The 44,839-nt window shown below is 35.6% G+C and carries 49 protein-coding genes; all 49 read left to right on the top strand.

All coding sequences use genetic code 11. The features are described 5' to 3' along the window. The coding region (locus tag NT145_05815) for a nucleoside-diphosphate sugar epimerase (GenBank protein MCX5782203.1) at positions 1–254 on the top strand (254 nt) is incomplete at its 5' end. A gap of 1 nt (position 255) precedes the next feature. After that, entirely contained in the window at positions 256–984 is a 729-nt protein-coding gene (locus NT145_05810; GenBank protein MCX5782202.1) for a nucleotidyltransferase family protein, read from the top strand. Positions 985–989: 5 nt separating this feature from the next. Then, positions 990–2,336, top strand: a complete 1,347-nt coding sequence (locus tag NT145_05805) for a radical SAM protein (protein MCX5782201.1) — start codon at positions 990–992, stop codon at positions 2,334–2,336. Beyond that, positions 2,336–3,451, top strand: a complete 1,116-nt coding sequence (locus tag NT145_05800; protein ID MCX5782200.1) for a radical SAM protein — start codon at positions 2,336–2,338, stop codon at positions 3,449–3,451. Before NT145_05805 ends, NT145_05800 begins: the two co-directional genes overlap by 1 nt. A gap of 16 nt (positions 3,452–3,467) precedes the next feature. Beyond that, a complete protein-coding gene (locus NT145_05795; GenBank protein MCX5782199.1) occupies positions 3,468–4,910 on the top strand; it encodes a radical SAM protein in 1,443 nt (480 codons plus the stop codon). Then, positions 4,907–7,207 carry a glycosyltransferase family 39 protein gene (locus NT145_05790; GenBank protein ID MCX5782198.1) on the top strand — a complete coding sequence of 767 codons (2,301 nt, stop codon included), beginning with the start codon at positions 4,907–4,909 and terminating at the stop codon, positions 7,205–7,207. The genes NT145_05795 and NT145_05790 overlap by 4 nt, the downstream gene beginning before the upstream one ends. Positions 7,208–7,211: 4 nt before the next feature. Beyond that, on the top strand, positions 7,212–8,186 hold the full coding sequence (locus tag NT145_05785) for a lysylphosphatidylglycerol synthase transmembrane domain-containing protein (GenBank protein ID MCX5782197.1): 975 nt from the start codon (positions 7,212–7,214) through the stop codon (positions 8,184–8,186). Positions 8,187–8,248: 62 nt separating this feature from the next. Then, positions 8,249–9,385: a glycosyltransferase gene (locus tag NT145_05780; protein ID MCX5782196.1), complete on the top strand. Its 1,137-nt coding sequence runs from the start codon at positions 8,249–8,251 to the stop codon at positions 9,383–9,385. Position 9,386: 1 nt separating this feature from the next. Next, positions 9,387–10,748, top strand: coding sequence for a hypothetical protein (locus NT145_05775; GenBank protein ID MCX5782195.1), 1,362 nt, complete (start codon positions 9,387–9,389; stop codon positions 10,746–10,748). A 101-nt stretch (positions 10,749–10,849) separates the two neighbouring features. Next, the gene (locus tag NT145_05770) at positions 10,850–11,611 is read left to right on the top strand and encodes a YebC/PmpR family DNA-binding transcriptional regulator (GenBank protein ID MCX5782194.1); all 762 of its coding nucleotides are present in this window, start codon (positions 10,850–10,852) and stop codon (positions 11,609–11,611) included. A 147-nt stretch (positions 11,612–11,758) separates the two neighbouring features. Next, positions 11,759–12,235 (top strand): crossover junction endodeoxyribonuclease RuvC, encoded by a 477-nt coding sequence (ruvC, locus tag NT145_05765; GenBank protein MCX5782193.1) that lies wholly within the window; start codon positions 11,759–11,761, stop codon positions 12,233–12,235. A 3-nt stretch (positions 12,236–12,238) separates the two neighbouring features. After that, on the top strand, positions 12,239–12,850 hold the full coding sequence (locus NT145_05760) for a Holliday junction ATP-dependent DNA helicase RuvA (GenBank protein ID MCX5782192.1): 612 nt from the start codon (positions 12,239–12,241) through the stop codon (positions 12,848–12,850). Between the two features lie 30 nt (positions 12,851–12,880). After that, positions 12,881–13,915, top strand: coding sequence for a Holliday junction branch migration DNA helicase RuvB (gene ruvB, locus NT145_05755; GenBank protein MCX5782191.1), 1,035 nt, complete (start codon positions 12,881–12,883; stop codon positions 13,913–13,915). A 140-nt stretch (positions 13,916–14,055) separates the two neighbouring features. After that, entirely contained in the window at positions 14,056–14,592 is a 537-nt protein-coding gene (locus NT145_05750; GenBank protein MCX5782190.1) for an epoxyqueuosine reductase QueH, read from the top strand. An 8-nt stretch (positions 14,593–14,600) separates the two neighbouring features. Next, positions 14,601–14,816, top strand: a complete 216-nt coding sequence (locus tag NT145_05745) for a DUF2905 domain-containing protein (protein ID MCX5782189.1) — start codon at positions 14,601–14,603, stop codon at positions 14,814–14,816. 128 nt (positions 14,817–14,944) lie between these two features. Then, positions 14,945–15,988, top strand: coding sequence for a SpoIID/LytB domain-containing protein (locus NT145_05740; GenBank protein ID MCX5782188.1), 1,044 nt, complete (start codon positions 14,945–14,947; stop codon positions 15,986–15,988). 4 nt (positions 15,989–15,992) lie between these two features. Further along, a complete protein-coding gene (queA, locus tag NT145_05735; protein ID MCX5782187.1) occupies positions 15,993–17,063 on the top strand; it encodes a tRNA preQ1(34) S-adenosylmethionine ribosyltransferase-isomerase QueA in 1,071 nt (356 codons plus the stop codon). Positions 17,064–17,195: 132 nt separating this feature from the next. Next, a complete protein-coding gene (locus NT145_05730; GenBank protein ID MCX5782186.1) occupies positions 17,196–17,864 on the top strand; it encodes an HD domain-containing protein in 669 nt (222 codons plus the stop codon). Next, on the top strand, positions 17,861–18,997 hold the full coding sequence (tgt, locus tag NT145_05725) for a tRNA guanosine(34) transglycosylase Tgt (GenBank protein ID MCX5782185.1): 1,137 nt from the start codon (positions 17,861–17,863) through the stop codon (positions 18,995–18,997). The genes NT145_05730 and tgt overlap by 4 nt, the downstream gene beginning before the upstream one ends. 20 nt (positions 18,998–19,017) lie before the next feature. Beyond that, a complete protein-coding gene (gene yajC, locus NT145_05720; protein MCX5782184.1) occupies positions 19,018–19,398 on the top strand; it encodes a preprotein translocase subunit YajC in 381 nt (126 codons plus the stop codon). A gap of 11 nt (positions 19,399–19,409) precedes the next feature. After that, a complete protein-coding gene (locus NT145_05715) occupies positions 19,410–20,093 on the top strand; it encodes an HD domain-containing protein (protein ID MCX5782183.1) in 684 nt (227 codons plus the stop codon). A 3-nt stretch (positions 20,094–20,096) separates the two neighbouring features. Further along, positions 20,097–21,548 (top strand): glycosyltransferase family 39 protein, encoded by a 1,452-nt coding sequence (locus NT145_05710; protein MCX5782182.1) that lies wholly within the window; start codon positions 20,097–20,099, stop codon positions 21,546–21,548. A gap of 13 nt (positions 21,549–21,561) precedes the next feature. Next, on the top strand, positions 21,562–22,977 hold the full coding sequence (gene secD / locus NT145_05705; protein ID MCX5782181.1) for a protein translocase subunit SecD: 1,416 nt from the start codon (positions 21,562–21,564) through the stop codon (positions 22,975–22,977). Positions 22,978–22,988: 11 nt separating this feature from the next. Next, a complete protein-coding gene (secF, locus tag NT145_05700; GenBank protein MCX5782180.1) occupies positions 22,989–23,942 on the top strand; it encodes a protein translocase subunit SecF in 954 nt (317 codons plus the stop codon). 6 nt (positions 23,943–23,948) lie between these two features. Further along, the gene (locus NT145_05695) at positions 23,949–24,524 is read left to right on the top strand and encodes a hypothetical protein (protein MCX5782179.1); all 576 of its coding nucleotides are present in this window, start codon (positions 23,949–23,951) and stop codon (positions 24,522–24,524) included. Between the two features lie 87 nt (positions 24,525–24,611). Next, on the top strand, positions 24,612–25,859 hold the full coding sequence (locus NT145_05690; protein MCX5782178.1) for a hypothetical protein: 1,248 nt from the start codon (positions 24,612–24,614) through the stop codon (positions 25,857–25,859). A 3-nt stretch (positions 25,860–25,862) separates the two neighbouring features. After that, a complete protein-coding gene (gene waaF, locus NT145_05685; protein ID MCX5782177.1) occupies positions 25,863–27,560 on the top strand; it encodes a lipopolysaccharide heptosyltransferase II in 1,698 nt (565 codons plus the stop codon). A gap of 29 nt (positions 27,561–27,589) precedes the next feature. Beyond that, the gene (gene waaF / locus NT145_05680; GenBank protein MCX5782176.1) at positions 27,590–28,582 is read left to right on the top strand and encodes a lipopolysaccharide heptosyltransferase II; all 993 of its coding nucleotides are present in this window, start codon (positions 27,590–27,592) and stop codon (positions 28,580–28,582) included. Further along, complete coding sequence (locus NT145_05675; GenBank protein ID MCX5782175.1) at positions 28,570–29,517, top strand: glycosyltransferase family 9 protein; 948 nt, start codon at positions 28,570–28,572, stop codon at positions 29,515–29,517. The genes waaF (NT145_05680) and NT145_05675 overlap by 13 nt, the downstream gene beginning before the upstream one ends. Continuing rightward, positions 29,480–30,730, top strand: coding sequence for an O-antigen ligase family protein (locus NT145_05670; protein MCX5782174.1), 1,251 nt, complete (start codon positions 29,480–29,482; stop codon positions 30,728–30,730). Before NT145_05675 ends, NT145_05670 begins: the two co-directional genes overlap by 38 nt. Beyond that, complete coding sequence (locus NT145_05665) at positions 30,706–31,590, top strand: glycosyltransferase (protein MCX5782173.1); 885 nt, start codon at positions 30,706–30,708, stop codon at positions 31,588–31,590. Before NT145_05670 ends, NT145_05665 begins: the two co-directional genes overlap by 25 nt. A gap of 7 nt (positions 31,591–31,597) precedes the next feature. Then, positions 31,598–32,314, top strand: a complete 717-nt coding sequence (locus NT145_05660; GenBank protein MCX5782172.1) for a PIG-L family deacetylase — start codon at positions 31,598–31,600, stop codon at positions 32,312–32,314. 84 nt (positions 32,315–32,398) lie between these two features. Then, entirely contained in the window at positions 32,399–33,697 is a 1,299-nt protein-coding gene (eno, locus tag NT145_05655) for a phosphopyruvate hydratase (protein ID MCX5782171.1), read from the top strand. Positions 33,698–33,742: 45 nt separating this feature from the next. Next, positions 33,743–34,018, top strand: a complete 276-nt coding sequence (locus NT145_05650) for a septum formation initiator family protein (GenBank protein ID MCX5782170.1) — start codon at positions 33,743–33,745, stop codon at positions 34,016–34,018. A gap of 204 nt (positions 34,019–34,222) precedes the next feature. Then, positions 34,223–34,372 (top strand): DUF5679 domain-containing protein, encoded by a 150-nt coding sequence (locus tag NT145_05645; GenBank protein MCX5782169.1) that lies wholly within the window; start codon positions 34,223–34,225, stop codon positions 34,370–34,372. Positions 34,373–34,627: 255 nt separating this feature from the next. After that, positions 34,628–34,774 carry a DUF5679 domain-containing protein gene (locus NT145_05640; protein MCX5782168.1) on the top strand — a complete coding sequence of 49 codons (147 nt, stop codon included), beginning with the start codon at positions 34,628–34,630 and terminating at the stop codon, positions 34,772–34,774. A gap of 249 nt (positions 34,775–35,023) precedes the next feature. Further along, positions 35,024–35,476, top strand: a complete 453-nt coding sequence (locus NT145_05635; protein MCX5782167.1) for a CBS domain-containing protein — start codon at positions 35,024–35,026, stop codon at positions 35,474–35,476. A 17-nt stretch (positions 35,477–35,493) separates the two neighbouring features. Further along, positions 35,494–35,991, top strand: a complete 498-nt coding sequence (locus NT145_05630; protein ID MCX5782166.1) for a YajQ family cyclic di-GMP-binding protein — start codon at positions 35,494–35,496, stop codon at positions 35,989–35,991. 72 nt (positions 35,992–36,063) lie between these two features. Next, a complete protein-coding gene (locus NT145_05625; protein ID MCX5782165.1) occupies positions 36,064–37,212 on the top strand; it encodes a BamA/TamA family outer membrane protein in 1,149 nt (382 codons plus the stop codon). A 7-nt stretch (positions 37,213–37,219) separates the two neighbouring features. After that, entirely contained in the window at positions 37,220–38,101 is an 882-nt protein-coding gene (locus NT145_05620) for a phosphatidylglycerol lysyltransferase domain-containing protein (GenBank protein ID MCX5782164.1), read from the top strand. Between the two features lie 7 nt (positions 38,102–38,108). Further along, positions 38,109–38,888, top strand: a complete 780-nt coding sequence (locus NT145_05615) for an EFR1 family ferrodoxin (GenBank protein ID MCX5782163.1) — start codon at positions 38,109–38,111, stop codon at positions 38,886–38,888. Between the two features lie 3 nt (positions 38,889–38,891). Next, a complete protein-coding gene (pta, locus tag NT145_05610; GenBank protein ID MCX5782162.1) occupies positions 38,892–39,902 on the top strand; it encodes a phosphate acetyltransferase in 1,011 nt (336 codons plus the stop codon). Positions 39,903–39,990: 88 nt separating this feature from the next. Continuing rightward, a complete protein-coding gene (gene hisD, locus NT145_05605; GenBank protein ID MCX5782161.1) occupies positions 39,991–41,172 on the top strand; it encodes a histidinol dehydrogenase in 1,182 nt (393 codons plus the stop codon). After that, complete coding sequence (locus NT145_05600; GenBank protein MCX5782160.1) at positions 41,172–41,378, top strand: hypothetical protein; 207 nt, start codon at positions 41,172–41,174, stop codon at positions 41,376–41,378. Before hisD ends, NT145_05600 begins: the two co-directional genes overlap by 1 nt. Positions 41,379–41,391: 13 nt before the next feature. Beyond that, entirely contained in the window at positions 41,392–41,979 is a 588-nt protein-coding gene (gene hisB / locus NT145_05595; GenBank protein ID MCX5782159.1) for an imidazoleglycerol-phosphate dehydratase HisB, read from the top strand. A 4-nt stretch (positions 41,980–41,983) separates the two neighbouring features. Then, positions 41,984–42,634, top strand: coding sequence for an imidazole glycerol phosphate synthase subunit HisH (hisH, locus tag NT145_05590; protein MCX5782158.1), 651 nt, complete (start codon positions 41,984–41,986; stop codon positions 42,632–42,634). Next, entirely contained in the window at positions 42,628–43,350 is a 723-nt protein-coding gene (hisA, locus tag NT145_05585) for a 1-(5-phosphoribosyl)-5-[(5-phosphoribosylamino)methylideneamino]imidazole-4-carboxamide isomerase (protein MCX5782157.1), read from the top strand. The genes hisH and hisA overlap by 7 nt, the downstream gene beginning before the upstream one ends. A gap of 126 nt (positions 43,351–43,476) precedes the next feature. Beyond that, positions 43,477–44,238 carry an imidazole glycerol phosphate synthase subunit HisF gene (gene hisF, locus NT145_05580; protein ID MCX5782156.1) on the top strand — a complete coding sequence of 254 codons (762 nt, stop codon included), beginning with the start codon at positions 43,477–43,479 and terminating at the stop codon, positions 44,236–44,238. A gap of 134 nt (positions 44,239–44,372) precedes the next feature. After that, on the top strand, positions 44,373–44,759 hold the full coding sequence (hisI, locus tag NT145_05575) for a phosphoribosyl-AMP cyclohydrolase (protein ID MCX5782155.1): 387 nt from the start codon (positions 44,373–44,375) through the stop codon (positions 44,757–44,759). The last annotated feature ends 80 nt before the right edge of the window (positions 44,760–44,839 follow it).

Raw genomic sequence — 44,839 nt, 5'->3', positions numbered from 1 at the left:
GAATATATAATATTGGCGGAGGAGAAGAAAATATTATATCTTTGTTAGAATGCATAAAGTTGATAGAGGATATTTTGGGAAAGAAGGTGGATTATGCTTTTGAGCCGGAACGTTTCGGAGATCTAAAATATTTTGTTTGTGATAGTAGAAAAGCCGAGAAATATCTAAACTGGAAATCAAAAATAAAACCCAGAGAAGGTGTTGAGAAACTAATTGCCTGGATTAAAAATAATCACGGGCTTTTTAGGAGCTAAAATGAAAGCGCTAATCCTTGCAGGTGGAAGAGGCAAAAGGCTTGGAAAAGTTTCGGAAGGGATCAATAAATGCTTGTTGGATGTTTTTGGTAAACCTCTTATTGAATATAGTTTTGATTGTGTTTCGGCACTTGATGAAATAAACGAATTAATAGTTATGGTTGGTTATCGTGCCGAAGATATTATCAATAAATACGGCAATAATTATAAAGGGAAAACAGTCAAATACGTTATTCAATGGGATCGATATGGCTTAGTTGATGCGATTGAATGGGGAAAAGAGCTTCTCGGAAAGGATGACTTCCTATTGCTTTTAGGTGACGAGTTTATGCTTTTCCCGAAACATAAGGATATGATCGAGAAGTTTAAAACTGAAAAACTTTTCGGTGTTTGCGGCGTTATTAATGTTTCCGATAAAGAGATGATAAAAAAAACATATTCCATTATTCAAGATAAAAGCGGAAGAATAGTGCAACTGATTGAAAAGCCAAAAAATCCTCCCAATAACATTATGGGCACGGGAAATTGCGTATTTAAAAATGAGATATTGAATTATATCCCAAAAACGATTATTAACAGTAAAAGGGGAGAAAAGGAGTTGCCGGATTTGATACAATGCGCAATTGATGACGGTAAATTGATTAAACCATTTAATATATGCGACAAATATGTAAATGTGAACACTTTTAAGGAGCTGGATTCGTTTGGTTCCGGTTTTTCGCATTTTTGAAGATTATGAAAAAAGTTGCACTAATAAATCCCGGCAGAAATAAGGAGTTTGCAGATAATGAACCGCTTAACCTCGGCTATTTGGCTTCATTTCTCTTGGCTAATAAGATAGACGTTAAAATTATTGATCAGTTCGCCGGGGATGATGTTGATAAGTTGCTGAAAGAATATAATCCGGACTTTGTTGGGATAACCGCTACTACGCCTTTAGCTGATGAGGCTTACAAAATTCTTGATGGTGCTAAGAAAAAAGGCTTTGTTACAGTTATCGGAGGTGTCCACGCTAGCATAATGAGCGAAGAAGCCTTGCGACATGCTGATTATGTTGTTGTAGGTGAAGGTGAACGCGCTCTATTGGATATAGTTTTTTCAAAATCAAAAACTAGAATAGTTAAAGGGCCTCTTATAGAAAACATTGATGATATACCTCCTCCGAGTCGCAGTCTTCTTAAAATGAAATTCTATTCTGCAAAGTCTGGCAATACTCCTACCGCACATCTATATTTCCTTCCTCCTGGGAAAAAACTTGCCTCCATGATCACCAGTCGCGGCTGTCCATACAGCTGTATTTTTTGCCATAATAGCTGGAGAGGTCTAAAGGTTAGGTACAACACCCCAAAGCGAGTAGTCAACGAAATATTAGAACTTGTAAAAGGTTATCAGATAAATTCCATATTTTTTATGGACGATGACCTTTTCTTTAATTCTAACAGGATAAAACAAATATGTTCATTAATATTAGAAAATAAAATAGATATTATTTGGGCCGCAAATGCCAGAGTAACTAGCGTAAATCCTGAAATATTGGAACTCGCCAAAAAAGCTGGGCTAAGGCAGGTAAATTTCGGGATAGAAAGCGGTTCACAGAGAGTGCTTGATATTATAGACAAAAAAGTAACTGTTGAACAATCTGAAAAAGCGTTAAAAATGGTTAAAGAAGCAGGCCTTTTGGTTTATGCGACTTTCATGATAGGAAATCCTACTGAAACTTTGGAAGACATGAATAAGACCAGAGAGTTTATTAAAAAAAATAGTCTCGATAGTGTAGGTATTGGCATCACTACACCTTATCCCGGCACAAAATTGTGGGAATGGTGCAAAGAAAAAAAACTTATTCCAGAAACTTATGCCTGGAAAGACTTTGATATGGAAAGCTGCCCTGTGGCAGGAAATGAGAATTATTCAAGAAAGGATATTGAAAAAATTAGAAGCAAGATGGTGGTTGATATTATGCTGGGGAAAAAATTTGGTTTTATGTTATACTATCTTAAACTTATGTTCATAAGTCCACCCCAATTTTTCGGGAAATTATTTAGAATTGTTATGCCCTTATTGGGTTTAAGGAGAAAATAATGGCATTTAGGCGTTTAAAACTATTAGGACTTATTAAGTCTAGGCTCAAGGCATTAATTTATCTATTAAAAACAAGGGGTTTAAAATCTGCATATAATTTCATTTGGGTTCATATATTTACCAGAGACAGCGGATTGGCTTTAATGGATCCCATTATCAGAAAATTTCCGATTTTAGCTCCATACCCAGAACAAATAGAAGTTGAAATTACAACTAAGTGCCACCTTAAATGTACTATGTGCGAGCATACTTATTGGAATGAGCAGCCAAAGGATATGTCTTTGGATGAATTCAAGAAAATAATTGATCAATTTCCAAAGCTAAAGTGGCTTGGAATAACCGGAATAGGGTCTAATTTTCTTAACAAAGACTTTATCCAGATATTGAGCTATGTAAAAAGAAAATCCGTCTATGTCGAATTTTTTGATACATTTGATTTAATAAATGAAATAAATGCCGAAGAGCTAATTAAAGTAGGTGTAGATAAAATTTGGATGTCTATCGATGCTGCTAATAAAGAAACATATAATGCAATCCGAATAGGAACAGATTTTGATAAAGTTGTAAGGAATGTAAAAACTCTTATGAAGATAAAAAAGAAATACAAGTCGCCTTTTCCAGAGATCTTTTTTCACTTCATAATAAACAACTCCAATTTTAATGAACTTCCTGACTTTATAAGGCTGGTGCATTCTATAGTTAATAGTGGATATAACTTAGCAACGTTGATTTATTTTAGTAGCATTCTGCAGTTTAAAGAAATAGAATACATGAAAACTACTTTGCCTGAAAAAATTAAAACAGAAACTGAAAAATGCGCAAAAGATTTAAACATTTTTGTTGGATGGAACCAAAATATTAAACAAACCCGATGCGTTAAAGACTGCACTCGTTGGACGGAACCTTTTATACTTGCTACGGGACATGTTCAGCCATGTTGCGCTATAAATGAAGCAAATACCAGACAGTACCAGAAAGATAATAGCTTGGGAAATTTACTATATACCGATTTCAGGAAAATATGGAAGAATGAATTTAATGATCTAATAAATAGTATTCATAACAACAAATTTCCAGATATCTGCAGACATTGCAGAAATTTTGTTCAGAAATAAAAACATAACTTGAAAAATGAAAATATTATTCATATTTCCTCCCAAAAAAACGCATGCAATAGAATCGGCCGGATTTTACAAGAAACTGGATAAAGAATCAGGTCTATATCCCCCTTTGGGGATTCTATATGTAGCAAGTTATCTTAAGAAATATTCAGAACATTGCGTTGAGATAATTGATGCTCCAGCGGAGAATTACGATTTCCAAGATATTGAGAAAGAAATAATAAAAAGAAAACCTGATGTAGTGGGAATATATTTTTGCACAGATTATCTTTTGGATTCATTCAAGACAGCAGCTATTGTCAAGAGAGTAAATTCCAAAATAGCAGTAATTGCGGGAGGTCCGCACATTTACATATATCCTCAAGAAACGATTTCAAATCCGAATGTGGATTATTGCATTTATGGAGAAGGGGAAATAGTCTTAACAAATTTAATCGAGGCTCTCTTTTCATGTAAAAGTCCTGAGAAAATCGAGGGGGTTATTTCAAAAAATAATACAGCTAAGAAACAGGAACTTCAAAAAACTGAGAATTTAGACAAATTACCTTTCCCGGATAGAAAGCTTCTTCCGTATACAAAGTACAAAAGTTTTATAACTTATTCAAATCCTATTACTACTATGATGACTTCGCGAGGCTGCGCTTATAATTGTCATTTTTGTACAAATATTGAACGCGGCCAAAGAGTTCGCATGCGCTCCCCCAGAAATGTAGTCGATGAAATTGAAGAAATACTAAGGATTGGGATAAGAGATATTTTGTTTTTTGATGAGAATTTTACGTATAATATGGAAAGAGTGCGGTTAATTTGCGAAGAAATAATAAATCGCAAAATAAAAATAAGATGGCATTGTAGAAGCAGGGCCGATATGAAGTTTGAAAAGGAAGTATTGAAGAAAATGAAAGATGCTGGATGCCGCATGGTACAGCTTGGTATTGAAACCGGCACGCAGAACCTTCAGGAAAGAATAAATAAAAAGCTTAATCTTGAAAAAGTAAAACAGCTTGTTAAGGATTTAAAAAATTCAGGAATACTATCTTATGGGAATTTCATTATTGGATTTCCTGGCGAATCAAAAAAAGAAATGCTGCAAACAATTACATTTGCCATGGAAGCTGGGTTCGACTACGCACCTTTTAGTATTTTTAACCCTCTACCTATAAGTTATTTTTATACATCGGCGCTTCAAAAAGGAATTATAAAGGATGATTACTGGATGAAATATGCTAAAAATCCTGAGAAGCAGGTAATTCATAGTTGGTGGCCTGAACAAGATTTTCAAATGCTTCAAGAAATTAGTGCCCAAGCTTTTCGAATGTTTTATTTCAGAATAGGGCAGATTTTGAAATTATTTTTCTTAAAACAGTCAATAAGACAGAAATGGTGGCAATTAAAATCTGCAGTTAAACTGTTTGTTATCCCTAAAGTGATTAAGGCCTCAAAAAAAATATGAAGCAAAATAAAACGAATATAACTAAAATAGAACCAAATGAACTGAATCCCATTATTCCTGTTTGGATGATAGGAGTAATATTTAGTATATGGGCTTGGATTGTCTTATCAAAATACTATAGCGCGGGTTTTGTAGGCATTTTTTGGCCTTTCAACTCAAGTGAAGAATTATTTTATTTTAAGTCTTTTCTGATTCGCTTCAAAGAACACTTCATTAATATTTTTTGGGCCGTATTAATTTTTATTTCGGCTTGTGGTGCCGGGACAATTGTCCTGGAAGCTATTTTGAGAATTAAATTCTTTGAAAAAGAAAATGGAAACAATAATCTAAAATATAATATTTCTGGCAATGAAAAACTGATGTTTTCAACGGTGTTAGGTTTAGGGATATTTTCATTATTGGGTTTTTTTCTTGGGATCTTTGGGTTTTATTTCAAAACTGTATTTTTGACTATAACTGCAATATTTTCTTTTTTTGGTTTTTCTGCGATTTACAAGAATTTTGAGATGACCAGAAAAAGATTTTTACTAAGAGAAAAATTAGCTTTATTTTTAGTATGTGTTATTGCGTTTTTTAACCTGTTGGGTGCTTTGACACCTGAGCTCTTTTACGATTCACAATTTTATCAACTCGGTGTTCTAGTGCACTGGCTTAAAGAACACAAAATGCTTACGACAAATTTTATTCCTGCCTCTTATTTTCCTTTTAATATAAATATGCTTTATCTTATGGGGCTTTCGATAAATAATGAAATAACCGCAAAACTTATTCATTATTCCTGCGGATTATTGATTGTTTATGCGGTCTATATTTTCTCGGAAAAATATTTTAATCGTACGACTGCGGTTTTTTCTGCATTGATCTTTTATTCCATCCCTCAGGTTGCGACTGTTTCATGGAAGACGGCTATCGAGCTTGGGATTGGTATTTTCGAGTTCGGTGCGGTTTTTGCTCTCGTGAATTATATTGTTTCAAAAAAGAAGCAGTGGTTTATAATAAGCGCTATTTTCTGCGGATTTTCTATGGGAAGTAAATATACCGGTATTGTTTTTTGTTATTTTGCGCTTATCGGAACATTGATTATTCAGGGAGTTATGGCAAAGGAAAATAGTTTTAAAATATTTAAGTCGGTTTTCTTTTTCTCTTTAATTGCTATGATAACGTGCCTGCCATGGTATCTTAGGAATTTTATTTATTCGGGAAATCCTGTCTTTCCTTTTTTTTGGGAAAAAATAGGATATGAAAAAATTCATTTAACAAAGTCTCTTTTCTTAGATCCACCTCGGCCAGAATTTAATTTTTTAAATTATTTTCTTTTTCTTTGGCCTTTAACAATGGGAAAATTGCAGCAAGAAACAGTTCTAGGCCCCGTTTTCTTAGTGTTTGCGGTGTTTTTGTTTATGTATCGTAAAATAGATTTAGAAATTAAGATCTTATTTGGTTATTTGTTTATATCGTTTATTTTTTGGGTATTGCTGGGCAGGTTTTATCTCAGATATTTCATTCCAACTCTGCCGGTCGTCAGCGTTATTTTCGCATATTATATAGCTAATCACAAAAATGCAAAATTTGCAAAAAATGGAATTTATGTTTTGTTAATTATTATTACGCTCGGGAATATCTCATTCTCGAATTATTTATTATGGGCAACACAGGATCCGCTCCGATATTTGATTGGTCAGCAGTCAAAAAAGGAATATCTTTCAACACAAAGGACCAGTTATCCATGCCCTTATTATCAAACGCTTGAATATGCAAATAGAAAGTTAAATCCAAAAGCAAAACTTCTGTTTCTCGGAGAAACAAGAGGACTTTATTGCGAAAGACAATTCATAACAAGCGGGGCGGGTGATTTTAATCCAATGGTTGAATGGGTAAGCCAATGTAAAAATGGCAAAGATCTTTACGATAAAATAATATCCAATGGAATAACTCATATTCTTCTGAATGTTCCCGAAACTATGAGGTTGAAAAACTATGAAACTTTTTATTGGGACGCGAAGTCTTTTACAGTGTTTTGCGAATTTTGGTCAAAGTATGTTAAAGAAATTTATAAAGATATTGCGGATATTTCCGTTCCCTATAAAGAAATATACTCAATTAAAAAACAACAGCCTCAATGGTGGGCTCAGTATAGCTCAAATCCCAATAACTATGTTTATCTCTACGAAATTATGAGTGAAAAAGAAGCTTCTAAGCCCCATAGTATTCCTCAAAATTTCTTTTTAGAAAAAGAGCTCTATTCAAGTAATCGCTGGGAAATATTAGAAAATTTTATTTTAAAAGAGAGAAAATGAAATTATGAAAAAATTAATTCGCATCTTTTTTGGCCTTCTGATAAGCGCATTTTTCCTGTGGCTTGCGTTTAGAAATTCCAACTTTTCTGAAATATTCCGGATAATAAAAACTGTGAAGATAGAAATGTTAGCAATAGTTTTCATTATCTCATTAATCGCTCTAATGCTTCGCAGTTACCGATGGAAAAAATTAGGTAAAGAATATCGCAGTGTTGCTTGGAAAAACTTTTTTGAGGCGACATCAATGGGGCTTATGCTGAATACTTTTGTGCCTTTGAGGGGAGGAGATATTTTCCAGGCATATTTTCTTTCTAAGAAAAGCGGCTTGCCGAAAAGTTATACATTGGCGACTGTTTTTTTGGAAAGATTACTTGATCTTTTGCCTCCGGTTTTTATGATTTTAATAGGGTCATATTTTATTGTTATTCCGGCGCAATTTAAAATAGGGAGGCTTATAATATTATTTGCTGTAATAATTTCTGCCATACTTTTATTTTTAAAATTAAGAAAAATATTTGTAAGCTTTATTGGAAGATTTGTTAACAAAAAACATAGTGAAAAAATCGGCAAACTGCTTGAAAATATTACTTCAGCAATAAAGTTTTTAAAAGATAGGCAGGTTTTGACAGTCGCAATACCTTTAACAATTTTTAACTGGTTTGTAGTTAGCGCGATTTCTACTTATTTGCTTTTAATTGCATTTAATATAAAGGTAAGCTTAATCGGGCTTTATCTTATAATAGGTATTTCAGTCCTGAGCGTTGCGATACCCTCATCACCGGGTTTTGTGGGAACTTGGGAATTTTTTACTATGATGGCCTTAAGTATTTTCGGTGTAGAAAAAAACATTGCATTATCTTATGCTATTTTGTCGCATTTCATGGCGCTTTTGCCTTTGAATTTGGTTGGGCTCTATTATTTTTATATAGAAATATTTTTGAAAAAAGAAAAAATTAATTTAGAAACAAATGACAAATGATTTTAAACTAGTCTTTTTTAATTTAGTATAATCTCAAAATTAATATGATATTTTATTTTTGTTTGAGCATAATTATATTTTCTTTCTTAATTTGGATGAATTATACGGTTTTGACCGTGTTTTTTAGAAAACCAAGGCGATTGGATTTTGGAAATGCTAAATTATTCCCCAAGGTCAGCATATTAAAGCCTATTAAACACAGCGATGACGAATTAGGGAACAATCTAGAAACATTTTTTCTTTTGGACTATCCAAATTTTGAAATAATATTCGGGATCGATTCTATTGAAGATGAAACCGATAGAATAATAGAAAACTTGAGGAAAAAATATCCAAAGGTGTCCATCAAAATTGTTCCCGTGGGAAAAGGGAAAATACTTAATCCTAAAGTGGAAACGCTTATTTCCATGGAAAAGGAATCTTCGGGATCGGTTTTTTGGATATCTGACTCTAATACAAGGGTAGAAAAAGACACTTTAAAAAATCTTATTCATGAATACGTTACTAAAAATTCAAAAATAGTGTTTTCTCCGGTTCGAGGCATGGGTTCAAAAACGGCTGGCAGCGTGATAGAAAACGCGTACTTAAGCTTCTTTATTTCGGGAAATATTATTGGCGCCTGGGAATACCTAAGAATACCTATAATAATAGGGAAATCAATGCTTGTTGAAAAAGCCGCACTGTCTAATTTGGGAGGATTTGAATATTTTAAACAATTTCTTGCGGAAGATTACGTAATGGGAAATACTTTCTACAAAAATAATATTTATATTTCAACAAATCATGTTTGGATTACGAATTTTAACAGCCACTCTTCTATTAAAAGTTTTTGCTCCAGAATATCGCGTTGGGCAAAAATGAGATACCATCTTGAAAAGTTAATGTATATGGGGGAAATATTTGTTAATCCAATCGGCCTTTCAATTATTTCAATTATCTTTTTGGGAAGCAAAGGAGTGACTCTTTTATTGGGAGCCGTACTTTTTAAAATTGTTCTTGAATATTTGAATTTTTTTGCAGTTAATATATACGACAGGAAAAATATTTGGGTTATATTAATTTTACCTTTTTGTGTTGTTTTAAAAGACATACTTTTATTATTTATTTATTTCATTCCTTTTTTTAGCTCAAGAGTTGTGTGGAGAGGCAAGCATATTAAGATAGGCAGGGAAAGTAAAATATTCATAGAAGGAGAATAGTTTGGAGCCGAAAGCCGAGATCAAAACAAACGAAAAAAAAGCTTGGGTAGTTTCTGCAATGATGGGCTTGGGGCACATGCGCGCGGCTTATCCTTTAAAGGATTTGGCAAAAGAAGAAATATTAATTGAAGGTTCACAAACTTTCTGCGAGCCGAAAGAATACAAAGTTTGGAGAAAACTCCGGCATTTATATTATTTCTTTTCTAAAGCAGAAGAACTTATATTGATTGGAAAATTTTTCCAACTATTTTACCAATTACTTCAGCAGATACCGCCTTATTATCCGGCCAGAGACCTTTCAAAACCTAATTTCAGCTCAAAATATCTGGGAAAACTTATAGCTAAAAGCGGGCTTTCACGAACACTTTTAAACAAGATTAAAAATGATACCGTTCCTTTATTGAGCACATTTTACAGCTCTTCAATTGCCGTTGATATGCTTGAAACTAAACACCGGGATAATTATCTGGTAATTTGCGATTCGGACTGCAATAGGGTTTGGGTTGCAAAAGATCCAAAGAAAAGTAAAATCAAATATATAGCACCTTGTACGCGTATCAGAAAAAGGCTTCTTCAATACGGTGTTCCCGAAGAAAGAATATTTCTGACCGGTTTTCCCCTGCCTAAAGAAAATGTCGGAAGCCATGAAAACCTTGAAATATTAAAAGAAGATCTATATAGCCGTTTAGTCCGTCTGGACCCTTTATTGCGTTTTTTTAGCGTGCACAAAAATACTGTTAAGGCATACCTGGGGAAAGAAATACCGAAAGAGCGGACCGATAAATATTTTAGCGTAACTTTTGCAGTGGGAGGATCAGGGGTTCAGACTAACATGGCTTTGGAAATTTTAAAAAGTGTTAAAGAAAAGATTAAAGAAGGAAAACTCAAAGTAAATTTGTCGGCAGGCATTAGTGCGGAAGTGTATGTTAAATTTAAGAGTTTTATTAATTACCTTGAACTTTCAAAATATATTGATAACGGAATCAATATAATTTATGACAATGATATATACAGGTATTTTGACAAATTTAACAAGATTTTAAGAACTACGGATGTTTTATGGAGCAAGCCGAGCGAGCTTACCTTCTATTGTGCCCTGGGAATCCCGATTTTAATGGCTCCGAGCGTCGGGCCCCATGAAGATATAAACAGTAAATGGCTGCAGGATATTCATGCAGGCGTTAAACCTGCCGGCAAACTCAAATACGCTGATGAATGGCTGTTTGATCTCAGGGAGGGGGGTATTTTTGCCGAGGCTGCATGGGACGGTTTTATAAAGGGAAGAAAACTCGGCACATATAAAATTGAAGAATTGATTAAGACGGGAAAATTCCTTCCAGGCGAAGCACCTCTGGGCAGATAGTGCCATTTCAATCCGTTGCTTATCTTAAAAATTTTTTGTACAATCCTCAGTATAAATTCACTGCAAAAAATAAAATAAAATATTACGATAGGAGAGTTTAAATGTCCGGCCATTCGAAATGGGCAGGTATTAAGCACAAAAAAGCTATTATTGATGCTAAAAGAGGAAAAGTTTTTACGAGGCTTATAAGAGAAATTGTTGTTGCCGCTAAGGAGGGGGGAGGAAACATTGAAAACAACGCTCGGTTGAGAAAAGCGATAGAATCCGCGCGTGAAGCGAATATGCCGCAGGATAACATAAAAAAAGCGGTTCAGCGCGGTACAGGCGAGCTTCCCGGCGCGATATACGAAGAACTAAATTATGAGGGTTACGGGCCGGCGGGAGTTGCCCTTATAGTTGAAATTACAACTGACAATAAAAACCGGACTGCATCAGAAATCAGGAAGATTTTTTCGCAACATGGCGGAAACATGGGCGAAGCGGGATGCGTTTCCTGGATGTTTTCAAAGAAAGGCTATATTTCCGTTGATAAGAAAAAAATTAATGAAGACCAGCTGATGACGATAGTTCTTGATTTAGGGGTAGAAGATTTACGTACCGAAGATGAGGATATATACGAAATATTCGCTAAGCCCGAAGATTTTGAAGCTGTAAAAAAAGGGCTTGAACAAAAAAACGTGGTAATTGATACTGCTGAAGTTTCTCCCCAGCCTCAAACATATATAAAACTTCAAGGAAAAGACGCGGAACAAATGATTGCTTTAATGGATGAGCTGGAAGGACATGACGATGTAAAAAATGTCTATTCAAATTTTGAAATTTCAAATGCGGAAATTGAAAGAATAGAAAAAATGCAGAAATAAGGCAGGATTAAGTATTCAGGATTAAGAATTAAGTAAATTCAGTATTAAGGATTAAGACGCTTTGCTCTAAGGATAAAGTTTGAAGACTTTTTAATTATTCAGCTTAATCCTTACCGCTTACTACTTAATCCTGTTACTCGGGGTTTTATGATCATTTTAGGAGTTGATCCCGGTTTAGCGCTTACAGGCTGGGGTTTAGTAAAAGCCATAGATAAAAATAGAGTATTTTTGGTTGATTACGGGTGCATAAAAACAAAACCGGCACAGACTTTAAGCGAACGCCTAAAATTTATTTATCAGGATTTAACCAATATTATTCAAGCATATAAGCCGAACGCTTTTGCGCTTGAAGAACTGTTTTTTTCAAAAGAAGCAAGGACCGTGGCTGCTGTCAGCCAGGCCCGCGGTGTAGTGTTGCTTTCTGCGGCGCTTTCAAAAATTCCGCTATATGAATATAATCCGCGTCACGTGAAAATAGCGCTTACCGGATACGGTTCTGCGGACAAAGCTCAAATTCAGCAAATGGTAAAAACGCTTTTAGGGATGAAAGAAATCCCAAAACCCGACGATGCCGCAGACGCATTAGCTATAGCGATATGCCATTTGAATACGGCTAAATGGTGAAATATGATTAATCACCTCAGGGGAATATTAGACGGCAAATCAATGGATTCGGCAATTATCGATGCAGGGGGGGTCGGTTACAAGGTATTTATCCCTCTTTCAACTTCAGAAAAACTTCCCTCGCTTGGTAAAGAAATAAAACTTTTCATAGTTGAGTCCGTAGCTATGTACGGAGGAAGCACTAGCTACTACGGATTTTTGGCCGAAGAAGAACGCGATATTTTTAATTTGTTAAAAGACGAGGTTCCGGGCGCCGGCGCAAAAAAAGCCTTGGAATATCTTGATAAAATTACCAAGTCGCTGCCGGATTTCAGGCATTCCATAATTCACAAAGATGTCTCAATTCTTACGGGATTGTTCGGATTTACTAAAAAGACTGCTGAGAAAATTATGATCGCACTAAAAGATAAAATTGGGGAAGTGAAAATTTCGGGAACAGAGAAATGGGTTGAAAGAAAAAAAGCATCCACTCCGCAGTCTGAAGCTATCGCGGGACTGGTGGCGCTTGGGTATAAAGAGATGTATGCATACTCGGCGGTTGAAAAAATTTCAGATAATGGCGGGGCGGAACTTTCAGTTGAGGAAATAATACGGCAAGCGTTGAAATATATATAAATTAATAGTTTGATGTTATAGGTGCAAAAAATGGAAGAACAAAATTTTGAAAGGATTGTGTCCGCAGTAAAGACTTCCGAAGAAAACAGGGCGGAAAATACCCTGCGCCCAAAAACTCTGGATGAATTTATAGGCCAGGAAAAGCTCAAGAAAAATCTAAAAATATTTATAGAAGCTTCCAAAAAAAGAAAAGAAAGTCTTGATCATTGCCTTTTCTATGCGCCTCCCGGGCTTGGGAAAACAACTCTTGCGCATATAATAGCAAGGGAAATGGGCGGAAACCTCCGCATGACTTCAGGGCCTGTCTTAGAGCGCGTGGGAGACCTTGCCGCTATACTGACTAATTTGTCTGAAGGAGATATATTTTTCATTGATGAAATACACAGGATGAACCACCTGGTTGAAGAAGCTCTTTATCCGGTTATGGAAGATTTTGAGCTTGACATAATTATCGGCCAGGGGCCTTCCGCAAAAACAATAAAACTCCCGGTTCCAAAATTTACTCTTGTCGGAGCGACAACTCGCGCGGGGCTGCTTTCAAGCCCTTTGAGGGACAGGTTTGGTATAGTCAACCATTTAAACTTTTATGAACACGAGGAACTAAAAAAAATTGTTTTAAGATCTGCAAAAATCATGAAAATTGAAATTGATGAAGGCGGGACAGAGGAAATCGCTTTGCGATCAAGAGGTACCCCGAGAATAGTTAACCGGCTTTTGAAAAGAGTAAGGGATTTTGCTGAAGTTGAAGGACAGGGAAAGATAACGAAGGCAATTGCGCAGAGTGCTCTTGAAGCACTGGAAGTTGATAAGGCAGGCCTTGAAAAGATGGACAGGCTAATCCTAAAAACCATTATTGAAAAATTTTCCGGCGGCCCGGTTGGTGTTGACACTATTGCGGTTGCCGTTTCAGAAGAAGTTGATACTATTACCGATGTGTATGAGCCATTTCTAATCCAGTCCGGTTTTATCGCGCGTACTCCCAGGGGCCGTATGGTTACGACAAATGGTTATACCCACCTTGGTTTAAAACAAACCAATATATCTGCTCAAGAACTCATTAAGTAAACCCCGTTAGAGACTTGCCTCACTGGCAGGCGATCAACGGGTTTCTACCAAATACTGATGACGACATTAGGGGGAAATATAAGAACATCGGTTCATGCTAGATATAGGAATTGACAGAATTCTCTAACGGGGTAAATCTTATGGAAAGATTGCTGCTTCATCACTGCTGCGCTCCCTGTTCGCCGTCTGTTTTGGATATGCTTTCAAAAGATTTTGAGATAAAGAGTTTTTGGTTTAATCCCAACATACAGCCAAAGGATGAGCACGATAAAAGAAAAGAAGCCCTTATTGTTTTTTTAACAGAACAGGGGAAAGAACTGATAAACGGCCCTGATTTTTCAAAAGACAGCTGGATCTGGCAAAATACCAGAAAAAATACTGAACGCTGCAAACTTTGTTATTACCTTAGGTTAAGCCAGACAGCGCTGGAAGCAAAAAGGCTTAACATAAGAAACTTTTCATCAACGCTTTTATCAAGCCCGCATCAAAAGCACGAAGACATAAAATTTATCGCTGAACAAATCGCAAAAGCTGAAAATTTAAATTTTATTTACAGGGATTTCAGGCCTTTTTATTATGACGGCAAAAATAAAATAGCAGAAAAAAAGCTTTACGTTCAGAAATACTGCGGGTGTTCGTTTTCTCTTGAAGAGCAAAAAGAAAAAAAGCAAAAATAATAAGATAAATGACTGCGTTTGCAAAAATATTAATTTTTTTCGGAATAATACTGGTAATTCTTGGAATTATTCTTTTAATCATTCCTAAAGTTCCTTTTTTAGGCAAGCTGCCGGGCGATATTTACATTAAAAAAGAAAAATTTGCTTTTTATTTTCCGCTAGCCACTTGCTTGATCTTAAGTGTTGTAATTTCTTTAATTTTTTGGATTTTTAGGTCAAAATGAAATTTACCATGAAATTTCTGCTAAAAAATAACTTAAATAAAGCCTTTTGGGTTTTTTTATTTTTGGGCTTTTTATTGCCATGTGAACTTTCATCCCAAATTACGGTTCAGCTGTTAAAAGTGAGGATTTTGAAAAATGAACAGGTTGTGAATATTTTCTGTAAAGGAGTATGTTATCTCCATGTTTCAGGAAATACTTATGTCCTTAAAGATAACAGGAGATATATAGTAAAAGCTGAAGATGATAGAATAGTTTTTAGCGGGAGAAGTTTTTCTTCAGATATTGAAATTATACCGAAGGGAGAATCAAGCAGGATTTTAGTAAATAGTAAGGAATATCGAGGTAATATATTTTTAAATTTAGTAAACGGTAAGATTTCAGTAATAAATGAGCTTGATGTTGAAGAATATCTTTACGGGGTTCTTCCAAAAGAGGTCGTAGCATCTTGGCCGGAAGAGTCTTTAAGGGCTCAGGCTGTTATCAGCCGGACATTTGCTCTTAGGAGTCTATCTCTTCATATGAAAGAAGGTTTTAATCTGTGCGATACAACGCTTTGCCAGGTATACGTAGGAGTAGATTCAGAAAATGAAAATACTAATAGAGCAGTCAATGAAACAAGGGGCGAGGTATTGTTTTATAACGGTAAACTTGCGAGCACTTTTTTTCACAGTTCTTGCGGAGGCCATACCGAAAATATTGAAGAAGTATGGGGAGGGACAGCCCCTAAGTATCTGAAAGGACGATCTGTAAAGTATTCTAACGGCTATAAAGTGGATTATTGGAAAAATAAAGTAAGCAAAGATTTTATTACGCAAAGACTTTCTGATAATGGCTATGAAGTTGGATACATTGAAAAAATAAAGATGATAGGAAAAACGGATTCTGGAAGGACAAAGATTCTTAAAATTTACGGGGATAAACAAACTATTGAATTAAACGCGGCGAAATTCCGTGTTTTGGTTGATCCTTGGCATATTAAAAGTACTCTATTTGAAGAAATATCAGAAAAGGGGGATTCTTTTGAATTTTCAGGGCTTGGATGGGGCCATGGCGTAGGCCTTTGCCAGGAAAGCGCAAGAAATATGGCCGATAAGGGTTTTGATTATGAAAAAATACTAAAATATTTTTATCCAGGAACATATCTTGCTAAGTGGGATGAAGAGGAACAATAAATAAATGATTGCAGAAGAAGTTATCTCAAACAAATTAACGGAATATTCATTTGAAGTGCCGAGAGAACTTATTGCTCAAAAACCTGTTGAACAGCGCGATAATTCAAGGCTGTTAGCGCTTGATAAAAAAACAGGGGAAATCCGCCATCTTTTTTTTAAAGATATACTGGATTATTTGAATCCGGGCGATTGTCTAATTCTCAACAAAACAAAAGTAATCCCTTCAAGAATTTACGGAAAAAAAGAAACCGGCGGAAAAGTTGAAATTTTATTTATTGAACCAAAATCTCAAATGATAGCCGGAAAATATCTTGCATTGGTAAAGCCGTTTATTGCGCCTGGGAAAAAGATTCTGTTAGGTGATAAATATTCAGTAAAAATAATTAGCTATATGCCGAGCGGCGAAGCTCTAATTGAGATTGACAAAAATTGTGTTGAAGAACTTATTGAAAAGTTTGGGGCTATGCCTCTTCCTCCTTACATAAAGCGGGCCGAATCAGATAACTTAAAGGAATTTGACAAAGAAAGGTATCAGACCGTGTACGCTAAAGAAACAGGCTCAATTGCTGCTCCGACAGCCGGGCTTCATTTTACAAATGAGCTTATTGAAAAAATTAAACAAAAAGGCGTCAAAATCGCTGAAATAATTTTGCATGTCGGTCGTGGAACTTTTAAATTAATTGATTCCGAAGATATTTCAAAGCATATGATGCTTCCTGAATATTATGAAATTGACGAAAATGCTTCCGGAATAATAAACAATGCCATTGATGGAGGGAAAAAAGTGTTCGCCTGCGGTACGACAGCTGTTCGGGCAATAGAATCAAGCGCAAAAAAAGTAAACGGCAGTTTTAAGGTTATGCCGTCAAACAATTTTACAAATATTTTTATTCATCCCGGATATGAATTTAAGGTAATTGACGCGATTTTAACAAATTTACATTTGCCAAAATCAACACCGCTTATGATGGTTTGCGCGTTTGCCGGAAAAGAAGCCATATTTAGATCTTATAAAGAAGCCATAGAAAAGAAATATAGATTTTTTTCTTACGGCGATGCGATGCTTATTATTTAGCGTATAGCGTGTAGCGCCGCCCGCCCGTGGCGGGGCAGGGATAGCGTATAGTTAAAGACAGGAGAATTTTATCAATGCCGTTTTCTATACCCTAAACGCTATTCACTATACGCTAATAGAAGAGGTATAACGGTGAATGAACATGAACTTGTAAAAAAAGTAATGGAAAGCCCGGATGTGAAAGCATACCTTAAAGCCGCAGATGACAATTTTGTGGCAATGGGATATAAAGAGCACGGATTTCGCCATGCTGAGCTGACCTCAAATATTGCCGGAAATGTCCTAAAATTTCTGGATTACCCTCAAAAAGATATTGAAATAGCAATGATCGCCGGATATCTTCACGATATAGGAAATTCTATATCATGCGAAGACCACGCGCAAAACGGCGCTATTTTAAGCCTTGAAATTTTAGAAAAGATAGGATTTTCTTATCAGGATATATTTCCGATAATAAGCGCGATAGGAAGCCACGAAGATAAGGATGCCGATGTTACGGGGCATGTCCTGGCGGCTGTTATATTAGGAGATAAAACTGATGTTCACCATACAAGGGTGCGTTCTAACGATCTAGCGTCGTTAGATACCCATGGAAGAGTAAATTATGCCTGCCAAAGAGCTTTTTTAAGGGTAATGAAAGAAACAAGAGTGATCGCACTTGAGCTTACTATTGACACTAAAATATGTCCGGTTATGGAATATTTTGAGATATTTTTATCCCGCACTAATTTCTGCAGAAAGGCTAGCCAAGCATTAGACTGCGAATTCCATCTTTTTATCAACAAAGACAAATTTTTATGACTCAAGAATATTTTAAATTAATAAAAAAATCAAAAGAATGTTTGGGCCGTGTCGGCGAACTCAAAACTGCGCATGGGACAGTTCATACGCCGGTATTTATGCCGGTCGGAACACAAGGTTCAGTTAAAACTATTTCAAACGAAGATTTAAAAATTGCCAATGCAGAAATAATCCTCGGGAACTCATACCATCTTTATTTAAGGCCCGGCGTTGAAATAATAGATCAAGCGGGCGGGTTGGGCAAGTTTATTGGATGGGACAAGGCAACTTTAACGGATTCAGGGGGATACCAGATTTTTAGTTTAACAACATTAAGGCGAATGAATTCGGAAGGAGTGGAATTTCAGTCCCATATTGACGGCACAAAACATTTTTTTACTCCGGAAAAATCTATGGAAGTTCAAAAAAAGATCGGAGCTGATATAATCATGTGTTTTGATGAGTGCCCGCCATATCCCTGCACTCATGATTATGCAAAGCGGTCAATGGAGTTAAGCGTTATTTGGGCGCAAAGGTGCAAGAAAAGATTCATGGAATTAGAAAAGCAACAGCCGAAAAAACAGCTTCTTTTTGGTATCATTCAGGGATCAGTTTATGAGGATTTAAGGCGCGAAAGTGCTTTAAAAACTATAGATATTTCTTTTCCCGGTTATGCTCTTGGAGGCCTTTCAGTAGGTGAACCAAAAGAAGAGATGATAGAGGTTTTAAACAACACAACGGGCCTTCTTCCTGAAGAAAAGCCTCGTTACCTTATGGGTGTGGGAACACCGGGAGATATATGGGAAGCGGTTGAGCGAGGCATAGATATGTTTGATTGCGTTCTGCCTACCCGAAACGGAAGAAACGGACAAGCTTTTACTGCCGGAGGGAAAGTAAATATAAAAAATGCCGAATATGTAAAAGATTTTGGCCCATTGGATGCTTCTTGTGATTGTCCAACATGCAAAGGATACTCAAGGGCATATTTGAACCATTTGTTTAAGGCTCAAGAGATTTTAGTTCTAAGGCTTTTGTCTTTACATAACATTTATTTTATGATAAAATTACTCTCTAAAATTCGAGAATCTTTGATGAAAGACACTTTTAAAAAGGCAAAAAAAGAGTTTTTGTCAGGTTATTTAAGCCAAAAATAAAACGAAAAGGGGAGAAAAAAATGAGCAAAATTAGTTTAAAATCCTCATTGTTTTTAGTTTTTTCGCTTGCATCAAATCTTCATGCTGCTGATCCGCAACAGGCAAATGCTATAAGCAGTTTTATGCCGCTTGTCGTCATCTTTGTCATTTTCTACTTTTTTCTTATCAGACCGCAGCAGAAAAAAGCAAAAGATCACCAGAAAATGATCAATGAACTGCAAAAAGACGATAAAGTTATTACTGCCGGCGGGATGTTCGGCGTGGTTTCATCGGTAAAAGGTGAAATAGTTGAAGTTAAAATCGCCGAAAATGTAAAAGTTCAGATCTCTAAGGGGTCTATCAGCGTGGTTTTGCCTCCTGAAGGACAAAATCAAGTTGTAACACCCGAAATAGTCAAGTAAAATAGCAATCAATGAAAGATATTCATAATTATTCTGGTATAACCCTTGAAAAAGTAAAGAAAAATCAGCTGGCAAATAATTTTATCACGGCAGCTAATGAGTATCTTGGCGCCGTGGGCTATACTGAACACGGCTTTAGGCATGTCAGCCTTGTTGCTTCGGTTGCGCATAATACCCTTACTCATTTGAACTTTCCTGAACCTTTACCGGAACTTGCCGGAATTGCGGGATATTTGCACGATATCGGAAACGTTGTTAATAGGCAGGACCATGGCCAGTCGGCAGCATTAATAGCGATGAAAATCCTAAGCCAGATGGGCGCGACTGCCGATGAAATCGCGATGATAATTTCTGCTATAGGAAACCATGAGGAAGAAATCGGCGAGCCGGTAAATCCTATAGCTGCAGCACTGATTTTAGCCGATAAATCAGATGTGCACAAAACTCGTGTAAGAAACCCCAGCATGATAGGGGCAGACATACACGACAGGGTAAATTATGCTGCGGAACGATCTTTTTTAAAAGTTGACGGAAGAAAAAAAGTTATAACTTTGGATTTGACCATAGACACAAAGATTTCACAAGTAATGGAATATTTTGAGATATTTATGTCGCGCATGATTATGTGCCGGCGCGCGGCAAAATTTTTGGGCTGCAATTTTGAATTAATAGTTAACGAAAGGAAGCTGCTATAATATATGACTATTCCTGACATTCAGAAACTTTTAACAGAAAAAAAGTTTCTTTTTGTTTTTGCAATAATAGTTTCTTTTATTGTTATTTTCCACCGTCTCGGTGAAATGCCCTTGGCCGGAGATGACTGCTATTATTCAGGCGTTGCCAGGGAAATGGCAAGGACCGGAGATTATCTAACGCCAAGAAATGCATTTGGGCCGGATTTCCATACGTCTAAACCTCCTGTGCTTTACTGGCTGAACGCTTTTTCAGGAAAGATCTTTGGATTTAATGCGTTTGCAATGAAGCTTCCGTCTGCGATTTTGTGTTTTCTCTGTGTTTTAGCTGTTCTTTTTTTTGCTGACAGATATTTTAATTATTATACGGCTTTTTTTTCGGCATTGATTTTAACTTTTACTCAGCAATATCTTTATCATGCTAGAAGCGCAGTGACTGATGGGCCGTTTGCCGTATTTTTTTCTTTGACGCTAATTTTTTTCTGGATGGCCCGGTCAGAAAAGAAAAATATATATTTTTATCTTATGGGATTTTGTGCAGGGTTAGCAGTTATGACCCGCCAGATTCCGGGTTTATTTGTTTTTGCGGTAATAATTTTAGCTATTTTACTGTTAAAAGAATTTAAGATACTTTTAAATCCTCATTTTTACTTTGGTTTAATGTTGGCGGTTGCAGTAATAGCTCCTTGGCATATCATAATGTATTTAAAGTACAAAAAAGCTTTCTTGGACCAGTATTTAAGCGTTGCTTTAATGACCGGCATAAAAGGATATCCTGCGACTTATTCGGGCAATCCTTCGTTAAATCCTTGGTATGCTTATTTTGAGATTTTAGTTTCAAACTACTGGCCTTGGCTTCCGTTTTTAATTATTGGAATATATAAATGGATTAAAAGTTTTTCAAGTATAGACATAGAATCAAGGAAAAAAATAATCTTTGTTCTTTTGTGGGCGTTTGTTCCTTTTTTGATGTTTCAAGCGGCTAAAGTTAAACAGTATCACTATATTGTGCCGCTTTATGTCCCTTTTGCTTTAATAAGCGCAGCAGCTTTTGAGGGTTTTAAGTTTAATATTAAAATAAAATCAGCTTTTTGGCTGATAATAATTACAACTCTTTTGAGTGTTTCTTATTTATTTTATCCTATTATTCCCAAGACGCTTGATTCCAGAGAATATTTGAAGAACATGCAGTTCTTGGAAGAAGCTAAAAGAATTGACGGAGATATTATAGCGCTAAACAAATGGTTTTCGTATTACAATAACTTTTTGTGGTTTTATGCTGATAAAAGACTGGTCAAAAACACCCCTGAAGAAATAGTTGATAAAATTAAGTCCCAAAACAAATATAATTTTGTTATGTCAAAAGAAATGTTTAAAAAAATGCATCCGCTATTTTTGAACAAACCTCTAAATATCATAAAAGAAACAGAAGAAACAGTTTTATTTTCTGTTAATTGAAAGGAGAATGATTATGTCTAAGACGAAACTTAAAGCGCTTGTTGCCGTACTTGTGCTTGTGCTTGCGGGATATTTTATTTATCCGACTTTTGAATGGTATCGAATGAGCCCGTCCGAGCGAAGCCAGCTTGAGAAAGAGAAAGATAAGATGGTCGGGAAAGTTCTAAACTTAGGTCTTGATCTTCGCGGCGGAACTCATCTTTTGCTTGAGCTTGACGCTTCCAAACTTGACGAAGGAGCAAATATTAAGGATGCGGTTGATCGCGCAATAGAAATTATCCGTAACAGAATTGACCAGTTCGGCGTATCCGAGCCTTTAATAGCAAGACAAGGTGAACGCTGGATAGTGGTTCAACTGCCGGGCATCAAAGATCCCGCCAGAGCCAAAGAGCTTATAGGCAAAACCGCCATGCTTGAGTTTCGTCTTGTGGATGAGGGAAGAACAATCGGCGACATACAAGAAAAACTTCGCGCAAAAAATGCGACTATGGATGAAATCCAGAAATACCCCGAAATTATTAAAATGATTCCTAAAGGTTTTTCAATTTTTCAAGGAAAAGAACAGCAATATTATCTTTTAAAATCAACTCCGGAAATAACGGGCGCTTATCTTGTAAACGCTAAAGTTCAGTTGGGAGGGGAGTTTGGATATCCTCACGTTTCGCTTGAATTTAATAAGGAAGGCGGAAGAATATTTTCTGATGTAACCGAAAGAAACATTGAAAGAAACCTGGCGATAGTATTGGACGGCATAGTTCAGTCTGCTCCGGTTATTAGGTCGCGTATCCCTGATGGGAAAGCAGTTATTGAAGGAAACTTTACTGCCGAAGAAGCAAGGCTTCTTGCAACAGTGCTTAGAGCAGGTGCGCTTCCTGCCCCTGTACATGTAATTGAAGAAAGAACCGTTGGCCCGACTCTTGGAGACGATTCTATTAGAACGGGTGTAACATCGGCGGTAATAGGAACCCTTTTGGTGCTATTTTTTATGATTATATATTACCGGTTTGAAGGATTGGTTGCCGATCTGGCTCTCATAGTAAACCTTTTTGTGCTTATTGGGGTTATGGCTTATTTTCATTTTACGCTTACCTTACCGGGTATAGCAGGTATAGTTTTGACATTGGCGATGGCTGTAGATGCTAATGTTTTAATTTTAGAGCGTATTCGCGAAGAACTTGCGGTAGGAAAAACCGCGCATCTTGCAGTTGATGCCGGCTACCAAAGGGCGTTTTCAACAATATTGGATTCAAATTTGACTACGCTTATCGCTGCCGTGTTTCTTTTTCAGTTCGGAACAGGGCCAATAAAAGGATTTGCTGTAACTCTTACGATCGGTTTAGTTATAAGCATGTTCACCGCTATTACACTTACAAAAATGACATATGATTTTCTTTTTGAACAAGGATTTATACATAAAATTAAGTTTTAAGGGAGGAATTTGTGCAATTTAAGTTTCTACATAACACAAATATTGATTTTATCGGTAAGAGGCATCTGTTTTTTATTATTTCCGCGATTTTAGTTCTTATAGGGGCAGCGTCTCTAATAATTAAAGGGCCGAATTACGGTATTGATTTTTCCGGCGGTATCCTTATGCAGGTGGGATTTGAACAGCAGTTAAATATGGCTGATGTCAGGTCAGCGCTTGATTCTGCAGGAATAAAAAGCGTTGAATTGCAGAGTTCACGTGATAAAACAGGAAAAACTTCAGTTATTATCCGTGTAAAAAAATCTGATGTTAATGAAGATGAATTTGCAAAGAAGGTAACCGAATCTTTTTCTGCGAAGTTTGCCAAAAATCCGTTTGATGTTGAACGGACGGAATATGTAGGACCTGCGGTTGGAAAACATTTAAGCAAACAAGCTTTCTATGCGTTGATATTTGCTTTTCTTGGTATTATTGTTTATGTCGGTATTCGTTTTCATGCCGGTATATGGGGAATGGCAGGAGTTATCGGTATTATGCATGATGTTTTCGTGATTTTCGGATTATTTTCTCTTTTTGGCAAGGAAATAACTCTTACAGTTATTGCCGCACTTTTAACCATAGCAGGTTATTCTATAAACGATACCATTGTAGTTTTTGACCGTATTCGGGAAAACCTGAAATATCTTGCAAAAGAAAACCTTAAGTCAATAATGAACAAAAGCATCAATCAAACACTTTCGAGAACCATAATAACTTCGTTAACCGTTTTTATTGTAGTGGTAGTCCTTTTTTTCGTAGGGGGCGAGGTTTTGCACGATTTTGCTTTTGCGATGATTTTGGGAGTAGTAATAGGGACCTATTCGTCTATTTATGTGTGTTCGGCTCTTGTTTATGAATGGGAAGAAGGAAAAAAGAAAAGACTGCAGTATGCCATGAGTTCCATGAAAGGGTATAAAAAGGCCTGAAACTCAATGAAAAAGATCAAAAAATTCAAGATAAATTTAAGAAGCAGGGAGATAATAAGACTGCTCAAAAAAACAACTAAAATCCAGGAAATAAATTCTGAAATAGAAGAAAAAGTTGAAACAGAATCTAAGCGATACCAGAAATTTATTACTCCTGCTGCGATATATGAGACTATTCCAAAAGAAAAATTTCCTAAAGAAGTGCTAGTTTCTCAGCCTGAAAATTGGGTGGCTGCAACTGCTTATTTCGTAACTGTTGGAGAAAAAATAGAAAACGAGCTTAAGGATATACGTGACCGAAAAGATATGGCCGGAGAATCAATTGCTCATTCAATTGCCCTTGAAGGTGTTGAGCAGTCTTTAAACTTTATTGAAAGGTTAATCAGAGAAGAAGCGCTGAGCGAAGACTGCGAAATATCAAAAAGTAATAATGTGGATTCCAAAAAACTCTTTCCCAAAATGTTTGAAATTGTATCCGGCGAGAAAGTCGGTATAAATATTTCGGAAAAAGGTGTTTTAAATCCCATTTATTCTTCCTGCGGAATTATTTACAGGACACCAATAAAAAAGGGGAAAAGATAATTAAGCCTGCCTATGCCTTTTAGTTGAAAGGCATCAAAAATATTTTCAAATCAATTCAAACTAAACTTTATTGAAAAAGGCATTTTAATGATATTTATATATGATTTACTTTTTATTATTTTTTTTGTACCAGTATCTGCGTATTTTATTATTAAAAATATTAAAAACTTGAAAAAGGAAGTTTTTTATAAATTGGAAGAAAGACTGGGTATTTGGAATTTTAGAAAAATCATATTTGAAAAGGATGTTGTATGGTTCCACTGTGCTTCAATAGGAGAGGTTAGGGCAGTTGAGCCTTTGATAAGTAAGCTAAAAGAAAATATTACTATATTAACAACAATGACTGTTTCTGGAAGAGAATATGCTGAAAATAGAAAGATTGCCGATTTTGTTTTCTTTGTGCCGGTTGATTTTTCTTTTTTTATCAAAAAGGTTCTAAGAAAGATTAGACTAAAGACTCTATTTTTAGTTGAAACTGAATTGTGGCCAGCTCTAATACTAGAAGTAAAACGGCATAAAGCAAAAATTGCAATTATTAATGGAAGGATGTCTATAAAGACGTATTATTTTTATAAGCTGGTTAAATTTTTCTTTAAAAGGATTTTTGAAAATATTGATATTATTTGTGCAAGATCTTCCGAAGATGCTCAAAGATTTAAAAATTTAGGTTGCGATGAAAAGAAGATATTTGTAACAGGTAATATTAAGTATGATAGAGATTTGGCAGCACCTTCTTTTTCAAGAAATGAGGTTAATATTTCTAATTCAGATATAATTCTTGTCGCAGGAAGTACAAAGCAAGGAGAAGAAAAAATAGTTGTAAATGTGTGGAAATTATTAAGGAACAGATTCAATAATTTAAAACTAGTATTGGCTCCAAGGTATATTTCCAGGATAAATGAGATAGGAAAATATTTGAAATATAAAGGAATAAGTTATTCTTTATATTCTTCAAAGAGTTTTCACGATTTTGATTGTTTGCTGGTAGATACTTTTGGCGATCTAATGAAGTTTTATTCTATAGCTGACCTTGTCTTTGTCGGAGGATCTCTTGCAAATAAAGGAGGACAGAACCCTATAGAGCCAGCAAGTTTTTCAAAAGCAATTTTATTTGGCCCTCATATGGAAAACTTCTCTAATGAAGCGAATTTATTGATAGAAAAAGGTGGCGGATTCGTAGTGAGAGATGAAACAGAACTTTTCAAAAAAGCTGAAGAGCTTTTATCCGATAAAGGACTTTTAATTGAATCTGGAAAGAAAGCTAACGAGTGCGTTATTGAGCAAAAAGGAGCGCTTAAAAATATTATGGGAGTGATTCTGCCGCTTCTAAAATAATATATGACAAAATTGTTATCCTTTATCGGTTATATTTTAATAAGTTTTATTGGAAGAACTCTGCGTATAAGAGAAGTGAACAGCCAAGAAGGGTGGAAAAGACCACCTCATTCAGGATTTGCTTTTGCATTTTGGCACGGAGAACAGCTAATTCCTTTCTTCTACCATAGAAAACAAAAAGTCACTGTCATGTCATCTTTTTCAAAAGACGGAGAAATTCAGAAAGGAATTCTAAGACGGTTTGGTTATATGCCTGTCCGGGGCTCATCTACTAAACGCGCTGAGAGATCTTTAGTGGAAATGATAATTAATGTAAAAAAAGGTCATTCAGCTGCGTTTGCAGTTGATGGAGGAAAAGGTCCTTATAAAAAAGTTAAATCTGGCATAATATTTCTTGCACAAAAAACGGGATTGCCAATTATTCCGGTAAGTTCTGCTGCAAAAAGAAGAGTTATATTTGAAAAAGCCTGGGATAAATATGAACGGCCTAAACTTTTTTCTCAAGCAGTAATAGCATACGGAAATCCAATTTTAGTCAAAAAAAATGATAATATTGATGAAAAAACACTATTGATTGAAGATGAGCTTAATAAATTATCAGAATTTACTCACAAATATTACTGGTTAAATAATTTAGCGGAATATCTTAAAAAGCACCCAAAACCAAAAATTTTGATTATCCAACCTTCAAGAATAGGAGATATTGTTTTTTCTTTGCCTACGGTTGCTGCCATAAGAAAAGAATATCCTCATGCTTGGATAGGTTATTTTGTTGACGAGCGATGCGCACCTTTATTGGAAGGAAACAGTGATATAGATGAAGTAATAGTATGGAAAAAGAAAGATATATCTTTAGGTTATTTTATTAAAATGTATCAATATTTTCGTTCTAAAAACATTGATTTAAGTATAGATCTTCACGGCCTTTCTAGGTCGGCCATAATGGTTTTATTTGCTGGTGCTAAATTTAGAATTGCTTCAAGCTCAACTAATGGGATGAGGGAATTATCTTGGTTTTTTTCTAAAGAAATAAAATCTACAAATAATGATGCTCATAGTATCGAACGAAATCTTGAAGTGGCCAAATATCTTAAATGTAAATCAAAGGGTTTGGAGTTTAGTATATTTATTCCTGAAGAAGTAAAAAATAAAATTCAAAATATTTTTGCCGTAAATAAAATAACAAGTGAAAAACCTATTATAGCTATCCATCCCGGTGGCGGCTGGATTTCAAGAAGATGGTTCCCTGAAAGATATTCCGAGCTTATTAATAGATTAATTAATGAATTAAATGCTCAGGTTATTATGGTTGGAGGAAAAGAGGGCGGCGCAGGTGAAAAAGGATTAAATGAAGAGATTATTTCAAATGTCAAGGGCAAGGTTTTAGATTTAACTGACCAACTAAATTTGAAGGAGCTGGCAGCTCTTTTAAGCAAAGTAAATATTTTTGTGGCAAATGAAGCTGGCCCTATGCATATAGCTAATGCTTTAAATATGCCTTCAATTGCAATACTTGGACCAACAAATGCAAAAAGAACAGGCCCTTTTGGAAATAAAACAATAGTAATTCAGCATAAAGTAGAATGTCAGCCTTGTAGAAAACGAAACTGTAAAAATAAAAAGTGTATGGAATTAATCTCTATAGAAGAAGTCTTTCAAGCAATAAAGCAGCAACTTAATAAAGTCCGCGCAGAGAATTAATTTATAGCTTAATATTTTTCTTAAAATATATGAAAATATTGATTATTAAAACAAGTTCAATGGGAGATATAATTCATTCAAATCCTACGCTTACTGCGTTAAGGAAGCTATATCCAAGCGCTAAGATTTTTTGGCTAATTTTTGATATTTGGTCTGATATATTAGATCTTTTCCCTCAAGTTGATGAAAAAATAGTATGGAATAGAAAAAGCGGATTTAAACTGAAAGAACTTATAAGAATAATTAGAAAAGTCAGACAAGAAAAATTTGACCTTATCATTGATTTACAGGGGCTCTTAAAGACTGCCCTTATTCCATTTTTTTCCGGAGCTAAAAAAAAGTTGGGCGTTCCAGGAATGAAAGAACTTAGCTGGCTATTTTATAAAGAAGTATTTCCTGAGAAGAGATCTATGAATTCAGTTTTTCGATCACTGGAAGTTGTTCGTTTTTTATCTTCAAGAAATTTTGAACCAAAATTTAATATTTTAATAAATGACAATATTAAACAAAAGGCCAGTGACATATTAAAAGAAGAAGGAATTAATGACTCTGATCAACTTATAGGAATTGCTCCTTTAACTCGAGGTAAGGCAAAGCAATGGCCTATTAAATATTTTGAACAACTAATCAGAATGATAAATTCAAATTATCCGAATTATAAAGTTATTATTTTAGGAGATAAAAAAGCACCTTTAGATTTTTCAAATAATAATAATGTTGTAGATTTATCTCAAAAAACCGATCTCAAAACTTTAGCGGCAATTTTATCAAAGTGTTGCATAGTTGTTGGACCAGATACGGGGCCAGTACATCTTGCGTCTGCTTTAGGGATTCCTGTTGTTGCCATATTTGGCGGTTCAGACGTTAAAGAAACTTCTCCGATAGCAAAAAATGCTTCTATTTTAAGCCATGATTTTCAATGTTCTCCATGCAGAAAAAGACCTCTATGCAAAAATATTGACTGTCTTATAGATATTAAACCCGAAGAAGTTTTGAAAGCCGTAGAAAAATGGATAAAATAATATTTTTTCATATGAATCAATTGGGAGATATGATGTTTAGCCTGCCGGTTCTTGAAGCCGCAAGAAGAGAGTGGCCGGATACTAAATTAGCAAGCTATATAAGAAAAGATCTCATGCCTATTTTAGAGGCAACCGGATTTGTTAATCAGTTGATAGAAAAAGAAGAGAAAGGTTTTTTTGAAAAAGTTGGAGTTATATCACAACTAAGAAAGGAAAAATATTCTAAGGCAGTCCTTTTTTCTGAATCTCCAATATCTCTTTTATTGAGTTTTCTTTCTGATATCCCAGAAAGGATTGGTTTCAAAACTGCTTCCTTAAAAATGTTGTTAACAAGCAAAGCTGAGAAATTCGGAGTACCTTCTTTATCTAATAATTTGAAATTGGGGATTAAAGTCGGATTAAAAGAAATAAAAGAAAACTATGTCAATCTGATAAAGATCCCCAAAAATATTATTGATAAAGTTGAAATATGGATTCAAGAAAATAAAATTGAAAAATCAAGACTTGTAATTATTTCGCCAGGAACCAGTAAAAGAAGAAAAGAAAAGTCTTGGCAGAAAGAAAAGTGGACTAAGCTGATAAATTTATTAGTTGATAGAAAATATTGTCCTGTTTTAATAGGGTCTCCGAGTGAAAAAGATCAGCTTAGTAAATTAATAGAAAAAAACGATGAAAAAGTAGGATTATTTACTGATTTTGGAATATTGTCTTTAGCAGGAATTATTTCAAAGGCTAAATTATTTATTGGCGTGGATTCAGGGCCAATGCATCTTGCGGCATCTCTCCGTATTCCTGTTATAGCCTTGTTCGGATCTACTGACCCAAATCAAGTAGGACCTCAACCTTTAGAAAGCCACACTGTAGTAAAACAAAGCAATATGTCCGAAATAGAAGTTGATGAAGTCTGGCAGAAATTTCTGGAAAAATATGATTGAAAATCTTTTAGTGTATGCTAACTATATGTTTGCTATTTTGATGCCGTTTAGTCATATATGGGGATATCTTTCAGTTTCATTTGGAATAATATTTTTATGGAATTTTTATAAAAGAATAGAAAAGGAAAAATTATTCTATATTTTGATCATTTTCATAGTTTACGGGCTCATTATTAATTTGTTTTCAGGACAGCCAAATGTCGGCTATATGACTTTAATTGGGTATTTCAGCCACTGGCTTTTACCATTTGTTTTGGGATACGGAATATTAAAAGCCGGATATTTTAGAAATATAATTTGGGGTTATTTTACGGTTTTTGGGGTAATTGTTGGTATTTCTATTATGGCTTATTTTGGACTTTTTTCGCCTCAATTCCTTAAGGGATTTTATTCGGAAGGCCTGGTATACGATGGGCTGCTCAGAGGACTTCGCAGTCATATAGCGTTAGCTGCCCTTTGCCTTTTTGCTTCATTTTTTTTCCTAGCACAGGGATTAATTAGAAAGGACATTTCCGTTAAAACAAGAATATTCTTTTTTTCATTATTTTTGTTCTTTAACTTTGCAATTTTACTTACAGGATCAAGAGGATATTATATTGCGGCATTTATTTCTTATTTCTCTTTCTCTGTATTTTGGACATTAAAAACAAAAAATTGGAAAATATTTTTACTAAGCTTTTTTTCATTGTCACTTATTGCTATTTGTTCGTACCTGTTTGTTCCTGTGGTTAAGGAAAGAATTTATAAAACCACTTCGAGCGATTTAAATATACAAGAAAGAATTTCTCTTTACAAAGTTGCATTACAAGAAATAACTTCAAGGCCTTTTTTGGGATACGGTCCGGGGCAGGGCATTAAACAGCAGAAATATTTTGATATGTTGCCTGATAATTTGAAGAAAGTTGGGCGCCATCCTCATCTTCATTCATTTTATTTAAATTTTACTGCCGATTTCGGTTTAGTGGGATTGCTTATTTTCGCAGCTATCGCATATTTTATTTTTACTGGCCTCATTAAAACATTTCGTTCAACGGATTTGTTTCTAGCGGCGATAGCAATAGGAGTATTTTGGGGATTTATAGGGATATTTATAGGCGATTCTTTTGATACTCTTTTAGGCGGACCGGGGGTGGCTATGGAGCTTTTTTGGTTTCTTGGCCTTATTTTTTCACAATCGAGGAATAGTTTATGCAAATCAGCGGAGCAACAATAATAAGAAACGGCGTTAAATTAGGATACCCTTTTGCAGAATCGATTAAATCAATTTTGCCTATATGTTCAGAGTTCATTGTTTGTGTAGGGAATTCAGACGATGGTACCAGAGAAAAAGTCGAGGCAATAAATGATAAAAAAATAAAAATTATTGATACAACCTGGGATGAAAAAAAACGTTTAGGCGGCGAAATTCTTTCCGAACAGACCAATATTGCGCTTTCAAAATGTTTCGGTGATTGGATATTTTATATTCAGTCAGATGAGGTGGTAAATGAAAAAGATTATGATAAAATAGTATCTGCTATCGAAAAAGCGGAAACTAAGAATTTTGTTGATGGCATAATATTTAACTACCTTCATTTCTATGGGAGTTATTCAACAATTCAGACCGGAAGAAACTGGTATAAACAGGAAGTGCGTTTAGTAAGAAATTTCAGAGGCATCGTATCTCATGGAGATGCGCAAGGTTTTAGAAAAGAAAGAAGAAAACTCTGTGTAATCGAAAGCGGAGCAAGAATTTATCATTATTGTTGGGCTCGACCACCTGAAGTTATGGCGAAAAAAATTAAAGATTTCCATAAACTTTGGCATGAAGATAAATGGTTGAATAATAATTGTCTTGACAAAGATGTATGTGATTATTTTTCAGATCTAGGGAATCTAAAAAATTTTATTGGAGAACATCCTTATGTTATGAAGGAATTTATTAAGAATGACTCTTCGGCTTTTATAGAACAATGTAGAAAAAGATATTTATCAGAAAGGAATTTTATAAAAGCGATAAAAGATTTTATGCGTTCTTATCCTTTTGGGATTGAGTTTGGAAGGCATAAAAACTTCAGGCTGATAAAATTGTGAGGCGGAAATGGCTAATTTTGTTAGATACAAGAAACTATTCAGACTTTATGAATTTATTCAACCGCATTTAAAGTATTCTTTACCGGTTGAAAAAGAGCTTCCGGGAAAAAAGGTTCTAGTGATAGCTCCTCATCCTGATGATGAAACGATAGGCTGCGGTGGAACGATTTATAAACACATCAATTCCGGCGGAAGTGCCGAAGTTTTGTATTGCACCCTCGATTCTGATATCAGATTTAAGGAAGCGATGAATGCTGCGTCAGTGATAGGTTTTTCAAATAAACATTTCTTAAAATATCAGGTTGAATCCCTTGCAAAACAGCATAATTTAGCCGATAAGTTTTATTCCCTATTTAAGAAAATTGATCCGGATATCGTTTTTGTTCCATTTTGGTTTGATAATCATACCGACCACAGAGCAGTAAACAGTGCTTTAAGGAAAGTGGCAAAAAGGAAAACTTTCAACTTTATGATATATTCATATCCCGTATGGTTTCCGCTATATCCTAATGTTTTAATTGATATTGGAGATGTTTGGGAAAAGAAAAAGGAAGCTATACAATGTTATCCTTCCCAGCTCGCCACAAGGGACTACGTCAAAATGAGCCATTCTTTGGGACAATATTGGGCAGAAGTAAAAGGAAGGGGGTTGGAAGTAGTAGAAAGTTTCTTTAGAGCAAGTTTTTCTGAGTACGTGTCGCTTGGCAAAAAGATGGGAATCTGAAATCTAAAACTTTACAATACATTTGTAAATTGATATATTCTCTATTAATTTTGTCAAAACCAAGCGGAGATAAGGAGTTAAAAAATGGCAAAGATTAGCAAAGTTGTAGGAAGGGAAATTATTGATTCCCGCGGCAACCCGACGATTGAGGCAGATATTATTCTTGATAACGGCATAATGGGGCGGGCGGCGGTGCCTTCGGGAGCATCAACCGGAGAAAGGGAAGCGCTTGAGCTGAGAGACGGCGACAAAAAAAGATACTTAGGAAAAGGCGTATTAAAAGCGGCTGAAAATATAAACAAAAAAATTGCTCCTGCTATTTTGAGCATGGAAATTAGTGATCAAAAGAAAATTGATGAAAAAATGATTGCTTTAGACGGCACTGATTTTAAAAGTAATCTGGGGGCGAACGCAATTTTGGGCGTTTCTTTGGCTTGCGCAAGAGCTGGTGCGATAGATAAGAATATGCCTCTTTATGAATATATCCGGCAGGTATTTGGAATTAAATCTTCGGATTATATTCTACCGGTCCCGCTGATGAATATATTGAACGGCGGTGCGCATGCTGACAATAATGTTGACCTCCAGGAGTTTATGATAGCCCCCGTAGGGACTTCTTCTTTCAGAGATGCTTTACGTATGGGGGCTGAAATATTTCATAATTTAAAAAATGTTTTGAAGAAAAAAGGGTATGCTACCAGCGTGGGCGATGAAGGCGGTTTTGCGCCTAATTTACAATCTAATGAAGAAGCTCTTTGTCTTATTGAAGAAGCGGTCAAAACTGCGGGGTATGCTATAGGCAAAGATGTTCTTTTTGCATTGGATGTTGCAGCTAATGAGCTTTACGAGGGTGGAAAATATAATCTTGAAGGCGAGCAGGAAAACAAGGTAAAAAATTCGGCTGAAATGGTTGAATTTTATTCAAAGCTGGCAAACAAATACCCGATTATTTCTATAGAAGACGGGCTTAGCGAGAAAGATTGGGACGGGTGGGAAGTGTTAACGGAAAGATTAGGTAAAAAAATACAGCTTGTCGGAGATGATATTTTTGTAACAAATACAAAAATATTTTCAGAAGGAATAAAAAAGGGAATAGGAAACTCAATTTTAATTAAAGTAAATCAAATCGGATCATTATCTGAGACAGTTGCTGCGGTTCAAATGGCGTATAACGCAAAATATACCGCAATTATCTCCCACCGGTCAGGAGAAACGGAAGATGTCTTTATTGCTGATTTGGCGGTAGCCCTGAATGCCGGACAGATTAAGACCGGGTCCGCGTCTCGTACCGACAGAATCTGTAAATATAACCAACTTTTAAGAATTGAAGAGCAATTAGGAAATAAAGCGAAGTTTTTAGGGCGAAAAGTATTTAATAAATAAAATTTGCCAGTAAAATGATATTTTTAAGGAATACTTTTTTTTGTTATGAAAATGTTTTATTCACAAAAAGTTCCCGTTGTTATAGCGGTTATAATAATTTTGATATTTCTTGTCGGGAATAACAATTTCAGAAATCTTATCCGTCAATATCAGGAAATATACAGGCTGAAACAAGAACGTTTTGAAATTGAAAAAAAGAATGCTAAGCTTAAAAGGGAGATTTATCTTTTAGAAAAAGAAGGTTCATACATTGAAAATATTGCAAGACGAGAACTTGGCGTTATTTCAAAAGACGAGGTAGAATACAGGTTTAGAAAATAGCAGGGATAAGTTGTAAGGGGTAAGAATTAAGTCAAGGCAAGTCGTAAAATCTTTTTTGTTCTTTACTTAATCCTTACCGCTTATCCCTTATCACTTTTTAAAACCGGGGTTTACAAAACTAAAAAAAGTGTATAAAATAGTAATCCCTGCAGATAGTGAAGTTATTAGTTAAGCCTGTTCACAGAGGGCTTGAGGAGGATTCATATGGCAGAAGGAAGATGTATGAAATGTAAAAAGCAGGTGGAGATTAAAGAGCCGAAAGATGTTGTTATGAAAAATGGGATGAAAGCAGTTTCAGGTTCTTGCCCTGAATGCGGGACTAAAGTTTTCAGAATTGTGGGAAAGAGCAAATAATATAAAAAAGATTAAATAAAAATTAGCCATATTTTTGTATTTTAGATAAGGGATTTCTTTTTTTGCCCTATACAAGAATATTTGCAAACTCTCAGATACCCACATTTTTTTATTGACTGAATTTATATTAAAATAGGCTCGTTATCACAGGCAATTATGTAATTACATTATTTGAATGTAAAAAACATAAAAGAATTGAAAATGGTTCACTAAATCTAAAAGTTTAATAGCAAGTAGAATTGAAGGAGGCCAATTATGGCAGATGCAAGATGTATGAAGTGTAAAAAGCAGGTAGAAGTTAAAGACCCGAAAGATGTTGTTATGAAAAATGGAATGAAAGCAATTTCAGGAGTTTGTCCTGAGTGCGGAACAAAAGTTTTTAAGATAGTTGGGAAGAAGTAATTAATATTTATTAACAACTAAAATCAACCCCACTTTTGCGCAAATAATATGGTTAACGCAACAGTTGGGTTTGTTTACTTTTTTAGTGCAGTGGAGCATTCCTTTATAGCAGGATGAGACTTGTTGCGCTAAGACATCGTAAAATTGGTTGAATATAAAGCCCGTATTGTTTAATGTGTTCAGTATAACCTTATTTAAAAATGAAACAATTGAATAAGTTTTTAAGTGCGTGATAAACGGAGGATTGAGATGAATGCCAGCGACATAATGATGAAAAATGTTATTACGGTAAGTCCTGATCTTGAAATCCATAAACTTGCTGAACTATTTGTTGAAAAAAATATCAGCGGAGCGCCGGTGATATTAAGCGGAAAAGTGGTGGGCCTTGTTTTGGAAGACGATTTAATTGTTCGAGATAGAAAAGTGCATCTTCCCACGTTTGTTTTTCTTTTAAGCGGGCTTGTAACTTTAGGCGAAAAAAAATTGGAACAAGATTTGAAAAAAATTGCAGCAAGCACAGTTAAAGATATAATGAGAAAAAAAATCAGCCAGATCAGCCCCAATACAGATATAGAAAGTATTGCAGCGCTTGTTGTGGATAAGGGAATAAATTATTTTTTGGTAATGGAGAATGATAGTCTGATTGGCGTAATTACAAAAAAGGATTTAGTAAAGGCGATTTCGGAAAATAAGATTTTTTAGTATTTTCGGAGGATATTATGGCGAATAATTTTTCTTTTGATATTGTTTCTGAAATAAATTTTCAAGAAGTTGATAACGCTATTAATCAGGCGCAGAAAGAACTTGCGCAAAGATTTGACTTTAAGGGGAGCAAATCATCAATTGAATATAATAAGGCAGAGAAAAAAATTATTTTGGTCGGAGACGATGATTTTAAGCTGAAAGCTGTTCGTGATATTGTGGAAGAGCGGATGGCGCGCCGGGGGGTATCATTAAAATCTATGAAAACCTTAAATCCAGAGAAAGCATTTGAAGGCACAGTCAAACAGGCAATTGAGCTGGTAAGCGGGCTTCCTTCAGAAAAGGCGAAAGAACTTGCTAAAATGATTCGGGATGCTAAATTTAAAGTTCAAGCTCAGATAGAAGGCCAAAAAGTCAGGATAGTTTCAGTAAAAAAAGACGAGCTTCAGTCAGTAATCGCTTTTTTGCGCAACTCAAATTTTTCCTTGCCCCTTCAATTTATTAATTACCGATGATAAAAAAACAAATAGAATTAATGCTCTCTAGAACAACAACAGTTGTTATTCTGGGGGTTTTTTTATTTTCAAATGTTTTTGCTGAAAATACAAAAATGCAAAACGAACAAATCACGCAAAAGCAAAAAAAAAGAAAAGGCAGAAGAAAAAGCCAAAGCCAGGCAAGAAAGCGTGGAAGAATTAGAGGCTAAGATTGAAAAACTTCAGGCTCAGCTTCCTCAAATTACCACAAGAGAAACTGTTGTAAGAGTCAAGCCGGATGTCAATATATATCTTCCAAGCGGTTCGTTGGATTTTTCGCTTAAGCAGGAATACAAAAAAACTACATTAGAATTTGTTTCTCAATATGATCTTGTTCATAATAATATGGGTGTTGGCGTCGATTTAATGTACAATTTCAAAAAAATACCTATAGGATTGTTGCTAAAGGATTATGTTGATTTTGAGGCGATATTTTCTAACAGCCAATATCTTCAGAGGGTGCAGTCAATGTCGCCTTACGCTAAGTATCTCTTGTGCAAAAATACCGAACTGAAAACCGCCCTTAGATTTGAAAATACTTCCACCAGTTCCACTGGCACAATGCTTATTCTTGATAAAGGGCGAAACATTGTGGGCGAAATTGGGATTTATAACAGTGATTTAGATGAATCAAGGTCAATACCGAGAGGCGGATCAAGATCATTAAAAATAGAAAATTCCCTAAAAAATCTGGGAAGTGATTATAATTATAGTCAGATGGAATTGAATATCAGAAATTATTTCACAATTTATAAAAGGCAGTATTTTGAATATGATTTGCAAGCCAGCTATCCTTTAAGTTTTGACTCAAAACCTCTTTCGGCTATTTACTATGCGGGCGGATATAAGGTTATGAAAGGATATAATTATAGAGAATTTTCAGGAAATTCAATTATCTATAATAGCGTAAAACATAATATACCTATCGCTGGCATTGGATATGAAAAATTTTTAGGCATAGAATACTCAATTGTTACGTGGAATATTTTTGCTGAAGGCGTAAAGATTGGCGGCAAGGAAATATTTTCCGGGGTACAAGACGCAAAATATAGCGTAGGGTCAGGCTTGGGATATACATTAATTCTTTTTAAAAAACTTCCAGTAAAATTTGAAGTTTCTATGGCGAAAGCTTTTGAGCCGCGTGGCCCCAAAATGTATCTTACTGTCTCAACCTTGTATTATACGTGGAGCAATAAATAATCATATTATGAACATTCCAGCTTATCCAAAGTATAGAAATATTGAAATAAGCGATAAGAAGCTTTTTGACGATTTGTTTTCCAAAATCAAGCCTGAAATATGCGAGTACACTTTTGCAAATTTATTTGCCTGGAAAGATTTGTATAATCTTTCACTGTCAACTTTAGAAGATTTTGTATTGCTTTCTTCCCGTAAAAATGAAACAAGCAATTTTTTTGATCCGATAGGCCTTGGCGACAAAAAAAGCGTCATTAAAAAAATACTAAAAGACGGCAAAACATCTTTTATTTTAGTACAGGAAGATACTAAAAAGCTCTTTGAAAATGAGTCAGATATTTCTATTTTTCTTGACAGAGATAACTGCGATTATCTCTATAATAGTGAAGATTTGATAGTTCTAAAGGGTAAAATATATGACGGGAAAAGAAATTATATAAAACGTTTTAAATCTGGAAACAAGTATAAATATGTCCGGATTAATGATAAAAATAATAATGAATGTCTCAAGTTTGTTGATAAATGGTGCGAGTTTAGGGACTGCGAAGGCGCAGAAAGCCTAAAACATGAAAAAAAAGCTATAAAAGAAATGCTCGGAAATTTTTCTTGCCTAAAACTTTTCGGCGGGCTAATTGAAATTGGCGGAGAAATCGCCGCGCTTGCTGCGGGGGAATTATTAAATAAAGATACTTTTGTTATACATATACTAAAATCAAAAAATGGCGTAATCGGGCTGAATCAGACGATGAACAATGAGTTTTTGGCCAACGAAGCTGCCGGTTTTAAGTTTGTAAATATGGAACAGGATTTAGGGGTTGAAGGCTTGAGGAAATCTAAGCTTTCATATCATCCTCTCAAGTTAATAAATAAATACACGATAAGGCTGAAATAAGGATTTCATGAAGAATTCGATTTATTATTTTTCCGGGACTGGCAATTCTTTAAAAATTGCGCAGGATTTGGCATCCGAACTTGGGAATACTGAGCTTATTTCAATTGCGAAAAGCGTTAATTCAAAGTTAAATCTTGATTTTGATATAATAGGAATAGTCTTTCCTGTTTATATGTGGGGTTTGCCTCTCATTGTCAGAGATTTTCTTAAAAACGTAAAGAATTCAAAAAGCTATTTCTTTGCAGTTGCAACTTACGGCGGGCTTCCCGGATCAACGCTTGATCAAGCAGTTGAAATTCTTAAATCCAACGGAGTAAAGCTTTCAGCAGGATTTGCTGTAAGAATGCCGGGAAACTATACTCCTATGTACGGAGCGTTTCCATTAAGCAAACAGAACAGATTTTTTAAAAAAGCCGCAGAAAAAGTTAAAATAATTGCTGAATATGTGAAATTGAAAAAAGAAAACAAAGCGGAAAAAAGCCTTCCGTTCATAAACTGGTTATTGTCCAAAAAATTCTATAATTTTGCTTCACCGCACATACCTGAGATGGATAAGAATTTTTGGGCTGACGAAAAATGCACAGGCTGCGGAATATGTTATAGAATTTGCCCGGCTGCTAATATCAAGCTTGTAAACGGAAGGCCGGTTTGGCTACATAAATGCCAGCAGTGCATGGGATGTCTTCAGTGGTGTCCCGTTGAAGCAATACAATACAAAAAAAATACAGTAATGAGAAAAAGATACCACCATCCGCAATTGAAGGCCGAAGATTTTTTTATGAGGTAAAAAATGAAAATACTGAACGAACTTATTGAAAGAGCAAAAAAAACTAATAGTACGATAATTTTTGCGGAAGGCGACGAAGAAAGAACTCTTGAAGCTGCTGTCCGGCTTGTTAAAGACAACGTGTGTAAAGCTGTTGTGGTTGCAACTGACTTGAAAAATATTGAAGAGACCGCAAAAAGAAAAAATTTAGACATATCAAAACTTTCGGTAATTATTCCGAAAAGAGAGCTTTTGGATGAAAAAATTCTTTCAAAAATAGTTGAATATAGGGAAGGAAAAGGTTTTTTCAAGGAAGATACCGTAAACTTAATGCTTGATCCTTTATATTTTTCTTCGCTATATGTAAAAAGCGGAAAAGCTGACGGTTGTGTTGCGGGAGCCCGTTCCGATACCGCGGATGTTTTAAGAGCCGCATTACTTACGATAGGGACTGCTGAAAATATTAAGATAATTTCTTCATTTTTCCTTATGGTGCCTCCTGAAGGCCACACAGTAATAAAAAATCCGGTTCTTTTTGCTGATTGCGCAGTTAATCCCGTTCCAAGCTCCAATTCGCTTACGGATATAGCCGTATCAACAGTAAGAAACTTTAAAATACTTTTTCCTGAAAAAACAGCAAAGGTTGTATTCCTTTCTTTTTCTACCAAGGGCAGTGCCCAGCATCAGTCTACTAAAAAAGTAAAAGATGCCGTTGTAATGACTAATGAATATTTTAAATCAGATGATAAAGTTGTTATTGACGGTGAATTTCAGTTTGATGCAGCAGTAGTTGAAAATATTGCGGTAAGAAAGGCCCCTGATTCGCCAATAAAAGGCGATGCCAATATTTTTATATTTCCGGACTTAAATTCCGGAAATATTTGCTACAAAGCGGTTGAGCGGCTGGGAGGTTTTAAAGCCATAGGGCCAATAATTCAGGGCTTATCAAAACCGGCCAGCGATTTGAGTCGCGGTTGTTCAGTAGAAGATATATATTATGTAGCTGCAATAAACATACTTCAAAGCAATCGGTAATCCAGCCTAAAGCTTTCAACTTCTCTTTATATATAAGAAAATACAAGTTAGTTGCCAAAAACTATACTTTTTGATATAATTTTTTCTTATGAAAGGCAATACTCTAATCGCATCTATTAAAGGTATTATAAGTAAGATAAAATTAAGAGGCGATAAGGCCCTAATTTTTTACTCAAAAAAGTTTGATAATTATACGCTTTTTCCAAAAAAAATTAGGGTTTCTAAATCTGAAATACAAAATTCTTCAAAAAAAGTTGATAATCTGCTTAAAAAAGCTCTTGAAAAAGCCGCAGAAAATATTAAAAATTTTCATTTGGCAGAACTGAACAATCTTAATTTATACTGGAAAATAAAAAATGGAAAAATATTTGTAGGGCAGCTATGTTCGGCTATAGAAAGGATTGGAATATATGTTCCGGGCGGAAGATTTTCTTATCCTTCTACAGTGTTGATGACAGCCATTCCCGCTAAAGTTGCCGGCGTAAAAAAAATTGCCATGGTAACACCGCCGAATAAATTGACGCCCGCAGTTTTATATGCCGCAAAATTGGCTGGGGTTGATGAAATATACCGTGTCGGCGGGCCCCAAGCTATAGCGGCTTTGGCATATGGAACAAAAACAATTGCTCCGGTTGATCTTATAATTGGGCCGGGAAATGCGTATGTGAACGAAGCAAAAAGGCAGGTTTTCGGGAAAGTGGGCATAGATTCTTTGGCAGGGCCGAGCGAAGTGGCGATTATAGCCGATAAAGGAGCTGATGTATCTTACATCGTAGCTGACCTTATGGCGCAGTCTGAACATGATCCGGATGCTAAAGCTTTTCTTTACACCGATTCTAAAAAAATATTTAGCCAAGTAAAAAATCTTATTCCCAAAGGACTAAAAGGCCAGATAAAGTTTATTCTGTGCCCGATTCCTAAAGCATTGAATTTAGTTAATAGTTTGGCGCCGGAACATCTTGAGCTTATGATAAAAGGTGCAGACAAGCTAATCAATAAAATAAAAAATGCGGGTGCAATTTTCAGCGGCTATAAAACACCCACAGCTCTTGGCGATTACTGGGCCGGGCCGTCACATGTTTTGCCTACAGGTAGGACATCAAGATTTTCAAGCGGTCTTTCGGTTCAGACTTTCATAAAAAGAACAAGTTATGTTAGTTTTCAGGAAGGCAGCTTGAAAGAAGACGGAGTCTATATACAAAAACTTGCAGAGACGGAAGGATTAAAAAGCCACAGAGAATCGGTTAAACTTAGAAATGGAGGAAAGTAATGAAGGTTGATTTAACTCAAAGGGACATAGAACTTCTGCTTTTTTTGGTTAATGAAGCGGCGGCCGGGGAATCGGGATTAAAAAAAAGGACAAAATTTACAATTCAAGAACTAGCTCTACTAACCAAACTTGAAAAAGCCTTAAAAAATGAAGATATAATTGAAAAAATTGTTTACAATGCCTCAAAATCAAATATCTTACACTAAAACGGAGAATATTTTGAAAGAAAGAAAAGCAAAAATTAAACGCGTTACCAAAGAAACTAAAATTGACATTTCCTTAAATCTGGTTAAATCAAAGCCGGTAAAATTTTCCAATACTATACCTTTCATGAATCATATGCTTGAACTTTTAGCTCATCACGGGAAGTTAAGTTTATCAGTGAAAGCTCAAGGAGACACTTATGTAGACAGCCATCATCTGGTTGAAGATTTAGGGATAGTATTAGGCCAGGCGATTAAAAAAGCTTTGGGCGAAAAAAAGGGAATTAACAGGTATGGGAACTTCCTTCTTCCTATGGATGAGGCGCTTTCCTATGTAGCTGTGGATTTATCCGGCAGGCCGTTTTTAGATTACAGCGTCAAATTCAAATTTCAAAAATCTGGTTTTGATTTCAGCCTTTTAAAAGAATTTTTTTATGCTTTTGCCATCAATTCCGGCATTACACTTCACATATCTATGAGAAAAGGATCAAATTGTCACCACATTGCCGAGTCAGTTTTTAAGGGTTTAGGCCGTGCTTTGGGCGAAGCGATTAAACTAAACTCCAAACAGAAAGGTGTTCCTTCCACTAAGGGCAAACTTTAGTATCATGAAAAAAATCGAAATAGCCGTAATTGATTACGGGATGGGGAATCTCAGAAGCGTTTCAAAGGCAATAGAGCATATCGGCGCAAAAGTAATCATTACCGAAAATATAAAAAAGATCCTATCTGCAAAAGCTTTGGTTTTTCCGGGTGTCGGTTCTTTTGGCCCGGCAATTGAGTATCTAAAAGAAAGAGGCCTTGATAAGGCCATTCAGGAGGCAATAGCGTCAGATAAATATTTTCTGGGGCTTTGTCTTGGATTTCAGCTTCTTTTTGATAAAAGCTTTGAAAACGGTAAACATAATGGCCTTAGTGTGGTCAAAGGAAAAGTTAAGAAATTTGATTTCACTGACAAAAAGTATTCTGCCCTAAAAATACCTCACATGGGCTGGAATATAGTTGAGAAAGTTAAGTCTGATGAGTCGGATAGAATGTTTAAAAATATTCCTGAAAATTCTTTTTTTTATTTTGTTCACTCATATTATGGAATACCTTCTGATGAAAAATTTGTTGCCGGAATAACCAGATACGGTATTAAATTTTGTTCATCACTTGTAAGCGGAAAAGTCTGGGCGTGCCAGTTTCATCCTGAAAAAAGCGGTGAAAACGGGCTTAGGCTTTTAAGAAATTTTGTAAATGAGGTGGGAAAATGTTAATAATACCGGCAATTGACATCCGGGGCGGAAACTGCGTGATGCTGAAACAGGGAAAAATAGAAGAAGAAACTATATATTCCAAAGATCCGGTTTTTATGGCTAAACTATGGCAGGCTAAGGGGGCCAAAAGGCTTCACGTGGTTGATCTTGACGGGGCGCTAGGCGGCAAACTTCAAAACTTTGAAATTATAAAAAAAATTAAAGAAGCAGTAAATATTCCTGTTCAGGTAGGCGGAGGGCTTCGCAGTATTGAATCAGTTGATTCATTGAAAGAAATAGGAATTGATTACGTGATAATGGGCACAGTAGCCATTTATAATCCTGATATTTTAAGAAAAGCGCTGGAAAAATATGGCGACAAAATAATAGTCGCTGTTGATGCGCGTGACGGTAATGTGGCTATCGGCGGCTGGAAAGATACTACTTCCGTAACTGTTAATGAACTATTGGCAAAATTGAAAGAGATGAATGTTGATCAGGTTCTTTATACAGATATTCAAAAGGACGGTATGCTTGAAGGCCCGAATCTTAAAGGGCTGAAAAATGTCGCCGGTTTTGGAATAAAAGTTATTGCTTCCGGAGGAGTCACAAATCTTGAAGATGTGAAAAATATTAAAAAGCTTGAAAAAGAAGGGGTTATCGGGGCAGTAGTCGGGAAAGCTCTTTATACGGAAAATTTAAAACTTGAAGAAGCAATTCAAATCGCAGAGCAATAACGGCAGATAACAATTGCCGGAGGCAAGTCGCCAGTAATAACAAAAACCCTTCCGAAACAGGTTCTCAGCTCGGTTTTTCCGGGGCTATATTTCCGGAGGGGCGAAACGGATAACAAAGGGAAAGAAATGCTGTCGGTAAGAATTATTCCTTGTTTGGATGTGGATGCAGGCCGGGTAGTAAAGGGCACAAAGTTTCTTAAACTTAGGGATGCTGGAGATCCTGTAGCTATAGCCGAACGTTATAACAGTGAAGGTGCGGATGAGCTCGTTTTTCTTGATATTACGGCTTCATCGGATGAAAGGCCAATTACTTTGGAAGTTGTAAAACGGACAGCCGGGAAAGTTTTTATTCCGCTTACAGTCGGAGGGGGAATAAGAAATATAAGCGATATTAGAAACCTGCTCAAAGCCGGAGCAGATAAAGTGTCTTTAAATACAGCGGCAGTTTTAAATCCCAGCTTTGTTAAAGAAGCAAGCAGGAAATTTGGTAACCAGTGCATAGTAGTGGCAATTGACGCAAAAAAAGAATCCCGAAGTAAAAATAAGTGGAATGTATATACCCATGGCGGTAGAAAAAAAACGCGTCTGGATGCAGTCAAATGGGCAAAAAAGGTAGAAAAACTGGGTGCCGGAGAAATCCTTTTAACCAGCATGGATGCAGATGGGACAAAAAATGGGTATGACCTCAAACTTTTAAAAGCAGTATGCGATTCCGTAAAAATACCTGTAATTGCTTCCGGAGGGGCAGGCGAATTGAAGGATTTTGAAAAAGGATACCATGCCGGCGCTTCGGCTCTTTTGGCTGCGTCGCTTTTTCACTATAAAGAGTTGTCCATATCTCAAGTAAAAAAATATTTAAAAAACAAAAATATTCCAGTGAGATTATAGCGGATAGCGTATAGTGCATAGCGCCGCGCCTGCCGGCGGGCAGGTATAGGAAAATAAAAGAATCTTTAAAATGCTTTTGAATTTTTTACTATACGCTAAACGCTATGCGCTAAATATGAAGGAAAGGAACAAAAATGAAATTTATTAAAGAGTTAAAATTTGATTCAATGGGTTTAATCCCTTGTATTGTTCAGGATTTTAAAGATGGAACCGTGCTAATGGTTGCATATATGAACAAAGAATCGTTAAAAAAGACTATAAAAAACAAAAAGACGACCTTTTGGAGCCGTTCGCGTAAAAAGTTTTGGGTAAAAGGCGAAAAGTCCGGTAACTTTCAGAAAGTAAAAGAAATTTATTACGATTGCGACGGCGACTGTCTTTTAATAAAAGTTAAACAAATTGGAGATGCAGCCTGCCATACGGGTTACAGAAGCTGTTTTTATCGTAAAGTAGATCCTTCCGGAAAAAATAATATTGTAGGGAAAAAAATATTTGATCCGGCAAAAAAATATAAAAAATGATTAAAAATATTTATCCATTATTTGAAGAATTTAAGGTTTTGTCAAGCAGGGCAGTCTTATACCGGTATACAAGGAAATTC

Source organism: Elusimicrobiota bacterium, from assembly GCA_026388075.1.
In the GTDB taxonomy this organism is placed as follows: domain Bacteria; phylum Elusimicrobiota; class Endomicrobiia; order Endomicrobiales; family JAPLKN01; genus JAPLKN01.
The sequence above is the reverse complement of the archived record's forward strand: the minus strand, read 5'-3'. Positions and strand labels throughout refer to the sequence as shown.

Coding starts and splice junctions, on each gene's coding strand:
- NT145_05810 (MCX5782202.1), top strand. CDS start 256: ATGAAAGCGCTAATCCTTGCAGGTGGAAGAGGCAAAAGGCTTGGAAAA.
- NT145_05805 (MCX5782201.1), top strand. CDS start 990: ATGAAAAAAGTTGCACTAATAAATCCCGGCAGAAATAAGGAGTTTGCA.
- NT145_05800 (MCX5782200.1), top strand. CDS start 2,336: ATGGCATTTAGGCGTTTAAAACTATTAGGACTTATTAAGTCTAGGCTC.
- NT145_05795 (MCX5782199.1), top strand. CDS start 3,468: ATGAAAATATTATTCATATTTCCTCCCAAAAAAACGCATGCAATAGAA.
- NT145_05790 (MCX5782198.1), top strand. CDS start 4,907: ATGAAGCAAAATAAAACGAATATAACTAAAATAGAACCAAATGAACTG.
- NT145_05785 (MCX5782197.1), top strand. CDS start 7,212: ATGAAAAAATTAATTCGCATCTTTTTTGGCCTTCTGATAAGCGCATTT.
- NT145_05770 (MCX5782194.1), top strand. CDS start 10,850: ATGTCCGGCCATTCGAAATGGGCAGGTATTAAGCACAAAAAAGCTATT.
- ruvC (MCX5782193.1), top strand. CDS start 11,759: ATGATCATTTTAGGAGTTGATCCCGGTTTAGCGCTTACAGGCTGGGGT.
- NT145_05760 (MCX5782192.1), top strand. CDS start 12,239: ATGATTAATCACCTCAGGGGAATATTAGACGGCAAATCAATGGATTCG.
- ruvB (MCX5782191.1), top strand. CDS start 12,881: ATGGAAGAACAAAATTTTGAAAGGATTGTGTCCGCAGTAAAGACTTCC.
- NT145_05750 (MCX5782190.1), top strand. CDS start 14,056: ATGGAAAGATTGCTGCTTCATCACTGCTGCGCTCCCTGTTCGCCGTCT.
- NT145_05745 (MCX5782189.1), top strand. CDS start 14,601: ATGACTGCGTTTGCAAAAATATTAATTTTTTTCGGAATAATACTGGTA.
- queA (MCX5782187.1), top strand. CDS start 15,993: ATGATTGCAGAAGAAGTTATCTCAAACAAATTAACGGAATATTCATTT.
- tgt (MCX5782185.1), top strand. CDS start 17,861: ATGACTCAAGAATATTTTAAATTAATAAAAAAATCAAAAGAATGTTTG.
- yajC (MCX5782184.1), top strand. CDS start 19,018: ATGAGCAAAATTAGTTTAAAATCCTCATTGTTTTTAGTTTTTTCGCTT.
- NT145_05715 (MCX5782183.1), top strand. CDS start 19,410: ATGAAAGATATTCATAATTATTCTGGTATAACCCTTGAAAAAGTAAAG.
- NT145_05710 (MCX5782182.1), top strand. CDS start 20,097: ATGACTATTCCTGACATTCAGAAACTTTTAACAGAAAAAAAGTTTCTT.
- secD (MCX5782181.1), top strand. CDS start 21,562: ATGTCTAAGACGAAACTTAAAGCGCTTGTTGCCGTACTTGTGCTTGTG.
- NT145_05695 (MCX5782179.1), top strand. CDS start 23,949: ATGAAAAAGATCAAAAAATTCAAGATAAATTTAAGAAGCAGGGAGATA.
- NT145_05690 (MCX5782178.1), top strand. CDS start 24,612: ATGATATTTATATATGATTTACTTTTTATTATTTTTTTTGTACCAGTA.
- waaF (MCX5782177.1), top strand. CDS start 25,863: ATGACAAAATTGTTATCCTTTATCGGTTATATTTTAATAAGTTTTATT.
- waaF (MCX5782176.1), top strand. CDS start 27,590: ATGAAAATATTGATTATTAAAACAAGTTCAATGGGAGATATAATTCAT.
- NT145_05675 (MCX5782175.1), top strand. CDS start 28,570: ATGGATAAAATAATATTTTTTCATATGAATCAATTGGGAGATATGATG.
- NT145_05670 (MCX5782174.1), top strand. CDS start 29,480: ATGAAGTCTGGCAGAAATTTCTGGAAAAATATGATTGAAAATCTTTTA.
- NT145_05665 (MCX5782173.1), top strand. CDS start 30,706: ATGCAAATCAGCGGAGCAACAATAATAAGAAACGGCGTTAAATTAGGA.
- NT145_05660 (MCX5782172.1), top strand. CDS start 31,598: ATGGCTAATTTTGTTAGATACAAGAAACTATTCAGACTTTATGAATTT.
- eno (MCX5782171.1), top strand. CDS start 32,399: ATGGCAAAGATTAGCAAAGTTGTAGGAAGGGAAATTATTGATTCCCGC.
- NT145_05650 (MCX5782170.1), top strand. CDS start 33,743: ATGAAAATGTTTTATTCACAAAAAGTTCCCGTTGTTATAGCGGTTATA.
- NT145_05645 (MCX5782169.1), top strand. CDS start 34,223: ATGGCAGAAGGAAGATGTATGAAATGTAAAAAGCAGGTGGAGATTAAA.
- NT145_05640 (MCX5782168.1), top strand. CDS start 34,628: ATGGCAGATGCAAGATGTATGAAGTGTAAAAAGCAGGTAGAAGTTAAA.
- NT145_05635 (MCX5782167.1), top strand. CDS start 35,024: ATGAATGCCAGCGACATAATGATGAAAAATGTTATTACGGTAAGTCCT.
- NT145_05630 (MCX5782166.1), top strand. CDS start 35,494: ATGGCGAATAATTTTTCTTTTGATATTGTTTCTGAAATAAATTTTCAA.
- NT145_05625 (MCX5782165.1), top strand. CDS start 36,064: ATGTTTTTGCTGAAAATACAAAAATGCAAAACGAACAAATCACGCAAA.
- NT145_05620 (MCX5782164.1), top strand. CDS start 37,220: ATGAACATTCCAGCTTATCCAAAGTATAGAAATATTGAAATAAGCGAT.
- NT145_05615 (MCX5782163.1), top strand. CDS start 38,109: ATGAAGAATTCGATTTATTATTTTTCCGGGACTGGCAATTCTTTAAAA.
- pta (MCX5782162.1), top strand. CDS start 38,892: ATGAAAATACTGAACGAACTTATTGAAAGAGCAAAAAAAACTAATAGT.
- hisD (MCX5782161.1), top strand. CDS start 39,991: ATGAAAGGCAATACTCTAATCGCATCTATTAAAGGTATTATAAGTAAG.
- NT145_05600 (MCX5782160.1), top strand. CDS start 41,172: ATGAAGGTTGATTTAACTCAAAGGGACATAGAACTTCTGCTTTTTTTG.
- hisH (MCX5782158.1), top strand. CDS start 41,984: ATGAAAAAAATCGAAATAGCCGTAATTGATTACGGGATGGGGAATCTC.
- hisA (MCX5782157.1), top strand. CDS start 42,628: ATGTTAATAATACCGGCAATTGACATCCGGGGCGGAAACTGCGTGATG.
- hisF (MCX5782156.1), top strand. CDS start 43,477: ATGCTGTCGGTAAGAATTATTCCTTGTTTGGATGTGGATGCAGGCCGG.
- hisI (MCX5782155.1), top strand. CDS start 44,373: ATGAAATTTATTAAAGAGTTAAAATTTGATTCAATGGGTTTAATCCCT.